At 57.2% G+C, this 55513-nt stretch carries 53 protein-coding genes, 8 pseudogenes and 1 riboswitch (1 of these 62 cut by a window edge); of the genes and pseudogenes, 41 read left to right on the forward strand and 20 right to left on the reverse strand.

Annotated elements, in window-relative coordinates; translation table 11 throughout:
- The 12 genes from algG to arsJ all read left to right on the forward strand — a co-directional run.
- On the forward strand, positions 1–788 hold the 3' portion of the coding sequence (gene algG, locus ACYZTR_RS11440) for a mannuronan 5-epimerase AlgG (RefSeq protein ID WP_461978877.1). The gene continues 730 nt to the left of window position 1, outside the view; only the last 788 of its 1518 coding nucleotides appear in the window; the start codon falls outside the window, past its left edge; it ends in the stop codon at positions 786–788.
- Between the two features lie 11 nt (positions 789–799).
- Complete coding sequence (locus ACYZTR_RS11445; RefSeq protein WP_461978879.1) at positions 800–2197, forward strand: alginate O-acetyltransferase AlgX-related protein; 1398 nt, start codon at positions 800–802, stop codon at positions 2195–2197.
- Positions 2197–3288 carry a mannuronate-specific alginate lyase gene (locus tag ACYZTR_RS11450; protein ID WP_461978881.1) on the forward strand — a complete coding sequence of 364 codons (1092 nt, stop codon included), beginning with the start codon at positions 2197–2199 and terminating at the stop codon, positions 3286–3288. Before ACYZTR_RS11445 ends, ACYZTR_RS11450 begins: the two co-directional genes overlap by 1 nt.
- Before the next feature lie 129 nt (positions 3289–3417).
- Positions 3418–4839 (forward strand): mannose-1-phosphate guanylyltransferase/mannose-6-phosphate isomerase, encoded by a 1422-nt coding sequence (locus tag ACYZTR_RS11455; RefSeq protein WP_461978883.1) that lies wholly within the window; start codon positions 3418–3420, stop codon positions 4837–4839.
- 372 nt (positions 4840–5211) lie between these two features.
- Complete coding sequence (locus tag ACYZTR_RS11460; protein ID WP_461978885.1) at positions 5212–5625, forward strand: arsenate reductase ArsC; 414 nt, start codon at positions 5212–5214, stop codon at positions 5623–5625.
- Between the two features lie 8 nt (positions 5626–5633).
- Positions 5634–5996: a metalloregulator ArsR/SmtB family transcription factor gene (locus ACYZTR_RS11465; RefSeq protein ID WP_461978887.1), complete on the forward strand. Its 363-nt coding sequence runs from the start codon at positions 5634–5636 to the stop codon at positions 5994–5996.
- A 36-nt stretch (positions 5997–6032) separates the two neighbouring features.
- Positions 6033–6503, forward strand: a complete 471-nt coding sequence (locus ACYZTR_RS11470) for an arsenate reductase ArsC (protein WP_461978889.1) — start codon at positions 6033–6035, stop codon at positions 6501–6503.
- A 17-nt stretch (positions 6504–6520) separates the two neighbouring features.
- Positions 6521–7594, forward strand: coding sequence for an ACR3 family arsenite efflux transporter (arsB, locus tag ACYZTR_RS11475; protein WP_461978891.1), 1074 nt, complete (start codon positions 6521–6523; stop codon positions 7592–7594).
- Entirely contained in the window at positions 7587–8303 is a 717-nt protein-coding gene (arsH, locus tag ACYZTR_RS11480) for an arsenical resistance protein ArsH (protein ID WP_069557024.1), read from the forward strand. Before arsB ends, arsH begins: the two co-directional genes overlap by 8 nt.
- Before the next feature lie 12 nt (positions 8304–8315).
- Positions 8316–8828 carry a cyclin-dependent kinase inhibitor 3 family protein gene (locus ACYZTR_RS11485; RefSeq protein ID WP_461978893.1) on the forward strand — a complete coding sequence of 171 codons (513 nt, stop codon included), beginning with the start codon at positions 8316–8318 and terminating at the stop codon, positions 8826–8828.
- A gap of 23 nt (positions 8829–8851) precedes the next feature.
- Entirely contained in the window at positions 8852–9856 is a 1005-nt protein-coding gene (locus ACYZTR_RS11490; RefSeq protein WP_461978895.1) for an ArsJ-associated glyceraldehyde-3-phosphate dehydrogenase, read from the forward strand.
- 9 nt (positions 9857–9865) lie between these two features.
- On the forward strand, positions 9866–11086 hold the full coding sequence (gene arsJ / locus ACYZTR_RS11495) for an organoarsenical effux MFS transporter ArsJ (protein ID WP_461978897.1): 1221 nt from the start codon (positions 9866–9868) through the stop codon (positions 11084–11086).
- A 169-nt stretch (positions 11087–11255) separates the two neighbouring features.
- Here the strand turns inward: arsJ and cls are convergent, their stop codons facing one another.
- Positions 11256–12662: a cardiolipin synthase gene (gene cls, locus ACYZTR_RS11500; protein WP_461978899.1), complete on the reverse strand. Its 1407-nt coding sequence runs from the start codon at positions 12660–12662 to the stop codon at positions 11256–11258.
- A 206-nt stretch (positions 12663–12868) separates the two neighbouring features.
- Entirely contained in the window at positions 12869–13429 is a 561-nt protein-coding gene (locus ACYZTR_RS11505) for a lipid-binding SYLF domain-containing protein (RefSeq protein WP_461978901.1), read from the reverse strand.
- A gap of 248 nt (positions 13430–13677) precedes the next feature.
- Between ACYZTR_RS11505 and ACYZTR_RS11510 the strand changes: the two are divergent.
- The 10 genes and pseudogenes from ACYZTR_RS11510 to ACYZTR_RS11555 all read left to right on the forward strand — a co-directional run.
- Positions 13678–14233, forward strand: a pseudogene (locus ACYZTR_RS11510) (transposase); the annotation flags it as partial.
- Between the two features lie 566 nt (positions 14234–14799).
- Positions 14800–15837 carry a GGDEF domain-containing protein gene (locus tag ACYZTR_RS11515; protein WP_461979662.1) on the forward strand — a complete coding sequence of 346 codons (1038 nt, stop codon included), beginning with the start codon at positions 14800–14802 and terminating at the stop codon, positions 15835–15837.
- Between the two features lie 170 nt (positions 15838–16007).
- Entirely contained in the window at positions 16008–16325 is a 318-nt protein-coding gene (gene tnpA / locus ACYZTR_RS11520; protein ID WP_461978903.1) for an IS66-like element accessory protein TnpA, read from the forward strand.
- A gap of 177 nt (positions 16326–16502) precedes the next feature.
- Entirely contained in the window at positions 16503–17432 is a 930-nt protein-coding gene (locus tag ACYZTR_RS11525; protein WP_461978905.1) for a LysR family transcriptional regulator, read from the forward strand.
- Between the two features lie 117 nt (positions 17433–17549).
- Positions 17550–19187 (forward strand): GMC family oxidoreductase, encoded by a 1638-nt coding sequence (locus tag ACYZTR_RS11530; protein ID WP_461978907.1) that lies wholly within the window; start codon positions 17550–17552, stop codon positions 19185–19187.
- A 19-nt stretch (positions 19188–19206) separates the two neighbouring features.
- Entirely contained in the window at positions 19207–20664 is a 1458-nt protein-coding gene (locus ACYZTR_RS11535) for an aldehyde dehydrogenase family protein (RefSeq protein WP_461978909.1), read from the forward strand.
- Between the two features lie 63 nt (positions 20665–20727).
- Positions 20728–21834, forward strand: coding sequence for an alkene reductase (locus ACYZTR_RS11540; RefSeq protein ID WP_461979664.1), 1107 nt, complete (start codon positions 20728–20730; stop codon positions 21832–21834).
- 114 nt (positions 21835–21948) lie between these two features.
- Positions 21949–22878 carry a catalase family peroxidase gene (locus ACYZTR_RS11545; protein ID WP_461978911.1) on the forward strand — a complete coding sequence of 310 codons (930 nt, stop codon included), beginning with the start codon at positions 21949–21951 and terminating at the stop codon, positions 22876–22878.
- On the forward strand, positions 22875–23423 hold the full coding sequence (locus ACYZTR_RS11550) for an antibiotic biosynthesis monooxygenase (RefSeq protein WP_461978913.1): 549 nt from the start codon (positions 22875–22877) through the stop codon (positions 23421–23423). Before ACYZTR_RS11545 ends, ACYZTR_RS11550 begins: the two co-directional genes overlap by 4 nt.
- Positions 23424–23838: 415 nt before the next feature.
- Positions 23839–25740 carry a potassium transporter Kup gene (locus ACYZTR_RS11555; RefSeq protein ID WP_461978915.1) on the forward strand — a complete coding sequence of 634 codons (1902 nt, stop codon included), beginning with the start codon at positions 23839–23841 and terminating at the stop codon, positions 25738–25740.
- Between the two features lie 169 nt (positions 25741–25909).
- On the opposite strand, the pseudogene ACYZTR_RS11560 reads toward ACYZTR_RS11555, so the two are convergent.
- The 3 genes and pseudogenes from ACYZTR_RS11560 to ACYZTR_RS11570 form a co-directional block, all read right to left on the reverse strand.
- Positions 25910–26303, reverse strand: a pseudogene (locus ACYZTR_RS11560) (copper homeostasis membrane protein CopD); the annotation flags it as partial.
- Positions 26304–26306: 3 nt separating this feature from the next.
- Positions 26307–26690 carry a copper homeostasis periplasmic binding protein CopC gene (gene copC, locus ACYZTR_RS11565; RefSeq protein WP_461978917.1) on the reverse strand — a complete coding sequence of 128 codons (384 nt, stop codon included), beginning with the start codon at positions 26688–26690 and terminating at the stop codon, positions 26307–26309.
- Positions 26691–26741: 51 nt separating this feature from the next.
- Positions 26742–27047: pseudogene (locus ACYZTR_RS11570) on the reverse strand (copper resistance protein B); the annotation flags it as partial.
- A 176-nt stretch (positions 27048–27223) separates the two neighbouring features.
- Between ACYZTR_RS11570 and ACYZTR_RS11575 the strand changes: the two are divergent.
- The 7 genes from ACYZTR_RS11575 (at position 27224) to ACYZTR_RS11605 (ending at position 35468) form a co-directional block, all read left to right on the forward strand.
- The gene (locus ACYZTR_RS11575) at positions 27224–27499 is read left to right on the forward strand and encodes a metal/formaldehyde-sensitive transcriptional repressor (RefSeq protein ID WP_461978919.1); all 276 of its coding nucleotides are present in this window, start codon (positions 27224–27226) and stop codon (positions 27497–27499) included.
- A gap of 8 nt (positions 27500–27507) precedes the next feature.
- Positions 27508–28647 (forward strand): nickel/cobalt efflux protein RcnA, encoded by a 1140-nt coding sequence (locus ACYZTR_RS11580; protein ID WP_461978921.1) that lies wholly within the window; start codon positions 27508–27510, stop codon positions 28645–28647.
- Between the two features lie 152 nt (positions 28648–28799).
- Positions 28800–29141: a hypothetical protein gene (locus tag ACYZTR_RS11585; RefSeq protein ID WP_461978922.1), complete on the forward strand. Its 342-nt coding sequence runs from the start codon at positions 28800–28802 to the stop codon at positions 29139–29141.
- A gap of 99 nt (positions 29142–29240) precedes the next feature.
- Positions 29241–30497, forward strand: coding sequence for a TolC family protein (locus ACYZTR_RS11590; RefSeq protein WP_461978924.1), 1257 nt, complete (start codon positions 29241–29243; stop codon positions 30495–30497).
- Positions 30494–31978: an efflux RND transporter periplasmic adaptor subunit gene (locus tag ACYZTR_RS11595; protein ID WP_461978926.1), complete on the forward strand. Its 1485-nt coding sequence runs from the start codon at positions 30494–30496 to the stop codon at positions 31976–31978. The genes ACYZTR_RS11590 and ACYZTR_RS11595 overlap by 4 nt, the downstream gene beginning before the upstream one ends.
- A complete protein-coding gene (locus ACYZTR_RS11600) occupies positions 31975–35118 on the forward strand; it encodes an efflux RND transporter permease subunit (protein WP_461978928.1) in 3144 nt (1047 codons plus the stop codon). The genes ACYZTR_RS11595 and ACYZTR_RS11600 overlap by 4 nt, the downstream gene beginning before the upstream one ends.
- Before the next feature lie 11 nt (positions 35119–35129).
- Entirely contained in the window at positions 35130–35468 is a 339-nt protein-coding gene (locus ACYZTR_RS11605) for a copper-binding protein (RefSeq protein ID WP_461978930.1), read from the forward strand.
- Positions 35469–35708: 240 nt separating this feature from the next.
- Here the strand turns inward: ACYZTR_RS11605 and ACYZTR_RS11610 are convergent, their stop codons facing one another.
- Genes ACYZTR_RS11610 through ACYZTR_RS11620 form a run of 3 tightly spaced genes read right to left on the reverse strand, consistent with a single transcriptional unit; the run spans position 35709 to position 38523 of the window.
- Positions 35709–36500 carry an ABC transporter ATP-binding protein gene (locus tag ACYZTR_RS11610; RefSeq protein WP_461978932.1) on the reverse strand — a complete coding sequence of 264 codons (792 nt, stop codon included), beginning with the start codon at positions 36498–36500 and terminating at the stop codon, positions 35709–35711.
- Complete coding sequence (locus ACYZTR_RS11615) at positions 36497–37501, reverse strand: FecCD family ABC transporter permease (RefSeq protein WP_461979666.1); 1005 nt, start codon at positions 37499–37501, stop codon at positions 36497–36499. The genes ACYZTR_RS11610 and ACYZTR_RS11615 overlap by 4 nt, the downstream gene beginning before the upstream one ends.
- Positions 37502–37509: 8 nt before the next feature.
- Positions 37510–38523, reverse strand: coding sequence for an ABC transporter substrate-binding protein (locus ACYZTR_RS11620; RefSeq protein WP_461978934.1), 1014 nt, complete (start codon positions 38521–38523; stop codon positions 37510–37512).
- Positions 38524–38662: 139 nt separating this feature from the next.
- Positions 38663–38865, reverse strand: a riboswitch (cobalamin riboswitch).
- A gap of 135 nt (positions 38866–39000) precedes the next feature.
- Between ACYZTR_RS11620 and ACYZTR_RS11625 the strand changes: the two are divergent.
- The 3 genes and pseudogenes from ACYZTR_RS11625 to ACYZTR_RS11635 all read left to right on the forward strand — a co-directional run.
- Positions 39001–39063: pseudogene (locus ACYZTR_RS11625) on the forward strand (AraC family transcriptional regulator); the annotation flags it as partial.
- A gap of 141 nt (positions 39064–39204) precedes the next feature.
- Positions 39205–39801 carry an eCIS core domain-containing protein gene (locus ACYZTR_RS11630; protein WP_461978936.1) on the forward strand — a complete coding sequence of 199 codons (597 nt, stop codon included), beginning with the start codon at positions 39205–39207 and terminating at the stop codon, positions 39799–39801.
- A gap of 275 nt (positions 39802–40076) precedes the next feature.
- Positions 40077–40772: a tRNA (adenine(22)-N(1))-methyltransferase gene (locus ACYZTR_RS11635; protein ID WP_461978938.1), complete on the forward strand. Its 696-nt coding sequence runs from the start codon at positions 40077–40079 to the stop codon at positions 40770–40772.
- Between the two features lie 55 nt (positions 40773–40827).
- On the opposite strand, the gene ACYZTR_RS11640 is transcribed toward ACYZTR_RS11635, so the two are convergent.
- Positions 40828–41235, reverse strand: a complete 408-nt coding sequence (locus tag ACYZTR_RS11640) for a hypothetical protein (protein WP_461978940.1) — start codon at positions 41233–41235, stop codon at positions 40828–40830.
- A 71-nt stretch (positions 41236–41306) separates the two neighbouring features.
- Positions 41307–41490, reverse strand: a pseudogene (locus tag ACYZTR_RS11645) (PaaI family thioesterase); the annotation flags it as partial.
- On the opposite strand from ACYZTR_RS11645, the pseudogene ACYZTR_RS11650 reads away from it, so the two are divergent.
- Positions 41491–41676 (forward strand): annotated as a pseudogene (locus ACYZTR_RS11650) (MFS transporter); the annotation flags it as partial. It lies immediately after the preceding pseudogene.
- Between the two features lie 92 nt (positions 41677–41768).
- Here the strand turns inward: ACYZTR_RS11650 and ACYZTR_RS11655 are convergent.
- Positions 41769–41936 (reverse strand): hypothetical protein, encoded by a 168-nt coding sequence (locus tag ACYZTR_RS11655; protein WP_461979934.1) that lies wholly within the window; start codon positions 41934–41936, stop codon positions 41769–41771.
- A 199-nt stretch (positions 41937–42135) separates the two neighbouring features.
- Between ACYZTR_RS11655 and ACYZTR_RS11660 the strand changes: the two are divergent.
- A pseudogene (locus ACYZTR_RS11660) lies at positions 42136–43682 on the forward strand (DUF2235 domain-containing protein).
- On the forward strand, positions 43682–44338 hold the full coding sequence (locus ACYZTR_RS11665) for a DUF2931 family protein (RefSeq protein WP_461979668.1): 657 nt from the start codon (positions 43682–43684) through the stop codon (positions 44336–44338). Before ACYZTR_RS11660 ends, ACYZTR_RS11665 begins: the two are co-directional and overlap by 1 nt.
- 64 nt (positions 44339–44402) lie before the next feature.
- On the opposite strand, the gene ACYZTR_RS11670 is transcribed toward ACYZTR_RS11665, so the two are convergent.
- Both ACYZTR_RS11670 and ACYZTR_RS11675 read right to left on the reverse strand, forming a co-directional pair.
- Positions 44403–45095 carry an RES family NAD+ phosphorylase gene (locus tag ACYZTR_RS11670; RefSeq protein ID WP_461978942.1) on the reverse strand — a complete coding sequence of 231 codons (693 nt, stop codon included), beginning with the start codon at positions 45093–45095 and terminating at the stop codon, positions 44403–44405.
- Positions 45089–45493 carry a hypothetical protein gene (locus tag ACYZTR_RS11675; RefSeq protein WP_461978944.1) on the reverse strand — a complete coding sequence of 135 codons (405 nt, stop codon included), beginning with the start codon at positions 45491–45493 and terminating at the stop codon, positions 45089–45091. Before ACYZTR_RS11675 ends, ACYZTR_RS11670 begins: the two co-directional genes overlap by 7 nt.
- A 265-nt stretch (positions 45494–45758) precedes the next feature.
- Here ACYZTR_RS11675 and ACYZTR_RS11680 point away from each other — a divergent pair, with 265 nt between their 5' ends.
- Complete coding sequence (locus ACYZTR_RS11680) at positions 45759–46274, forward strand: hypothetical protein (protein WP_461978946.1); 516 nt, start codon at positions 45759–45761, stop codon at positions 46272–46274.
- A gap of 148 nt (positions 46275–46422) precedes the next feature.
- On the opposite strand, the gene ACYZTR_RS11685 is transcribed toward ACYZTR_RS11680, so the two are convergent.
- Positions 46423–46728 (reverse strand): panthothenate synthetase, encoded by a 306-nt coding sequence (locus ACYZTR_RS11685; protein WP_282377758.1) that lies wholly within the window; start codon positions 46726–46728, stop codon positions 46423–46425.
- Between the two features lie 327 nt (positions 46729–47055).
- On the opposite strand from ACYZTR_RS11685, the gene ACYZTR_RS11690 reads away from it, so the two are divergent.
- Positions 47056–47526: an anti-virulence regulator CigR family protein gene (locus ACYZTR_RS11690; RefSeq protein WP_461978948.1), complete on the forward strand. Its 471-nt coding sequence runs from the start codon at positions 47056–47058 to the stop codon at positions 47524–47526.
- 97 nt (positions 47527–47623) lie between these two features.
- Here ACYZTR_RS11690 and ACYZTR_RS11695 read toward each other — a convergent pair whose 3' ends face one another.
- Together ACYZTR_RS11695 and ACYZTR_RS11700 are read right to left on the reverse strand one after the other, a co-directional pair.
- The gene (locus ACYZTR_RS11695) at positions 47624–48058 is read right to left on the reverse strand and encodes a GFA family protein (RefSeq protein WP_461978950.1); all 435 of its coding nucleotides are present in this window, start codon (positions 48056–48058) and stop codon (positions 47624–47626) included.
- Positions 48059–48130: 72 nt separating this feature from the next.
- On the reverse strand, positions 48131–49072 hold the full coding sequence (locus ACYZTR_RS11700) for a carbon-nitrogen hydrolase family protein (RefSeq protein ID WP_461978952.1): 942 nt from the start codon (positions 49070–49072) through the stop codon (positions 48131–48133).
- Between the two features lie 104 nt (positions 49073–49176).
- On the opposite strand from ACYZTR_RS11700, the gene ACYZTR_RS11705 reads away from it, so the two are divergent.
- Positions 49177–49866, forward strand: coding sequence for a winged helix-turn-helix transcriptional regulator (locus tag ACYZTR_RS11705; RefSeq protein WP_461978954.1), 690 nt, complete (start codon positions 49177–49179; stop codon positions 49864–49866).
- Positions 49867–49878: 12 nt separating this feature from the next.
- Here the strand turns inward: ACYZTR_RS11705 and ACYZTR_RS11710 are convergent, their stop codons facing one another.
- The 4 genes and pseudogenes from ACYZTR_RS11710 to ACYZTR_RS11725 form a co-directional block, all read right to left on the reverse strand.
- Positions 49879–50016, reverse strand: a complete 138-nt coding sequence (locus ACYZTR_RS11710) for a hypothetical protein (protein ID WP_461978956.1) — start codon at positions 50014–50016, stop codon at positions 49879–49881.
- A 52-nt stretch (positions 50017–50068) separates the two neighbouring features.
- Positions 50069–50791, reverse strand: a complete 723-nt coding sequence (locus tag ACYZTR_RS11715; RefSeq protein WP_461979670.1) for a nuclease-related domain-containing protein — start codon at positions 50789–50791, stop codon at positions 50069–50071.
- Between the two features lie 183 nt (positions 50792–50974).
- A pseudogene (locus tag ACYZTR_RS11720) lies at positions 50975–51289 on the reverse strand (EamA family transporter); the annotation flags it as partial.
- 39 nt (positions 51290–51328) lie between these two features.
- A complete protein-coding gene (locus tag ACYZTR_RS11725) occupies positions 51329–52612 on the reverse strand; it encodes an MFS transporter (RefSeq protein ID WP_461978958.1) in 1284 nt (427 codons plus the stop codon).
- A 135-nt stretch (positions 52613–52747) separates the two neighbouring features.
- On the opposite strand from ACYZTR_RS11725, the gene ACYZTR_RS11730 reads away from it, so the two are divergent.
- The 3 genes from ACYZTR_RS11730 (at position 52748) to arsN2 (ending at position 55239) form a co-directional block, all read left to right on the forward strand.
- Positions 52748–53206 (forward strand): winged helix-turn-helix transcriptional regulator, encoded by a 459-nt coding sequence (locus ACYZTR_RS11730; protein ID WP_461978960.1) that lies wholly within the window; start codon positions 52748–52750, stop codon positions 53204–53206.
- A gap of 204 nt (positions 53207–53410) precedes the next feature.
- Positions 53411–54769: an MATE family efflux transporter gene (locus ACYZTR_RS11735; RefSeq protein ID WP_461978962.1), complete on the forward strand. Its 1359-nt coding sequence runs from the start codon at positions 53411–53413 to the stop codon at positions 54767–54769.
- A 17-nt stretch (positions 54770–54786) separates the two neighbouring features.
- Positions 54787–55239 carry an arsenic resistance N-acetyltransferase ArsN2 gene (gene arsN2 / locus ACYZTR_RS11740; protein WP_461978964.1) on the forward strand — a complete coding sequence of 151 codons (453 nt, stop codon included), beginning with the start codon at positions 54787–54789 and terminating at the stop codon, positions 55237–55239.
- The last annotated feature ends 274 nt before the right edge of the window (positions 55240–55513 follow it).

A 55513-nucleotide genomic window follows, 5' to 3' on the forward strand; every position in this document is an offset into this window, starting at 1 on the left:
CGCCGAAGATGAAGCGCAAGCGGCCGACCGGCTGGCTGCTCAATTCGGAGTTCGTCGACAACTGGTACGGCTTCTATTGTTATGAGGCCGACGACGTGGTGATTCTCGGCAATTCCTACCGCGACAACATCGTCTATGGCATCGACCCGCACGACCGTTCGCGCCGGCTGATCATTGCCCACAACGACGCCTTTGGTACCCGCAAGAAGCACGGCATTATCCTCTCACGCGAGGTCAATGACAGCTGGATCATCTACAACCGCGCCTACAACAATCACCTGTCGGGCATTGTCCTGGACCGTTCCAGCGTCAATAACCTGCTGGCCTACAACGAATCCTACAAGAACCTCTCCGACGGCATAACTCTGTATGAGAGCGGCAATAACCTGCTCTGGCGCAACCGCGCAGTCGACAATAACCGCCATGGGATTCGGGTGCGTAACAGTACGGGTGTGCGGCTGTATGAAAACGAGCTGATGGCCAATGCCCTGACCGGCATCTACGGCCACATCAAGGATTTGCGCGGCACCGACCGCGATCTCAAGGAAGACCCCTTCGAAGCCAAGCTGTCGCTCACCGTGGTCGGCGGCAAGCTGATTGGCAACGGTTCCAGCCCCATCACCGTGTTTTCACCCTCGCGTCTGGAACTCTATGACTTGACCTTTCTGGCGCCGCAGAAACAGGACGGCCTTGCCTTCACCGGTTTGCTGGGGGAAGTGCAGGGCGACTTGATGGACATTCTCCTGCGCCGCCATGCCGCCGCGTTGATTCAGCCCGAGACATTGTGAGGAGCCTGCCGATGAACACCCTCCATGGATTTGCCGCGCTGTGCCTGCTGTCTGTGCCGACGTGGGGCCAGGCGCAGCCGGAATACAGGGCCGAGGCCTGCTGTCAGCTGTGCCCACAAGCGGCACAGGCGACACTTTACGAGCAGCCGGCGCTGAAAAACTACGCGACCCTGGTGGAGGCCAAGGACCAGTGGCTCTTTCGCACCCAAAGCGATTTCCGCACTGACTTCGGCCTCGATGAGAGCGGTTACAAGGCCCTCAAGCGCCTGCGCGACGGGCTGGCCCAGCGCGGGGTCGAGCTGGTGCTGGTGATGCCACCCAGCCGCGGCTTGCTGCATGCCGACCGCCTGACGCCGCTGGAACTGGCCAACTTCGATCAGACCAAGGCCCGGCAGAACTACTTGCAAACGCTGGTCCGGGTGCGCGACTTGGGCGTTCAGGTCCCCGACTTTACCAACCTGCTGAGTGCGCCACAGCCAGCCGGGCAGCCCTTTTACTTCAAGGGCGATCACAACTGGACGCCCTATGGCGCCGAACGCAGCGCCCAGTTGGTGGCCCAGACGCTCAGGGGCAACGATGTGCTCAAGGCGTTGCCGCATCAGGTCTTTGCCAGCCAGCCGGCCGGCCTGCTGGGACGCTCTGGCTCGTTGCAAAAAGCCGCCGCACAGATCTGCGGCAACGGTTATGCGGCGCAGTTTGTCACCCGTTATCAAACCCGTGCCCAGGACGACTCCAAGGTCCCCGCCAAGGTCGTATTGATCGGTACCAGCGCCAGCGGCGAGGCGTTCAACTTTGCCGGTTTCCTCGAACAGTATCTGCAGACGCCGGTCAGCAACTTCAGTGTTCCGGGCGGTGGCTACGATGATTCGTTGATCGCCTACCTGCTCAGCGACGACTTCCAGAAGCGCCCGCCGACGGTGCTGGTGTGGGAAACCGATAATCTCGACAGCATCCAGAAATCCAGCTTCTACCGGCAGGCGATGGCGGCGCTGAGCGATGGCTGCGACATCCAGGCGCCGCTGCTCAAAAGCCATTCGACCCTGCACAGCGGGCGCAATCAGGTGTTGTTCAACGGCGGTGGCGGCAATGTGTATCCAATCAAGGGCAATCGTTATCAAGTCGACCTCAAGTTCGCCGATCCCGCCGTGCACCTGATGAGCGCGACCCTGACCTACATGAACGGTCGCCAGGAAAACATCAACTTGAGCCGTGCGCCGAGTGTTAACACCCAGGGCCGCTTCGCCTTCGAGCTGCGCGCTGATGCGGACTGGGACGAACTGACTTTTCTTTCCATGGACGTGCAGCCACCCCTTGGGGCGACCTCCATGGAGCTCTCGGCCCGCTTGTGTGCCAAGCCGGTCATTTCTGAGACACCATCCCTGCGCACTGCGCAGACGGAGGGGCTCTGATGCGACAGGGGCATTGGGCTGCCGTTGGCGTGGCCATCATTCTAATGGGGCCGACCGTGCAGGCGGTGGCCGCTCAACTCCGCCCGCCGCAGGGCTATTACGCGCCGGCCGTGGACAAGAAGGGCGACGTGCCGATCTGTCCGGCGCCACCCAAACCCTACACCGGTGACCTGTTGATCCCCAGTAAGTACGAGGGCTCGGGCAAGGCACGTGATCAGTTCAACGCGCAATCCAACCAACGCTACAAGCAAATGTCAGCCGATATCAACGAACTGGAGAAAGGTGTCAACAAACAAGTCGCAGCCTATTTACGGCTCGGCCGCGCAGGCCATGTGGAATGCACCCTGAACTGGCTGGGCGATTGGGCCAAGGCGCAGGCGCTGCTGAGTACCACCTACACCCATACCGGCAAGTCGATGCGCAAATGGGCGCTGGGCAGTATTTCTTCGGCCTATCTGCGGCTCAAGTATTCGCGTTCGCAGCCATTGAGGGGCCGGGAGGCGCAGACCCGGCCAATCGAGGTCTGGATCGGCCAGGTCGCCGATCAGGTGGTGCGGGACTGGCGCGACCAGCCGCTGGAGCGGTTGAACAATCACCAGTATTGGGCGGCCTGGGCCGTCATGGCGGCCTCGGTGGTGGTCGACCGGCGCGACCTGTTCGACTGGTCGGTAACGCAGTTTCGCATCGGCGCTTCCCAGGTCGATGCAGACGGCTATCTGCCCAACGAACTGAGCCGCGACACCCGCGCACTGGCTTACCACAACTATGCGATGGGGCCGCTGATGATGATCGCTGCCTTTGCCCGAGCCAATAACGTCGACCTGCGTGAAGAAAACCATGGCGCCATGCGGCGTCTGGCGGCGCGGGTGGAGGAAGGGATCAAGGACCCACGCTCGTTTGAGCGCAAGACCGGCTACGAGCAAGCACTCGAGGACCTCAACGAGGATGGCAAGTTTGCCTGGCTGGAACCTTACTGCGCGCTGTACGACTGCTCGGTGCAAACCAATCGCTGGCGCCAATCGATCGAACCAATGAAAACCTACCGCCTGGGCGGCGACATCACCCAGCTATTTGCTGACCAGAAAGAATAAATGTAACAGCCAATACCTGGATACCCGGTGGGGCCATTGGTAATTGGGCTTGTGTTGTAAATGGGAAGGCAGTCCTTCGCTGTTCGAAGAGCCTTCATGTCGAGTGATGAAGGTGCGGAGGAAAGTGAAATGATTCCAGTCATTCTGTCCGGTGGCAGTGGTTCGCGGTTGTGGCCGTTGTCGCGCAAGTTGTATCCCAAGCAATTCCTGAGTCTGGCAGGCGAGGGATCGCTGTTTCAGCAGACCCTGCAGCGCCTGGCGTTCGAGGGTATCGGCAAGCCGATCGTGGTCTGTAATCAGGAGCATCGCTTTATCGTCAATGAACAACTTGCCGCCATCGGCTGTACGCCTCAGGCGATGCTGCTCGAACCTTTCGGCCGCAATACCGCACCGGCGGTGGCGCTGGCGGCCCTCAAGCTGATCGCCGAGGGCCGCGATGAGCTGCTGCTGGTGCTTCCTGCCGACCATGTGATCAGTGACGTGCCTGCCTTGCGCGCCACGCTGTCACATGCGCAGGAAGAGGCGCTCAAAGGCAATATGGTGCTGTTCGGCATTCCGGCGACGCGTCCGGAAACCGGCTTTGGTTATATCAAGGCCGCCTGCGACGATGCTGGCGCTGGCGCCTTCAAGGTCGAAAAGTTTATCGAGAAACCCGACCAGCAAACCGCCAGCGAATTTGTCCGGTCCGGCGAGTACTTCTGGAACAGCGGCATGTTCCTGTTCCGTGCCAGCCGCTATCTCGACGAGTTGCGCACTCACGAACCCGACATGTACGACACCTGCGTGCTGGCCCTGGAGCGCAGCCGCAGCAGTGAAGGCGTGACCAGTATCGATCGGGTCACCTTTGAATGCTGCCCGGACAACTCCATCGACTATGCGGTGATGGAGCGCACCAGCCGCGCCTGCGTCGTTCCGCTAAGCGCTGGCTGGAGTGATGTCGGTTGCTGGTCTTCGCTGTGGGATGTGCATGACAAGGACGCCGAGGGCAATGTACTCAAAGGCGATGTAGTCAGCTATAACAGCCGTAATTGCTTCGTGCATGGCAGTAGCAAGCTGGTGACCCTGTTAGGGCTGGACGATTTGGTTGTGATAGAAACCAAGGATGCATTGATGGTCGCGCACCGCGATGCCGTGCAGGACGTGAAAAAACTGGTCAATGCGCTCGATGCCAAAGGCCGCTCGGAAACCCAGAGCCATTGCGCGGTGTATCGCCCCTGGGGTAGTTACGATTCGGTGGACAGCGGCACCCGTCACCAGGTCAAGCACATCACCGTGAAACCTGGCGCGCAGCTTTCCCTGCAAATGCATCACCACCGCGCCGAACACTGGATCGTGGTGTCCGGCACCGCCCAGGTGACGTGCAACGAAAAGGTCTTCCTGCTCACTGAAAACCAGTCCACCTATATCCCGATCGCTTCGGTGCATCGTCTGTCCAACCCCGGAAAAATCCCGCTGGAAGTTATCGAGGTGCAGTCGGGCAGTTACCTGGGTGAGGACGATATCGAGCGCCTGGAAGATGTCTACGGCAGGAACCAACAGGTCGAGAGTTGAGCCCGTCGCACCTCGTACCTCGCCGGGTTGTTGAAAAGCCTAGTGAGCAGCCACCGAATCCGCCCTCTACGACCGGGGGCGGGTTAGGGCTGCCTGCTTATTTCTTGTGCACGTCCAGGTAGTCCCTGTGCCAGGGGAGTGGCCTATTTTCTGCGTGAATACACATTCATTACAAAAACCACATATGCATCCCCTCAAATTTTTTGAAGCGGCCCGCTAAGCAATTTACGTGTATCACGCCATTGCTCGTGGCTTTAAGTGTAGGTGAACGGCAGAGCCCTACCGCTTCAAAGATTAATTTGCCGCTGAGTCTTTACCTTGTATGCGGAAAAACATATATTCGTCAAACCGCATATGAGCTGAGATTTCACTATGACCAGCAAAGCCCGTGTTCTGTTCGTCTGTACTGCCAACGCTGCACGCTCCCAGTTGGCCCAAGCGTTGCTGAGGCATACCGACTCGGAGCATTTTGAGGCGTTCAGCGCCGGCGCAGCTCCGACTCAGGTAGATCCGCGCACCTTTGAGGCGCTTTCACACATCGGTGTGAGCACCGAAGGATTGCGCAGCAAGTCGATAGACGAGTTTCGTGGTGAGCGTTTCGATTACGTCATCACCTTGTGTGATAAATCCGCAGCGCAATGCCTGTCTTTACCTGGAGCTGGTGAGGCATTGGCCTGGAGTTTTGAAGACCCGGTGACCAGCATCAAACCCGATGCCTTCCGTCACACCCTTCACGAAATTCATGACCGCATCAAGATGTTCGTCTTGGTCAAAAACAAACACTGAGAACGAATATGGCTGACCATCTGACACCGACCACTGTTTTCAAATGCCTGGCTGACGACACTCGGGTCCGCACGATGATACTCATCACCCGTGAAGGAGAGCTTTGTGTTTGCGAGCTGACCTGCGCGTTGAATGAGAGTCAGCCAAAAGTTTCCAGACACCTCGCGCAGCTGCGCGGTTGTGGTTTGCTGTCGGACCGTCGACAAGGCCAATGGGTGTATTACCGACTGCACCCGAATCTCCCAGATTGGGTTCATCAAGTGCTGACCACCGTGCTCGAAAGCAACAAGCACTGGTTGAGCCCTGATGCCAAACGCCTAGATGAGATGGGTGACCGTCCCGAGCGGGCACTCGCCTGCTGTGAAAGCTAAATCGCCTGATTCCGCCTTCGACTACGAGATCGCTCGATGAAAATCCTTTTCCTCTGTACTGCCAATAGCTGCCGCAGCATCCTTTGTGAAGCGGTCTTCAATCACTTGGCACCGGAAGGCATGAAAGCCTACAGCGCTGGCAGTCAACCCAAAGGCGAAGTGCATCCGTTGAGTCTCCAAACTTTGGAAATCGCGGGTATTTCGACGCTTGGGCTGTTCAGTAAGTCCAGCGATGTCCATGTGAATTTGGCACCTGATTTCGTCATCACGGTGTGCGACAAGGCTGCCGGTGAGGCCTGTCCGGTATTTTTCGGGCCAGCCACCAAGGCCCACTGGGGACTGGCTGACCCTTCGGAATACCACGGGACTCAAGAAGAAATCGAGGCGGCTTTTGAAGCCACTTTGGAGCAGATCAAAACCCGTATTGAAACCTTCCTGGCTTTACCGCTATCCCAGCTGAGTGCCGAACAGCTCAAGGCAGAGCTGGCCCTGATTGGCACGCTGTAATCACAGGAGCAATGATCATGAGTAAAAGCCGCCTTTCCTTCCTGGACCGTTACCTGACCCTGTGGATTTTTCTCGCCATGGCCTTGGGCATCGGTTTGGGGAGCCTGTTCGAAGGCTGGCCGCAGTGGCTCAACAGTCTTTCTGTGGGCACAACCAACATCCCCATCGCTATCGGTTTGATCGTGATGATGTATCCGCCTCTCGCCAAGGTTCGTTATGAGGAGCTGCCGGAAGTCTTCAAGGACAAGCGCATCCTTGTTTTGTCTTTGGTGCAGAACTGGGTCATCGGACCGGTATTAATGTTCGCGCTGGCGATCATCTTCTTGCGGGACCAGCCGGAATACATGACGGGCCTGATCCTGATCGGCTTGGCTCGTTGTATCGCGATGGTGCTGGTCTGGAACCAGATCGCAGGTGGCAACAATCAGTACGTCGCCGGACTAGTGGCTTTCAACAGCATCTTCCAGATCCTGTTTTTCAGTGTGTATGCCTGGGTCTTTCTTGGGCTGTTGCCGCCGCTGTTCGGGCTGGAAGGCAGTGTGATTGAGACCAGCTTTGTCAGCATTGCCGAGTCGGTGCTGATCTACCTGGGTGTGCCATTCCTGGCGGGCTTCCTGACCCGCAAGATCCTCATCGCCCGTAAAGGTGAGGCTTGGTTTCAGGAGCGCTTCATTCCAAAAATCAGCCCGCTGACGCTGGTGGCACTGCTGTTGACCATCGTGGCCATGTTCAGCCTCAAGGGTGACGTGGTACTGCAATTGCCATTCGATGTATTGCGCATCGCGATCCCTCTGACGATCTACTTCGTGGTGATGTTTTTCATCAGTTTCTGGATGGGTAAATTGCTCAAGGCTGACTATCCCCGCACCACCGCATTGGCTTTCACCGCCGCAAGCAACAACTTCGAACTGGCGATTGCCGTGGCCATTGCCACCTTCGGCCTGGCTTCCCCGGTCGCTTTCGCCACGGTGATTGGCCCGTTGGTGGAAGTGCCGGTACTGATTTCCCTGGTCGGTGTTGCTCTCTGGTTGAAACGCCGCTGGTTCGATGAATCCAAGAGCGCCGTTGCGCAGGACAAAGACTATGTTTGATGACCACATCCCCCAACTCGATACCGAACTGGTTGATCTCCCATCGACAGACAAACTCGGTATTGAAAAGACCTCCATCCATAAGCCGCGCATTTTGCTGTTGTATGGATCGACCCGAGAGCGCTCCTTCAGTCGACTGCTGGTTGAGGAAGCCGCTCGACTGCTGGAGCACTTCGGCGCCGAGGCGCGGGTTTTTAATCCGTCAGGTTTGCCGCTGCCCGATGACGCTCCCGATGATCATCCACGAGTGAAGGAACTGCGCGAGCTGATGCTGTGGTCCGAGGGGCAGGTCTGGTGTTCTCCAGAACGTCACGGTTCCATGAGCGCGGTCTTCAAAGCGCAGATTGACTGGGTGCCACTGGCGATGGGCGCGGTACGCCCCACCCAAGGCAAAACCCTCGCCGTCATGCAGGTGTGCGGTGGCTCGCAGTCGTTCAACGTGGTCAATCAGCTGCGAGTGCTGGGACGGTGGATGCGTATGTTCACCATCCCAAACCAATCCTCCGTGCCGAAGGCCTACATGGAATTCGATGACAACGGCCGGATGAAACCTTCTCCCTTCTACGACCGTGTAGTGGATGTGATGGAAGAGTTGGTGAAATTCACCCTGCTGCTTCGCGACCGTCAGGACTATCTGGTGGATCGTTATTCCGAGCGCAAAGAGTCAGCGGAAGAACTCATGAAACGTGTCAATCAGCGCTCCATCTGAGGATTATTCACCGTGCAACAACATCCCTATTCCGTACTGCCCATGGCACAGTTCAATGGTCAGTTGATCTTCACCCCGTGCCCAGGCACGAAGGGCACTCGACCTTTCGAGGCGTTGCAGACCCTAAAGGACGCAGGGGCATCGGCGTTGCTGACGCTGATGCCGACCGAGGAGTTGCTTCAGAACGAGATCGACCTGCTGCCCGAAGAATGCCAAATGCTTGGCATTGAGTGGTTTCACCTGCCAGTTGAAGACGATCAAGCGCCTGGCGAAGCATTCAAAGCCGCATGGGAGCAGCACCATCCGCGACTCAAGCAGCTGTTGACCGAAGGGAAAACCATTGCGATCCATTGCAAGGGCGGCTCGGGCCGTACCGGTTTGATCGCGGCTCAACTGTTGATCGAGAGCGGTGTGCCATTCAGCGATGCCATCCGCGATGTTCAGTCGTTGCGTCCACGCGCCATTCAGCATCCCGCCCATATCGAATACATCGGCCAGTTCGACACCCAGTCGAATGCCCACTGACAGCAGATACAGAGCACAACAATATGACTATCAAAGTTGGCATCAATGGTTTTGGTCGGATCGGTCGCCTTGCGCTACGAGCAGCCTGGAGCTGGCCAGAATTTGAGTTCGTTCAGATCAACGATCCGGCAGGCGACGCGGCCACTCATGCGCACCTGCTGAACTTCGACTCGGTGCATGGTCGTTGGAGTTACCAGGCCGACTCTGAGGGCGACACCATCGTCATCGACGGCAAACGAATCAAGGTAACGGCCAACAAAGCGATTGCCGACACCGACTGGTCGGGCTGCGATCTGGTGATCGAAGCCAGCGGCAAGATGAAGACCGTCGCGGTGCTTCAGGCTTACCTCGACCAAGGCGTGAAGCGCGTAGTGGTCAGCGCCCCCGTGAAGGAAAAAGGTGCGCTGAACATCGTCATGGGCGTCAACCATCAGCTGTTCAAACCGGCTGAACATCGCATCGTCACCGCTGCTTCGTGCACCACCAACTGTCTGGCGCCAGTGGTGAAAGTCATCCACGAGAATCTGGGCATTCGCCACGGTTCGATCACCACCATCCACGACCTGACCAACACCCAAAGCATCCTCGATCAGCCGCACAAGGATCTGCGCCGTGCGCGTGCTTCTGGGATGAGTTTGATTCCGACCAGCACCGGCTCGGCCACCGCCATTGCCGAAATCTTCCCGGAGCTGCGTGGGCGCCTGAATGGTCACGCGGTGCGAGTCCCACTGGCCAACGCTTCGCTGACTGACTGCGTCTTTGAAGTCGAGCGTGCCACCACTGTCGAGGAGGTGAATCAACTCCTCAAGGAAGCTTCCGAGAACGAGCTAAAAGACATCCTCGGTTTCGAGACGCGTCCACTGGTGTCCATCGACTACCGTACCGACCCTCGCTCATCGATCATCGATGCGTTGTCGACCATGGTTATCAATGGCACCCAGGTCAAACTTTACGCCTGGTACGACAACGAGTGGGGCTATGCCAACCGCACCGTCGAACTGGCCAAAATGGTTGGTCTGGCAGTCTAAGGAGCGGTCATGAAAGCGTTGTCAGCCCTCGCTCCGGAAGTGCGGCAGTACCTGCTCGTGACGGGCAACTACTGGGCCTTCACCCTCACCGACGGCGCCTTGCGCATGTTGGTGGTGCTGCATTTTCACGCGTTGGGCTACAGCCCACTTCAAATCGCGGCGTTGTTTCTGTTCTACGAACTCTTTGGCGTAATCACCAATCTGGTTGGCGGTTATCTCGGCGCCCGGCTGGGTCTGAACCGAACCATGAACATCGGGCTGGGCATCCAGGTCGCGGCGCTGCTGATGCTGACCGTTCCTGTGGCTTGGCTAACCATTCCATGGGTGATGGGGGCTCAGGCGTTGTCGGGGATTGCCAAAGACCTGAACAAGATGAGTGCCAAAAGCACCATCAAGCTTCTGGTTCCTGATGGGCAGCAGGGCAAGCTCTACCAGTGGGTGGCGATCCTCACCGGCTCGAAGAACGCACTCAAGGGAGTCGGCTTCTTTCTCGGCGGAGCCTTGCTGGCATTGATCGGCTTCAAAGGTGCATTGCTGGCCATGGCGGGTGTTCTGGCGCTGATCTGGATCAGCAGCTTGATGCTGCTGAAGAAGGACCTGGGCAAAGCGAAAGCCAAGCCCAAGTTTCGCGACATTCTGTCCAAGAGCAAGGCGATCAATATCCTCTCAGCGGCGCGGATGTTTCTGTTCGGCGCCCGCGATGTCTGGTTTGTGGTGGCCTTGCCGGTCTACCTCAGCAGCGTATTTGGCTGGGACTTCTGGAAGGTTGGCGGCTTCCTCGCGGCCTGGGTGATTGGCTACGGTATCGTGCAGTCCTTCGCGCCCAACATCACCGGCAAGAAACGTGGACACGTACCGGATGGTCGTGCGGCATTTTTGTGGGCACTTGCACTGGCGGGTCTGCCTGCGGCAATTGCTCTCGGGCTGAGCACCGGGCTGTCACAACAAGTGGTGCTGTTGGGTGGATTAATGGCCTTTGGCGCGCTGTTCGCGGTGAACTCGTCGTTGCACAGCTACTTGATCGTGTCCTACGCCAAGGAAGACGGCGTGTCGCTGGATGTGGGTTTTTATTACATGTCCAACGCCATGGGACGGTTGATCGGCACGGTGCTCTCCGGCTGGGTTTATCAGGCGTATGGGCTGGGGGCGTGCTTATGGATATCGAGTGCATTCGTGCTGCTCGCAGCTTTGATTTCAATGGCATTGCCTCGTCACGTGCTTAGTGAATGACAGGACCATCGCCGAGGGCGAGGGCAACCTTCGTCAGCGTCTGTCCTTTCATTCGGGCAAGTCTCGCGTCAGTTATGACTGGCAGGTAACGACCCAGGCTGTGTGACAACGGTTCAGAGCAAGTTTGACAGTCGACATCGGAGCAGAAATCAGTGACGCACCACTCGACTTATAGCCAGTATTCCCAGAGTCGCGCCATCTGCTCTTTGGTTCTCACAGCGAGCGAGCGACGCTGCCACATTTCCAGCTTGATTTCGTTCGACTTGGCCAGATCAGCCATGAATGCCGCCTGCATCTTTTTTCCAAACCCGGTGCCCAGCACAACGACGTTAACTTCATCGTTGTGCAGGAAGCTGCGCCAGTCGAAGTTGGTGGAGCCGACACTCGACCACACCCCATCGATTACTGCGGTCTTGACGTGGAGTAGCGCGTCACGGCGTTCGTAAAGCTTGACGTTGGCCTTCAGCAACTCACTGTAGTAGGCGCGTCCGGCATGGAACACCAGCCACGAATCGGTGCTGCTAGGCAGCACCAGCTTGACGTCGACTCCACGTGCTGCCGCCTCCTTGAGTGCCGCCAGCAACTGAGGATCGGGCACAAAGTAGGCGTTAGTCAGCCATATCTCGGTCTGCGCGCTATGCAACGCCGAAATCAGCGTGGCATAGATCAGGCTAAACGGCTCATCTGGTGAGCTGCCGATGGCGCGCACCACCTCGCTGCCTTTGCGCTCAGGTAACGGAAAGTAGTGGCGAGCCGCGAGTGGTTCACCTTTCTGGGTAGTCCAGGTTCCGATGAACAGCTTCTGCAGTTCCGCAACCACGGGTCCCTCGACGCGCAAGTCGGTATCGCGCCAAGGCAAATCACCATTTGGGCGAGTCTTCGAGTGAGAGCTGAACGAGCCCCCCGAATAGACGCTGCTGATGTTGATCCCGCCGAGAAAGGCAATACGACCGTCCACTATCAGCAGCTTTCGGTGGTCGCGCTGGTTCACGTCCCAGCCCGCTTTGGCCGTCACCGGATTGATTGGGTTGTACTCCAGCACCTTGATGCCCGCGTCGGTCAATCGAGAGAAAAACGCTGATGGTGTTCCAAGGGTTCCGACGCTGTCACGGATCAGATTGACCTGTACGCCTTTTTGTTGCTGAACGATCAATGCGGCGGCGAAGCGCTGGCCGACTTCATCATCGTCGAGGATGTAGGTTTCCATGTTGATGTGGTCGCGTGCAGCTTCCACGGCTTTGATCATCGACTGGTAGGTGGTGGGGCCGTCCTGCAGCAAGTCGACTTTGTTTCCTTCCGTCAGCGGGCTACCGGTGATGGATTCTTCGATTGCGAGGTGCACATCGAAGATGTTGGTGTCTTTGCCTGTGGACTTAAGTCGGTCGAGAATGGCTTTGCTGCGTTCGGCTGACAAAGGCCCATGTATCCCGTCGAGTTGCACGGGCGCAGAGGGAGCGCGAGCCATGTCAGGCACTATCGTCGGCAATGTACTGCAGGAAATCACAAAGGCCAGGAGCACAGCCACGCACAGCACCAGAGGAATAAAAACACCCTTGCATGTGGTTAGAATATTCATCAGGCCTCCTCTCGGCGAGGACAGTGATAGCGCTCAATAATCTAAAAACTGCGTTGTGCATACTGCCAAATAGGGCGTAAGCGCTCAGTCCGGGCGTCTTGCTTCCTAAGCAAGGCGCCTTGGTAGAGGGGCTACCCTCTAGAGCGTGTTTCAACGGCGCAGCCGCGGTACGCTTCTAAAGATCAAAGCCCTTGAAGGACAGGCTTTCAGCGCTTGATCAGGGAAATCTTCGATCCTTCGATGCTGACCCCTGCCATTAATCCCTGCTGGTCGAAAATGAACGCGTAGGCATCGTCCTTCAGTGTCGAGCTGGACAGATTCTTCGCAACCCCTTCATCAACCACGACAACGGTTGGCCCCACGCCGATTTCCCAGCCCTTGGTTTCGCGTACATAGTTCACAGCTTTTTCGGTCATCAGGAACACCACATAGCCATACGACTGGGCGCCTGCCTGCAGCCCCCAAGACCCGGTTACGGAGTTGTAATAACCCTCCACTTTCGAGCCCTTCATCAGTACGCCTTCGCCATAGCTGCCACCAAACACAAGACCGGCCTTGATGATTTTCGGGAAGACAAGCACCGCTTTGGCATTGTGCGAAATGGTTTCGGCAAATGGAGTGGCCTTGTAAAGAGTTTGCAACGCTTGCCGGGAGTCGGCATTCAGATCCTCGGCGGTTGCCGCACTTGCATTGTTCAGCAGGCTCGCTGATGCCAATGATGCTGTCGCGAGGAAGATCGATAGGAAAAACCGCATTGGCTGAGTCATTTGCGTACTCCGATAAGGGAGCATTGGATGGGAGCAGCAGTCAGCACCTGTTCCAGACAGGATCCGAACCTACTGAAAGTTATCCGGCGCACCCCAAGGCCTTTGATCAGTCGCGATGCCATCACTTGTTTTGACCACTGTGCAGGGGCCGGGTTCGTCGTCAGAGGCTGCTTTTGGTCCAGAGTGTGTAAAAACGCTCTCGCGAACCCTTGCTATGATTTCTGAGGATTTCATCGCAAGGATCGTCCATGAAGCGCTTTATCCAAGGTGAACATCGAGGCTAAGGCACCTTACTTCCCGAGAGCCTCGACGACGACGTCAGCGATACCAATCCGGTGCGTGTAGTCGACGTCTTTGTCGACGAACTCGACCTGGTCAATCTGGGTTTAAAGGTGCCATTTCAGCCGATACTGGCCGGCCTGCTTACCACCCAGCGATCTTGCTGAAGATCTACATCTACGGCTATCTCAACCGCATCCAGTCGAGCCGACGTTTGGAGTGAGAAGCCCAACGCAATGTCGAACAGATGTGGTTGACCGGGTGTTTGATGCCGGACTTCAAGACCATCGCCAACTTCCGAAAAGACAATAGCAAGGCCATCCGAGGCGTCTGTCGCCATTTCGTTGTGCTGTGTCAGCAGCTTGGGACTGTCCGGAGAACATCTGGTCGCCATCGATGGTAGCAAATTCAAAGCAGCCAACAACCGCGACCGCAATTTCACAAGCGCCAAACTGAAGCGGCGAATGGAAGAGCCTGAATCGAGCATCAACCGTTAACCTGACGGCACTCGATGCTGCCGATCGGTAAGAACCAACAGCTTCGAGTTCGGCGATGGAACATGAAGCCGTGGCTGGATCAGCTTGAACGCATAAGAACGGCAATGTGATAAAGGTGATTGAAAGCCTTATCGCCTTGACCGAGAGCGTCTGACTATCACGTCTTGCTAGCTATGCTAGTTACAAGGTTAAAAATGGTATTCACAGACAGATGGGGGCTATCCAGAGGCTTAACGGTGAAGGGTACTCCGCGCTCGCAGTCGCCTCGCTGGACGTCTTGATCATGGACTGCTGATGGGGGCTTTGAGGTGAAAAACTCAGAGTTTGTGCATTTGTGAAATGTCCATCGAGCTACAAAAGAGGACGCCTTTGTGCAATCGAAAGAGCATTGGAACTAGGTCTGCTCCAGCAAGCCAACCGATGGCGTGAGCTGATAGTTGGGGCAATTTATCAGCAAATTGCTGTAGTCGAGTTCGGTCTATAGCTAGTCCAACAGGAAGTAGGCATACACATAATATATGGCCTCTTGGTGGACGTAAGGATATGCTGCCCCCGACTTCATATATGCCAATAAAAACCAACTACAGTGACGTTATGAGCCAATCAGAGACGCGTGCGACTGCCCTAACGCTGTACCCAGAGGACTCACGCGAGGCGGCGGCTCTGCTGAAGCAGGCCGTACCTCTGATGGTGCGTCACAACATTCCACCAAATCCCGTGCACTATGCTCTCTGGTACACCTACAGCAAAGGTCAGGAGCCAGAGCTTAATCGCCATCTGGACAGGGTGGTCAAAGACTTCGACTGTTTCCCTCCAGAATCCGCTACAAAGCTTTTTCGCGACTACATCATTCGTGACGAATTGGAGGAGGCGCGCGCAGGGCAACAACAAGCGATCAATCTGGTTGACGACATGGAGCGTAATGTCTCGCGTAGCGTGAATGGCAGTGCCAACTTTCAAGCCAGTCTTGGCCATTGCATGGAAATGCTCGCGGAGCCGGTCGACAAGAGGCTGCCCGCCATTCTGAGCGAGCTGCAACAGAGCACCCAGGTCATGCAGGATCAGCAAGAGCTTTTCCTCTCGCAACTGCACTCAGCGCAGAATGAAATTAAGAGTCTGAGAGACAAGCTCGAGCGAGCCCAACTGGCTGCATCGTTGGATGGGCTGACTAAGGTGTTGAACCGAGCTACCTTCACTCGCTTACTGGAGCATGCATTGATCAACGCTCCTCATGGGGTGGCATTGGTCATGTTGGATATCGATCATTTCAAACAGTTCAATGACCGGTATGGCCATCCTTTGGGTGACCGCGTACTTGAGCACGTTGGTCAGGTGTTACGGAACTCAATCCCGCCTCAGGCCCTGGCGGCACGCTATGGTGGTGAAGAGTTCTGTGTAGTCCTGCAAGAGTGTTTTGATCTCACCAGGGCTCATACTTTTGCTGAGCAGCTGCGCCTAAAAATTCAAGCGCTGCGGATCAAGGTTCGTGGCACGGATGAGGTGCTAGACACCGTAACTGCGTCCTTTGGTGTCGCCCTCGCCGAAGCTGGTGACGATGTGGAAAGCCTTCTGACTCGTGCTGATGATGCGCTCTATCTAGCCAAGCGCAGCGGGCGCAACCGAGTGAACTGAAACTGGCGTTCGGACTCTAGCTGCAGTCACATAGCTCCACAGGATAGGGTGATTCGATTCGCATTCATTCGTAAGCGTCCAGCCAACACACCTTCCGAGCTCCAACATTAAGGGCGATGGTGTCCGCGTATTTTTAAGCGGACGCGATTGCCCTTAACGTCAGGATTTCCATGCGCCAACGAACCTCTTATCCAAAGCCCTTCAAAACTCAAGTCGTACAGGACTGCCTGCAACCGGGTGCCTCTGTTGCCAGTGTCGCGATGAGTCACGGCATCAACGCTAACGTCGTGCGCAAATGGTTGCCGCTTTACCGCGATCAACAGCTCACTGACTTGGTCGCTTTCTTGCCGGTGAAGCTGGAATCAAACATTCAGAACGAGAAGTCCGTCAGCATCGAGTTGCCGTGCGGGCAAGGAACGATGACCGTGAAGTGGCCGGCCTCCGATCCTGATGGCTGTACCCGATTCGTTCGCGGACTAACGCAATGATCCGCATCGACTCCATCTGGCTCGCCACCGAGCGCATGGACATGCGCGCCGACCGGTATCATGATGACGGAAAGTTATCCGATACAATCAAGAATATCTCTTAACTACTTATAAAAAACGTCAAGAGTGCATGCGAATCCAGAAGCATGTACATAACTTTTCTTTGGATTAAAAACCTTGAACAAACTGTCCGAGATGCATTCTTTTGTCATGGTGGCGGACACGGGCAGTATTTCCGAAGCGGCTCGGCGTTTGGGTACGGCCAAATCAATAGTCTGCCAGCGTATCCAGAAACTGGAAAAACGCTTGGATAGCATCTTGCTGGAGCGTGGTCGCCAGGCTCGGCTGACTGAATCGGGTGAGGTATTTTACCGTTATTGTGTGCGCATCCTTACCGATGTCGAAGATGCCGAAGACGCCGTCCTGACATCTCAATCGAGTTTGCGCGGGAGCCTACGGATTGCGGCTCCTATGGCTTTTAGCATTCGTTACCTGACGCCGATTTTGTCGTCCTTCGCTATGCTTTACCCTGAACTGCGGTTGGATGTCGAATATGATGATCGCAACGTCAACTTACACGAAGAGAAGTTTGACGCGGCCATCCGTATCGGTGAGTTACCTGACTCCTCGCTTATCGCCAGAACCATTACTGCCAATCGCCATATCATCTGCGCGAGCCCAGCCTATCTGGCTGCTCACGGAACACCGCAACTGCCGCAAGATCTGGCCCAGCATTTCGCCATGCTCTATGTGAATCGCGAACCACTTGGCAGATGGACGCTACCAGTGAACAACACATTGGAGTCGTTTCCTGTGCGCTGCCGTATGCGCACTAACAATGGTCATCAACTCATGGAAGCCGCCAAGGCCGGTATGGGTCTAGCTATTTTGCCCACCTTCCTGGCCGCACCGGACATTGTGGCCGGGGAACTTGAAGAGGTTCTGGCACCCTACGCGCCTCGTGGTGGCAACTTCTCAATGGTATATCGGCGATCTCAGAGGGCTTCGCCCAAGCTTCAAGCGCTGATTAACTTTCTCATCGAACAGATCGGCAGTCCCCCTGTGTGGGAACAAATGCTGGCGGCTCACTCGCAGCGAGCACGTTGATGCGTTCGCAAAAAACGAATCGTTGATTCGTTCTTTGCCGGCTTATGGTGATCTGAGCCCTGAATTATGCTTTTTCCACCAGACGCACTACCGAGCGTCTGACAGGGAAGAAGACGGATGAAGAGTACCCTTAGCAATCCTGCTCGCCGTGCTGTATTGGCAGGTGGCGTTATGGTTGCCGCGACTTTGGCGGCGGGCAATGGTTTGGCGCAGGTTTTGGAGCCAGGCAGCAAACCCGGTAAGACTGAAGGGCGTAGTACCCCGGTCGATGTGATCATCATCGGTGGTGGTTCGGCCGGCGCGGTTTTGGCCCGCCGTTTGAGCGAGAACAACTGCCGTCAGGTGTTGTTGCTTGAGGCGGGCCATAGCTATGACCCGAATAATTACCCCGAGATTATCGCTAGCAGCGACACCGTTGGTGCCAATGGCAATCCGGAGTTTGAATGGGGTTACAAGACCCAGTCCGGTTACATCGACCATCCCATCGGGGCCTTGCGCGGCAAGGTGCTGGGGGGGAGCTCGGCAATCAATGGCGCGGTGGCCATCCGTGCCCGCACTACCGACTTCCAGCGTTGGGATTTGCCTGGTTGGAGTTATGAAGAGCTGCTGCCTTCCTTCAAAAAATTGGAAACTCACAGCGGTGGTGCCAGCCAGCTACACGGCCATAACGGGCCGCTCCCTGTGCATCAACTTAGTAACAACGAAGTAACCCCCATGCAGCGAGCCTTCATCGACGCCACGGTCGCCAATGGCTACAAAGTGGTTACTGATTTTGACGGTGCTGACGCCAACGGCGTTGGGCCGTACCCGATGAACATCGTCAACGGTGTGCGAGTCAACACCGGCATGGCCTACCTTACCGAAGAGGTGCGAGCCCGCGACAACCTGCACATCCGTCCCGACAGCCTGGTAGACAAAGTTCTATTCGACGGCAAGCGTGTAATCGGTGTGCAACTGGCCAGCGGTGAAAAGCTCCTGTCTGGTGAAGTCATCCTTTCGGCTGGCACCTACGGCAGCGCTGCGATCCTGCTGCGTTCCGGCATTGGCCCGGGGGAGGATCTTCGTGCCTTGCAGATTCCACTGGTCGCCGAGCTGCCGGTTGGGCAAAACCTGGTGGATCACCCGTTCTACTACAACGCCTATGCCGCCAAACCTGACGTCATTGGCAGCCAGTCGCCGGCCATTGGTGCAAAACTCTGGACTCACAGCACCACAGCCGAGAACGGTGATCTGGATCTTCATATCACGGCCACCCACTTGTTTCCCCACGATCAGAGCCCGACCAAGGTTGGCTTCGTTCTCGCGGTAGCCCTGACTCGACCACTGTCCCGAGGCAAAGTGACGCTCGCTAGTCGCGATCCGTTCGTAGCACCGAACATCGATCTGAATTTTCTGGCTGAGGAAAAGGATCGCCAGCGTCTGCTGGATGGCATCCGCCTGTCCCGCAAAATCGGCACAACGGCACCACTCGATAAGCTGATCCATTCCGAACTCAACCCTGGCCAAGGCAACGACACCGACGAGGCCTTGCTGGCTAGCGTCAAAGCCAGTCTCGATACCTATCACCACCCGACCTCGACTGCTCCCATGGGTCGGCCAGGCGATGCGCGGGCGGTGGTCGACTTGGAAGCGCGGGTTATCGGCGTGCAGGGCCTGCGGGTAGTGGACGCTTCGATCTTCCCTGATGTGCCTTCGGTAGCCACCAATATCACTGTGATTGCCACGGCCGAGAAAGTCGCCCGTCTCTACGTTTAATCCTCAGGAATCTGCCTATATGAACAGCACTCCAGCTTTAAACTGGATCGACGGCCAATGGCTGGACTCCGGTGTTTACAAAGACTCCATCGACCCAGCGACCTATGAGCTGATTGGTCAATACGCCGAAGGCGGCTTAAACGAAGCGCAACAGGCAATCAAGGCGGCACAACGGTCGTTCGTTGAAACACCTTGGAAAGACGATCGTAACTTGCGTGCCAAGGTATTGCTGGAGTTGGCGGATGCTTTCGAGCGCAACGCAGAAGAGTTGATCGACACCCTGGCGCTGGAAAACGGCAAGATCAGACCCGAAGCCGAGTTCGAGGTCACTATGGTGCCCTCCAAACTGCGTTACTACGCTGCTCTTGCTCGCGCCGAATACGGTCGTGCGGCCGAGCCCAAGCCTGGCAAAATTTCCCTGGTGATCCGTCAAGCAGTGGGCGTAGCGGGCATCATCGTACCGTGGAATTCGCCAGTGGTACTGATGATTCGCTCCCTGGCACCTGCCCTGGCTGCCGGTTGCACCACAGTGATCAAAATGCCCGGGCAAACGGCCCAGACCAACTGCCTGGTAGCACGGATCATGAGTGAGGCGGTGTCGCTGCCTCGTGGCGTCATCAATCTGTTCAGTGAGCTGGGCGCGGCCGGTTCCATACATCTGGTGGAGTCGCCCAAGGTTCCGGTGATCAGTTTCACCGGTAGCACAAGCACCGGTCGGACGATTTCCGCTGCGGGTGCACAGCACCTCAAGCGTTTTGGCCTGGAGCTGGGTGGGAAAACGCCCATGCTGGTGTTTAACGATGCCGACCTCGATGCGGCAGTGCCCACCCTGGTGAAAGCCCTGACGGTATTTGCTGGTCAGTTCTGCATGACGGGGTCGCGGCTGCTGGTGCAACGTGATATTGCCACGGCGCTGACGGAGCGCTTGGCCGCGCGGTTGGAAGCCGTGCGCGTGGGGCCGGCTGCGGATCCCTGCAGCGAAATGGGGCCGTTGATAGATAAACCTAACGTGCAGCGGGTCGACCAAGTGGTGGAGGAAGCGATTACCGCCGGCGCTCAAATCATCGTTCGCGGCGGGCCAATCACCGAGGGGCCATTGGCCAAGGGCGCTTTCTATCGCCCGACCTTGCTGCGCGTCACTGACCCTAATATGTCCATTGTCCAGTGCGAGACGTTCGGCCCGGTGTTGACCCTACAGGTGTTCGATAGCGAAGCCGAGGCAATTGAGCTGGCTAACAACAGTGAGTTCGGCCTGGCGGCTGGCGTGTGGACTCGCGATGTCGACCGTTCTCTGCGGGTTGCCCGTGAACTGGAGGTTGGCACTGTATGGGTCAACGACTGGGCAGTGGTCTACGACGAGTTTGAGGAAGGTGGTTTCAAACAGTCGGGCCAGGGACGCCTCAACGGCGTAGCTGCCATGGATGACTTTGTCGAATACAAACATATCGCCCTCAATCCCGGCCTGCGCCAAGCTTAAATCCAATCAGTTCGCCTGCGCGCGTTGGTGTGTAGGCGGCTGTACAGAGAATCATATTCATGAATCGTACAAAAAACGTTACTAGATCCTTTGGATCTCGGCCCATTCACTTTGGCCAACCGCGTGCTGATGGCGCCGATGACTCGTTCGCGCTCTGCCCAGCCCGGGGATATCCCCACAGCACTCAACGCCCGATACTATGGACAGCGTGCAGGTGCAGGGCTGCTGATCAGCGAAGGCATGCCGATTTCTCCCGGCGCCAAAGGCTACGCCTACACACCCGGGATCTATACCGAGGCCCAGCAAGCTGGCTGGAGGCAGGTGACTGACGAGGTTCATGCCAACGGAGGTCTGATCGCCGCCCAGCTGTGGCATGTCGGCCGCATTTCCCATCACTCGGTCTTACCCCAGGGCCAGTCGCCTCTGGCGCCTTCAGCTATTCGTGCACAGGCCAAGATTTTCGCCTTCGATGATGAAGGTATGCCGAGTATGGTCGATTGCGACATGCCAGAGGCGTTAAGCGAAGAGGGGATCGCGGCGGTGGTGCAGGAGTTTGTCCAGGCCGCACTGTGGGCCCGCGCCGCAGGCTTTGATCTGGTTGAACTGCAAGGCGCAAACGGTTTTTTGCTGGAGCAATTTCTCTCCGTTACCACCAACGAGCGCACTGACCGCTACGGTGGCTCGCTGGAGAACCGTGCACGTTTTGTCGTGGAAGTGGTGGACGCGGTCTCGGCTGCGATTGGCGCGGATCGGGTCGGTATCCGCCTTTCGCCATGGTGCCCACCCAGCGTCAACGATATGGACTTCAGCGTCGAAGCTCAGGACATTACTTTGTACCTCGCCGAGTCTCTCAGTCAGCGGCGCATCGCTTACCTGCATGTGTCCGAGTGGCCCTGTGTGGATTATCCCTCAGGGTTTCGCGCGCAACTGCGCTCGGCGTTCAGCGGTGCGATCTTCGTATGCGGCGGCTATCAGCAGGCCGACGCGCAACACATCGTCGCGCAAGGACTTGCCGATGCCGTGGCGTTCGGCAAACCCTTCATCGCCAATCCCGACCTGCCGCAGCGGTTCGCGCTCAACGCCGAGTTAGCCGAGCCTGATGGCAGCACTTTTTACGGTGGCGACGCCCGGGGTTACACGGACTATCCATCCTTTGCGGCTCAGAGCTGAGCCCCGATGCGACTGCCCCGACTAATGGCAGGCGCGCTGTTGGCAGGGACGCTGACAGCGTCCTCTGCCTTCGCCGCCAAAGAAGATAATTCTTCTCCCGTGAGAAACACCTCCATGCCCCAGGACAAACTCTACGACGCGTTGCTTGACGCTCTCTATGCGACCTTCGGGCATCATCCCGGGTTTCGCGTAACGCATGCCAAGGGCGTGTTGTTACGTGGCACCTTTACCGCCTCTGAAGCGGCTCCGGCGCTTACTCGAGCAGCTCATTTCCAGGGACAGCCAGTACCCGTATTGCTGAGGTTCTCCAACTTCAGTGGCCTGCCTGCCACCGAGGACGGTGACCCGATGGCCAGTCCCCATGGTCTGGCCGTTCGTTTTACGCTACCGGACGGTGAGTCCACGGATATAGTGGCGCACTCGTTCAATGGCTTTCCGGTGGCCACCCCCGAAGACTTCCTAAGCTTTTTGCGAGGCATTGCTGCCAACGTCGCCACACCGTCCGATCCTTTGCCACTGCAAGCCTTTCTGGTCACCCATCCAAGGGCACAGCATTTTCTTGAGACGCCCAAGCCAGCACCGAGCAGCTACATTAGTGCTGAATACTTTGGCGTCAACGCCCTAGTGTTCAGCAACCGTCAGAGTGAAGACCATGTCGGTCGCTATCGCATTGAACCGTTGCTGCCAGAACCTGTGTTGAGCGACGAGCAAGCCGCCTCGATGCCTGCCGATTACTTGCAGGACGAAATCGGCGCACGATTGACCAAGGGAGCGGTGAAGTTGCGATTGATGGTGCAACTGGCAGCTCCAGAAGACGCCATCGAAGACGGTTCGATTCCTTGGTCGCGCAGCCATCAGGAAGTCGAGCTGGGGATTTTGACCCTCGACGCTCTTGTTCTGGCCGAGGAGCAGCAGCTCGCCCAGCAGCGGCTTGCCTTCAGCCCCGGACGCTTGCTCGACGGCATTAAGCCAAGTCACGATCCAATGATTCTCGCACGTGAAGGTATCTACCACCGCGCGATGCTCAGAAGGCAACAACAATGAGCATTGACGCCGACATTGGCGTCAGTGTGATTGTGCATGAGGTCAATCCGCAGCATCAGGCTTTGTATGAGCAATGGATGAACAAGGCCATCTATGCCCATCAGCAGTTCCCTGGTTATTTAGCTACTGATGTAGTCAAACCCGTAGGGTCGCAGTTGCGATACGCAATAATCCTGCGCTTTACCAGCAAGGGACATGTCTTGGCGTGGTTGGGCTCTGACGTGCGCCAGGCATTGCTGCATGAGTCGCGGCCCTGGCTGCGGCAGGATTACCATCGCGCCGACGATGATTCGAAATTCTGGTTTGAGCCGATGCAAGGACGGGCCACGGTTGCACGCTGGAAGCAATGGCTACTGTCTTGGTCGATAGTCTTGCCATTGTCAGTTTTGATGCCGGGTTTTTTGGCGGTGTTGCTTGAACTTTCTGATCTGCATCTACCGGCTTGGTTGTTCAAGGTGTTGGTGGCTGGGTTAGTGTCCTTCAATATGGCCTATTGGTTGATGCCCATGACGACACGTCTTATGTCACGCTGGTTGTTGCGCTGATCCGCCCAAATAGGAGATTTGCTGCAGCCGAATGTTCGGCACGCGCCTCACCGAGATAGCACCGATAAAAGAAGCCATAGCGACTTACATGATGAGATCGTGACGCTCAAGTGAATGCCTTGCACTGACTATCTGTACATGTATCCAAGTAGGGCGTCAGGAACTTCGAGGGTTGAACGTACTGGTTTCGGTCTGATCGTATCCGTCCGGCCAGCACACCTTCCTGACACCGGGGGGGAACGGATATCTCCCGTAATATTTTTACGCTTTCTTTACGGTAGGTGTTTTTGCCCGCAACGATACTGGCCGCGATTTTTTAGATCGTCCATGTGCCTTGCTTTTTCGACGGCCCTGGAAAAATGTATTGCCCAAGGATGGCGTGCAGTGACTCCCCGTTAATTGAGAGAAGCGCCCCTTGAGTGAGACAGCGACCGTTGCACACGAAGACTCCCCATCCAAAACCTCAGGAGTGGGCTTGCTCGTCGCTGCTGTCGGGGTGGTTTACGGAGACATTGGCACCAGCCCCCTCTACACGCTGAAAGAAGTATTTTCCGGCCACTACGGCGTTCAGGTAAACCACGACGGCGTGCTGGGCATTCTGTCGTTGATCTTTTGGTCACTGATCTGGGTAGTCTCGATCAAATACGTGCTGTTCATCCTGCGTGCCAACAACCAGGGCGAAGGCGGCATCATGGCATTGACGGCATTAGCCCGCCGCGCAGCAGCACCTTATCCGCACATGAGCAAGGTACTGGTGCTGCTCGGCCTGTTCGGTGCGGCACTTTTTTACGGGGACAGCATGATCACCCCGGCCATTTCGGTGCTCTCTGCGGTTGAAGGACTACAGCTGGCGTTTGACGGAATAGAGCACTGGGTGGTGCCCTTGTCAGTGATCGTGCTGGTCGCGCTGTTCTTGATACAGAAACATGGCACGGCTCGAATCGGCATCCTGTTTGGCCCGGTCATGGTGCTGTGGTTTGTGGTGTTGGGTGCCCTTGGGATCTACGGTATTTTGCAGCGTCCCGAAGTGCTGCAAGCGCTTAACCCAGCTTGGGCAGTGCAATTCTTTGTGGTTCATCCAGGAATGGGTGTGGCGATTTTGGGCGCTGTGGTGTTGGCATTGACGGGTGCTGAAGCACTGTATGCCGACATGGGCCACTTTGGTCGCAAACCGATTTCTCGTGCATGGTTCATTTTGGTGTTGCCGGGGCTGGTACTCAATTATTTTGGCCAGGGTGCCTTGATCCTGGAGAGCCCGGAGGCTGTGCGTAATCCGTTCTATCTGCTTGCGCCGAGCTGGGCACTGCTGCCAATGGTCGCGCTCTCCACCCTGGCCACCATCATCGCTTCCCAAGCCGTGATCTCCGGTGCTTTCTCCCTGACACGCCAAGCCATTCAGCTGGGTTACGTCCCTCGCATGTTTATCCAGCACACCTCCAGCCAGGAGCAGGGGCAGATCTACATCGGCACAGTTAACTGGGCGTTGATGGTCGGTGTCGTGCTGTTGGTGATCGGTTTCGAGTCATCCAGTGCCTTGGCCGCCGCTTATGGAGTCGCGGTGACGGGAACCATGTTGGTCACGACAATCTTATCCTCGGCCGTCGTCCTGCTCCTTTGGAAAACGCCGCGCTGGCTGGCCATCCCGATGCTGCTAGGATTTTTACTGGTGGACGGTCTGTATTTCGCGGCCAATGCGCCGAAGATTTTTCAGGGCGGTGCGTTCCCGGTGATCGCTGGCATTGGTCTGTTCATCTTGATGACGACCTGGAAGCGGGGCAGGAAGATTATTGTTGAGCGGCTGGATGAAACCGCGCTTCCACTACCGCTATTCATCGCCAGCATCCGTACGCAGCCTCCCCATCGCGTACAAGGCACGGCGGTTTTTCTGACGGCCAGGGCAGATGCTGTTCCGCATGCGCTACTGCACAATCTCCTGCATAACCAGGTTTTGCATGAGCAAGTGGTACTGCTCACCGTGGTGTCCGAAGACAGTCCTCGCGTGAGTGCTGACAGGCGGTTTGAGGTTGAGGCCTATGGCGAAGGGTTCTTCCGGGTCAGTCTGCACTTTGGTTTTATCGAGGAGCCCGATGTACCCCAAGCGTTAAGTCTCTGTCACTTGTCTGAGCTGGATTTCAGTCCGATGCGCACGACCTATTTCCTCAGTCGGGAGACGGTGATCCCAACCAAGCGCATGGGTATGTCACGCTGGCGGGAGAGTCTTTTCGCGTTTCTGCTGAAGAACGCCAACAGCAACCTGAAGTATTTCAAATTGCCACTGAACAGGGTTATTGAGCTGGGAACCCAAGTAGAGATGTAAAGGCAAACAAAGTCGGATAGCTGTTCATTGCACTTCCTCTTGAGCTAGATATTCACTAGCCAGGAGGCCAAGCTACTGCTCGCACGCAATAGCGATGATGAACGAATTTTGGCAACGCTATTTGGAGGCTATCTCCATTTCGGGACTCAACGTTCCCAACCAAGCCAACGTAGGTGCTTAGAAGCACGGCATCGAGCTTTAGGCCCACGATGAACAGGAAGTTCACGACTCCTGTGAGCGTTATGACGACTACGATCAATGCGCCCGCCGATTCAAATCGGGTGACGGCCCGGGCCGCAAATACCATCATCCGCAATATGCGGACGCAGCTCAGCGAAGTCCGACTCCCCACTCATGGCGCTCGCCATCTTCACCATGCTGGCGACAGACACCAGCACACCCAGCGCCGTCGTCCCCGCCAACATAGACCGAAACGGCAACACGGGACCCGACACTTGCTCTCGCCCTTTAAGGCTGTACAAGCCAAAAAGCGCTACGCCAAACAGCAGCATCAAATCCATGTACAAGCCGAAGCGCAGGGCAATGCTGGCCCAATCGCTCATCAATTACTTCACTTTGAATGTAACGTTGCCGGTGATCGGGTGAGTGTCCGATGACACCGCGCGCCATTCGACTTTATAGCTACCAGTGGGCAACGGTGAGAGCGGCGTGATAACCATGGTTTTCGGGTCGCTGCCGCCGGAGACTTTGGCCTTCATGGGCATCGGGGAGTGGGCCATGCCGGGCATTTCGGTCATGACCAGTTTCGCGCCGGAGTACTGGGTCATGAGGTTCTCGGAGAAGTGCAGTTCGATCTTGCCGGGGGCCGCTCCGTCCGCGCCTTCCTTCGGGGTGGAGGAGAGCAGTTTCGGGTGCGCTTGAGCGAGTGTGCTCATGAGCAGCCCAGTAGACAGTGCGATGGCAACAGCGGTGGTTTTGATCAAGCGCATACAAGGCCTCTCACCGCTTTAAGCGGTTTTTGATTGTTAAGTTGACGCGTTCTAGAGCCACAGCCGAACACCGAGGACGAGACGTGAGTCGCTGCGATCCTCGCCTTCGTCCTTGGCATAATCGGCGGTTTTGCCGTAGGTGCTGTTCCAGGTCGCGCCGATGTAAGGCGCAAACTCCCGGCGGATTTCATAACGCAGGCGCAGGCCCGCTTCGGTGTTGGACAGACCAGAACCGATGCCTCGTTGCGGGTCGTTTTTGCTGTAGAAATTAAGTTCGGCGGCTGGCTGCAAAATGAGCCTGTTGGTCAGCAGGATGTCGTAGTCGCCTTCCAGTCGCGCGGCGGTTTGGCCACCTTCACGATGTCACACCCAGGCCAACCAGGTGATTACATTTCCGTCAGCTTGGGAAATCTATGTGAAATCAACAGTGTGGCTTTTCGGAATGCTCTTTTTCTTATGCGATTGGGTGCTGGCTTGCGAATGCCTTAATTCTGAGTGAATATGCGCATAAATATAGGGTAGGGGGGTATGGTATGGCGCATGTTCATGGGCAAAAAGACGACTTGTTGAAGCGTGTCCGACGTATTGCAGGACAAGTTCAGGCTATAGAGCGAGCGCTGGAGTCGGACGCTGACTGTGCCAAAACGCTGCATCTTGTCGCAGCTACACGCGGGGCAATGAACGGCCTGATGGATGAAATTATCGAAGCTCACGCCCACGCACACGTCGCCAATCCCGAGCTGAGCAATGAAGAGCGCGCCAAAGGCGTCGAAGAGTTGCTCGAAGCCATCCGTCGTTACTCGAAGTAGGCCCTGTCATGCCAAATTTTGCAGAACTGCTTCAACAGGGCGGCACCCACGCGTGGCTCTACTTCCCGAGCGCGATACTGCTAGGTGCGTTGCACGGGCTTGAGCCCGGCCATTCAAAGACCATGATGGCAGCGTTCATCGTCGCCATCCGTGGATCGGTGAAACAGGCTGTACTGCTGGGCTTGGCCGCAACGCTCTCGCACACCGCAGTGGTGTGGTTGGTTGCCATCGGTGGCATGTATCTAGGCAAAGGTCTGGACGCTCAAACTACTGAACCGTACTTCCAGCTCGTGTCCTGCGCGCTGATCATTCTGATTGCGGTGTGGATGTTGTGGCGTACCTGGCGCGGCGAGCAGATGTTCAAGTTCGAGCAAGGAGATGATCACCATCATGGCGAACATGACCATGCTCATCACGATGAGACTCATCGCATCGATACGGGCCACGGGCGGGTTGAACTGTCGATCTGCGAACAGGGAATGCCCCCACACTGGCGCATGAAGGTGTTGAGTGGTCATGCCTGGCTAGGGGCAGAGGTTCGACTGACGACTACCCGTTCAGATGGCAGCATTCAAGCGTTCTCGTTCGTCGAGCGCGAAGGTTTCCTAGCATCGACCGCCGATATTCCTGAGCCTCATGAGTTTAGTGCTCGCTTGAGTCTTGGGCATGCTGGCCATTTCCATGATTACGATCTGGATTACCAGGCGCACGGACACAGTCACGAGCACTGCGAACTGGAAGGCCTGGAACTGTCGATTGACGGTTATCAGGATGCGCATGAGCGTGCCCATGCCAACGATATCCGTAAGCGCTTCACCCATCGTGAGGTCACCACTGGCCAGATCATCATGTTCGGTTTGACTGGGGGCCTGATACCTTGTCCTGCGGCTATCACCGTCCTGCTGCTCTGCCTTCAGGTGAAAGAAATTGCCTTGGGGGGCATGCTGGTTCTGTGTTTCAGCATTGGTTTAGCGCTTACGCTGGTATCCGTCGGTGCGGCGGCGGCCATTGGCGCTAAACAAGCTTCCAATCGCTGGCCTTGGCTTGGCGCAGTTGCGCGTCGCGCACCTTACCTGTCCAGCGTGCTGATCATCGGAGTCGGACTCTACGTGGGGGTTCATGGCTGGATTGGTTTGAGTGCTGCCTAGTCTGGAATCAGACTCGTTAGTTGTTTCAACTTTGTGCCGGTAATGCTGGCTTAATTCAGGTTCGGTGTTATCGCCTGTGTCAGGCCTTCGGCAGGCCGTTTATGCCATGCGTCCAATTGTAAGAGCCATTTTCAGCGACTACACTCCAGCCCATGAAACGCTATCTGCGGTTTTGCATCATCTTCATGATTAGCTTGGCGCTTCCCCTCAGCGGGATGGCGGGCGTTCGGGCATCGACGCAGCCGTGCCCAATGAAGGCAATGGGCATGGCGATGATGGACGACATGGGGATGGACTGCTGCAACGACATGAAAACTGCTTCAGAGCACGGCAAACCTTGTAAGTCGGGTCAAGAATGCAAGTCAGGCGGCATGCTGCAAGTCTCGATCTTCAAGCCTCCTGTAACCGTATTCAGCCCCGTATTGCTTTCCTTCTTCAGCGAATCCTTACCCGTAAAGACCCCGTCCGGGGTGTGGCGACCGCCTCGCGTTTGATTCCTGTCCCACATTGAGCCTCATTCCGCTTTAGCGGGATGGACTAGCTGCGCGCATGTCTTTTGACGCGTGCAGTGGATGATCACAGGAATCGTAAACATGAACTCCAAGTGCTATTGCACGGGCTGGTCCCTCGTGGCCGGCCTGGCGGCAAGCATACTGGCATTGCCGAGCCTCGCTGCCGCATTGACACTCGATGAAGCGCTGCGTCTGGCCGAAAACAATGCTCCGTCGCTGACTGCACAAGACGCCAAAATTCAGGCTGCCAGCAATGCAGCCATCCCCGCCGGTGAACTACCCGATCCCAAGCTGCTGCTGGGTGTGCAGAACTACCCCATTGGCGGTCCGGATCGCTGGAGCATCGATCAGGACTTCATGACCATGAAAATGGTTGGGGTCAGGCAAGAGATGCCCAACAGCGACAAGCGCAAAGCGCGCGTCGAGGTCGCCGATGCGGCCGTTGATCGCGCCGCAGCGGAGCGTCGAGTCGAGCGTCTGAAGGTACGCCAATCCACGGCGTTGGCTTGGATCAGTAGCTACTCGGTTGAACGCAAAGATGTACTGTTCCAAGACTTCTACAAAGAAAACCGCCTGTTGACCGATACCGTCCGGGCCCAGATTGCCGGTGGCCGCGCTCAACCCGCCGATGCGGTGACGCCTAAGCAAGAAGCGTCTCAACTGGCGGAGCAACAGGACGATCTGATTCTCCAAAGAGCACAGGCCCGAGCGGCCCTCAAACGCTGGATTGGCTCCGCCGCCAACGACAAGCCTGTGGGCAGCTTGCCTGAATGGCCCGTCAATTCCTCAAGCTACCCTCATAAACTCCAACACCACCCCGAGTTGGCAGCGTTTGCGCCGATGACCCGCGAAGCGCAAGCCAAGGTTCGTGAAGCCGTGTCGGAGAAGCAGTCGGACTGGAGCTGGGAACTGGATTACCAGCGCCGTGGCCGTGAGTTCGGCGATATGGTTAGCGTGCAATTTTCCTGGGATCTACCGCTGTTTCCTGACTCTCGCCAAAACCCCAAAATCGCGGCCAAACAGGCTGAAGTCAGCCAACTTGAGGCTGAGCGCGAAGCCCTGTCACGCGAGCATACTCAGCAACTTGAAAACGAACTCGCTGACTATGAGCGTCTGAATCGTGCCGTGCGCCGAAACCAAGAAAGCCTGCTGCCGCTGGCCAAGGAAAAGGTCGAACTCAGCATGGCCAGTTATCGTGCCGGCAAAGGCGATTTGAACGCTGTTGTTGCCGCCCGACGTGAACTCATCGAAGCCCGCCTCAAACAGATCGACGTGGAAGAGCAGCGAGCGTTAACCAGTGCGCGGCTTTACTTTGCTTATGGGGAGTTCAGCCAATGATCCTTACAAAATGGAACGGGGCATTGCTGGTAGGCATCTCGCTGGCATTGGGTGTTGGTGGTGGCTTCTGGTTCGCTCATCAGCGCATTAACGGAGTACCCAGTGCCGCCCCGGAGCAGAGCCTGAATTCACAGGGCGAACGCAAAGCACTGTATTGGTACGACCCTATGTACCCGCAGCAAAAGTTCGATAAGCCGGGTAAGTCCCCCTTCATGGACATGCAACTGGTCCCCCAGTACGCCAGTGGCGCAGGGGATCGTGCGACCGTCAGTATCGATCCGAGTCTGGCCCAGAATCTCGGACTGCGTTTTGCGACAGTGACCCGTGGAATCTTTGACTCCAGCCTCGATGCGACAGGTGTCTTGGCGTTCAACGAGCGTGATGTCGCTGTGATTCAAGCACGTACCTCGGGCTTTGTGGAGCGGGTCTATGCCCATGCGCCCGGTGATGTGCTCAAAGCCAACGCGGCGTTGGCGGATATCCTGGTGCCCGAGTGGGCCGCTGCTCAGACAGAGTTCCTTGCCCTGAAGCGCAGCGGGGATGCTGACCTGTTGGCTGCTGCCCGTCAGCGCCTACGGCTAACAGGGATGCCGGCAGCACTGATTTCTCAGGTAGAGCGTGGCGGTAAGGTTCAGCCGTACCAGACGCTCACCAGCCCCATTGCCGGCGTATTGCAAGAGTTGAACGTACGCGCGGGTATGACCGTGGCGACTGGTGACACTCTGGCACGCGTCAATGGCTTAAGTAGTGTCTGGCTAGCCGTGGCCGTTCCAGAATCGGATTCCGCCGCTATCACCGTGGGGCAGGCAGCCGAAGCGCGCTTGCCAGCCTTTCCAGGGAAAACGCTTAGTGGCAAAGTCAGCGCGATTTTGCCCGAAACTAATCCAGACAGTCGCACGCTTCGTGTTCGGGTGGAACTACCCAATCCGGACGGGCGCCTGAGACCAGGTTTGACGGCGCAGGTACGCCTCAATCGCTCGACCGAGCAAAGTGTGTTGTGGGTGCCCAGCGAGGCCGTCATTCGCACTGGCCGACGTGCCTTGGTGATGATCGCCGAAGACGCTGGCCGCTATCGTCCAGTGGAGGTGCAGCTCGGGCAGGAAAGTGATGGCAAGACGGCGATATTGAAAGGTCTGGAAGAAGGACAGAAGGTCGTTACCTCTGGCCAGTTCCTGCTCGACTCGGAGGCCAGTCTCAAGGGCATTGTTGCAACCTCGGAGCAAGAGCCACCCCCCAGCGCAGCTGCCTCCAGCTTTCACGAGGCGGATGGGCAAATCGTTGAGATCAACGAAAAAGAAGTCACGCTCGCCCATGGCCCCTTCAAGACACTCGGCATGCCTGGTATGACGATGACTTTCCCACTCGCCAATCCGGCTCTGGTGCAGGGCCATAAAACGGGCGACAAGGTTCGGATCGCGGTGAGCCAAACCGACGATGGCTTGCGTGTAGAGCGCTTGGATAAATCGGGGAGCCAGCCATGATCGCTGCCCTGATTCGTTGGTCGGTGGCCAACCGATTTCTGGTATTGCTGGCGACACTCTTCGTCACCGCCTGGGGAATTTGGTCGGTTCAAAGCACGCCTATCGATGCACTGCCGGACCTGTCGGATGTGCAGGTGATCATCCGTACCCCTTACCCAGGACAAGCGCCGCAGATCGTTGAGAACCAGGTGACCTATCCGTTGGCCACCACCATGCTCTCGGTGCCGGGTGCCAAGACCGTACGTGGTTTCTCTTTCTTCGGTGACAGCTTCGTTTACGTGCTGTTCGAAGACGGTACCGACTTGTATTGGGCTCGCTCGCGGGTGCTGGAATACCTGAGTCAGATCCAAAGCCGCTTGCCGGCCAGCGCCAAGCCGGCGTTGGGACCAGATGCGACGGGGGTGGGTTGGATCTATCAGTACGCACTAGTGGATCGCAGTGGCGGACACGATTTAGCGCAGCTTCGCGCACTTCAGGACTGGTTCCTCAAGTTCGAACTCAAGACCCTGCCCAACGTGGCGGAAGTGGCCACCGTGGGGGGCATGGTCAAGCAATACCAGGTGCAGCTTGATCCGCTCAAACTGGCCAGCCTCGGCATCACTCAGGCGGAGGTAACCGAGGCGATCGGCAAGGCCAATCAGGAAACCGGTGGGGCGGTGCTGGAGATGGCCGAGACCGAGTTCATCGTGCGGGCTTCCGGCTACCTGAAGACCCTCAATGACTTTCGGGCAATCCCGCTCAAGCTGGGTTCGGGTGGTGTGCCGGTGACCCTTGGCGATGTCGCTACGATCCAGCTAGGACCGGAAATGCGTCGCGGCATCACCGAACTCGATGGCGAGGGCGAGACTGTCGGGGGCGTGGTGATCCTGCGCAGCGGCAAGAACGCTCGCGAGACTATCGCGGCGGTCAAGACCAAGCTCGAAGAGCTGAAAAGCAGTTTGCCGGCCGGAGTGGAAATCGTCACCACCTACGACCGCAGCAAGCTGATCGACCGCGCTGTGGAAAATCTCAGCCACAAGCTAATCGAAGAGTTCATCGTCGTCGCGTTGGTTTGCGGGATCTTTCTATGGCACTTGCGCTCATCCCTAGTGGCGATCATCTCGCTGCCTGTTGGTGTGTTGATTGCCTTCATCGTCATGCGCTACCAGGGGATCAACGCCAACATCATGTCGTTGGGTGGTATTGCCATCGCCATCGGCGCGATGGTCGATGCCGCGGTGGTGATGATCGAGAACGCGCACAAGAAAATTGAGGCTTGGCACGTGGCCAACCCAGGGGAGGATCTGAAGGGGGAACGTCATTGGCACTTGATGACCGAAGCAGCGGTGGAGGTCGGACCAGCACTATTTTTCTGCCTGCTGATCATTACCCTGTCGTTCATTCCGGTGTTTACGCTGGAAGCTCAGGAAGGACGTCTGTTCGGTCCATTAGCCTTCACCAAGACGTATGCCATGGCCGCAGCGGCCGGACTGTCGGTAACCCTGGTACCGGTATTGATGGGGTACTGGATTCGCGGACGAATTCCAAATGAGCAACAGAACCCACTGAACCGCTGGTTGATCCGGATCTACGAGCCAGCCCTGGACGCTGTATTGCGTCGCCCTAAAGTCACGCTACTGGTTGCGTTTCTGATTTTCGTCAGCGCGTTGTGGCCGATCTCTCGCCTGGGTGGTGAATTTCTTCCACCACTGGATGAAGGGGACCTGCTCTATATGCCATCGGCGCTACCGGGGCTGTCGGCTCAGAAGGCAGCACAACTCCTGCAACAGACTGACCGGCTGATCAAGACCGTCCCTGAGGTCGAACACGTCTTCGGTAAAGCGGGTCGTGCTGAAACGGCCACTGACCCGGCACCGTTGGAGATGTTCGAAACTACAATCCAGTTCAAGCCATATGAGCAATGGCGTCCAGGCATGACCCAGGAAAAGCTGGTGGAAGAGCTGGACCGCGTGGTGCGTGTCCCCGGCTTGACCAACATCTGGATACCGCCGATTCGTAACCGCATCGATATGCTGGCCACGGGCATCAAGAGTCCCATCGGGGTGAAGGTTTCTGGCACTAATCTGACGGAGATTGACGCAGTCACCCAAGCCGTCGAACGTGTGGCCAAGGATGTGCCCGGTGTCAGTTCGGCTCTGGCCGAGCGACTGACGGGTGGCCGCTACATCGACGTGGATATCGACCGCAAGGCGGCCGCTCGCTACGGGCTGAATATCGCCGACGTGCAGTCGATCGTCGCCGGCGCTATCGGTGGTGAAAACATTGGGGAGACGATTGAAGGACTGGCTCGCTTCCCGATCAACGTACGTTACCCTCGGGAGTGGCGTGACTCGATCAGCGCCCTTGAGCAGTTGCCGATCTACACCCCTCTGGGTAGCCAAATCACCCTCGGTACGGTCGCGAAGGTTAAAGTCAGCGAAGGTCCGCCCATGCTCAAGAGTGAAAATGCACGACCGTCGGGCTGGGTGTACATCGATGTGCGGGGGCGGGATATCGCCTCGGTGGTCGCCGACCTGCGCCGGGTCGTCAATGAACAGGTCAAGTTGCACTCCGGTATGAGCCTGAGCTACTCAGGACAGTTTGAGTTTCTCGAGCGTGCCAACGCCAGGCTCAAGCTGGTGGTGCCCGCCACGTTGTTGATCATCTTTGTGCTGCTCTATCTGACTTTCTCCCGTTTCGACGAGGCCTTGCTAATCATGGCCACGCTACCGTTCGCACTGACTGGCGGCGCATGGTTCCTCTATTTATTGGGATTCAACCTGTCGGTGGCCACCGGCGTTGGTTTTATCGCGCTGGCCGGTGTTTCTGCTGAGTTTGGCGTGATCATGCTGCTCTACCTGAAGAACGCCTGGACCGGACGGGAGGATCTCGGCGACAGCACTGAACTCGGATTGATAGGCGCAATTCGCGAAGGCGCGGTGCAACGCGTTCGGCCCAAGGCCATGACTGTGGCCGTGATCATTGCCGGTCTGTTACCCATCCTTCTGGGCAGTGGCGCCGGTAGTGAAGTGATGAGCCGCATTGCCGCGCCCATGGTGGGTGGCATGATCACGGCGCCCTTACTGTCTCTGTTTGTCATCCCGGCAGCCTATCGCCTGATGCGTCGGCGCCATCTCCCAGTTGAACCCACCACCCCTTAAGGAAAAGTCGTATGAAACTGACCCTGATTGCAGTTGCAAGCACCGTAGTAACGCTGTCTTTTTCTGTCCTGGCAGAGGATATGCCGGGCATGAAAATGGACGGTATGGACGGTATGCAGATGCAGCAGGATGCGAAGCAGGCTCCATCAGCCAAAGCGGAAGGTTCTATCAAGGCTATTAACTCCGAGAAGCACACTGGGACTATCGCTCATGGCGCCGTGCCGGCGGTGCAGTGGCCCGCTATGACCATGGCTTTTTCCGCCACGGTGGAGCAATTGGAGGGTCTAAGCGCTGGAGATCAGGTGGCTTTCGAATTCAGGGCACCACGTTGCGGTCGGTCCATGGCGTAGTCAGATCACCCAACACACCGTTGAAATGGCCAACGCTGACGAGGTCTATTTGGGCGGTGAAGGACGGTTTCTGGTAGCCCGTGATGAAGGGCGGATCGTCGCTTCACCGTGGATTAAAGGTCGTGGAAGTGGTGCCCCTGTTCGTCCTTCCCGAGTTCCGCCGCTCGGGACTGTTCAGCGAGTTGTACAGCGCATTGAAGTCGCCTGAGGTTCGACATATCTCGAATACCCGAGAGCAAGTCAAACAGAGCGAAATCGCAGAATCTGCGCGCCGTCGAAAGGATCGACAAGGTAATGCCCGTGCACACCGAATGTATCCTGCAAGCATTGCGGGGTCAGCACCTCAAGTGGCTTGCCGAGGGCCACTAATCGCCCCTCATCCAGTACCGCCAAACGATCACAGATCAGCGCCTGATTCAGGTCATGCAGGGCGATCAATGTCGTCACCGGCAGAGCCTGTACAACGTTTAGAATGGCGAGCTGATGCTGGATATCCAAGTGATTGGTCGGTTCGTCCAGCAACAGAATCTGCGGGCGTTGGGCCAGGGCGCGAGCGATGTGGACACGCTGACGTTCACCGCCGGACAGACTGTGCCAGGTACGGTTTTTCAGGTGCGCCGCATCGACGTCGCGCAGCGCCTGCAGGACGATGGCATCGTCCTCACTCGACCAAGGGCTCAAGGCCGACAGCCACGGCGTTCGACCCAGGGCTACGGCATCAAACACACTGATGGCATCCAAGGTGTCGGCCTGTTGCTCTACCACCGCCAGGGTTTGCGCGATGGTTCGCCGTGACAGTGCCCTGAGGCACTGGCCGTTGAGGTGGATGTCTCCCCGGCTGGGGATGCGCACGCCGGCCAGCAGTTTGAGCAGCGTGGATTTTCCCGAACCGTTGGGCCCGACGAGGCCCAGGGTTTCACCACGACGGATGTCCAGGTGGATACCGTGCAGCAACTCAGCGTCGCCGACATGAAACCCGAGGCCGGAACAACGCAGTACGGAGTCGCTGATGACTGGCGAGGCAGCATTCATCGAGCATTCCTCCGACCGATCAGGATCAACGCGAACACCGGCGCGCCAACCAATGCGGTGATGACGCCGACCGGGATCACCTGGCCTTTGATCAGCGTCCGGGAGAGGATATCGGCGGCGATCAGAAACACTGCACCACCCAGCGCGCTCGCCGGCAGCAGACGCGCATGCCGGGTGCCCAGCAGCAGTCGCACGGCATGGGGGATGACCAGGCCGACGAAACCGATGGAGCCGACAATCGACACCATCACTGCCGTCACCAGTGCGGCGCAGCTGATCAACAAAAATTGCACTCGGCGTACTGGAATGCCGAGCGAGGCGGCTGAGTCGGCACCAAAAGTGAAGGCATCCAGCGCCCGACGGTGCCACAGGCACACCGCGAGACCGGTCAATGCCACGGGCACCGACAGCCACACCGATGGCCAGCGCACGCCGCTGAGATTGCCCAGCAACCAGAACATGATGCCGCGGGCCTGTTCGGAACTGGCCGACTTGGTGATCAGAAACGCGGTGAGCGCATTGAACAACTGCGAACCGGCAATCCCCGCCAGGATGATTTGCCCGGTGCCGCCGTTTGAACCACTGGCGCGGGCCAGCAAAACAACCACGGCAAAGGCGGCAACGGCGCCGGCAAACGCCCCCACCGAGAGCGAAATCAACCCCGCCCCGAGACCCAGCAATGCCACCAGTACAGCGCCTGTCGAGGCGCCGGCGGAAATGCCGAGCAGATAAGGATCGGCCAGCGGGTTGCGCAACAGCGATTGCAGGATCACCCCGCAGGTGGCCAGGCCCGCACCGCAGGCCGCTGCCACCAGCGCGCGGGTCAGGCGGTAATTCCAGACGATGCCTTCGTCTATCGGGTCGAGGACATAACCGGCAGTCCACAGTTTGTTCGCCAGCACCTGGAACACCACACTCGGTTCGATGCTCGTTTCACCGATGGTCACACCGGCAATCACGGCCAACAGCAGTGTCAGCAATGCCAGCAGCGTACGAATCAGCACCCTGGTCATTTCTGCAGGTCGTAGCCGTTGATGGCTGATGCCAGGGTTTCAAGACCGTCGAACATTCTCACGCTGGCCTGCATGGCCATGGCGTCGAGGATGATGATGCGGTTGTTTTTCACGGCGTCCATGTTGCGGGTCACCGGGTCGCTGCGCAGGAATTCCACTTTCTTTTGATAGTCGTCAGCCGGGAATCGACGGCGATCCATGCGTGCGATGACCAGGAAGGTCGGGTTGGCCTTGGCGATGGTTTCCCAGCCGACTGTTGGCCATTCTTCATCAGACTGAACCACGTTGCGCACACCCAACGTATTCATCATGAAGTCGGGAATGCCCTTGTGCCCGGCGACATAGGGGTCGATATCCAGACTGGCGCTGGAGAACCAGAACAGCGCACTGGTGTGCTTCAGATCCTTGTTCTGTACGGTGGCAATGGACTTGGCCAGGCTGGCCTTGAGTTGGGCGGTCAGCTGCTGGCCACGTTCCTGCGCATCGAAAATTTCAGCCAATTGGCTGATGCTTTTGTAGAGGCTGTCGATGTGAAATGCCTCCAGACGTGTGCCATCGGCACCGACCAGGTTGTCCTTGGCTTCGCAGTCGGACGGCATCAAGTAGGTCGGGATTTTCAGTTCGTGAAACTGGTCGCGAGTACCGACCACGCCTTGCGGACCGACCATCCACTCCAACTCCACTGCCACCAGCTGTGGACGCTTGCCGATCACCGCCTCGAAACTCGGCTCGTTGTCGGCCAGGCGTTCGATCGTCTCGTTCTCTGTCTTGTGCGTGGCCAGCACATCGTTGAACCACAGCGAAGTGCCGACCAGCGTGTTGCCAAGGCCCATGGCGTAGAACATTTCAGTGCCCGCCTGGCCGATGGTCACGACACGGCTGGGTGCCTGCTGAAAGGTCAGCGTGCTGCCACAGTTCTCGACGGTCAGGGGATAGTGGGTCGGGGCCGCATGGGCGAGGGTGGACAGACCCAGGGCAGTGGCGAGGGTGGCAAGGCGGAACAGCAGCATGACGCAATCTCCATTTGACCGTACAAGAGCAGGGGTACGGACTGGAAACACATCATCGAACGCTGCCATTGAAGCAGTGAAGTGCCGATCACTCAGGAACGCTCGGCGCAAGGATGTCCTTCCCGAACACCCCGCCGGTTAGTGATTTACTTGGCCGGCAGGTCTCCTGACTGATGCGTCGTCGCCAGGCTCCAGCCTTCCCGGGAGTGATCCCAGTGGCAGTTCAGGAGCAGGCTCAGCACCTACAGTTGCGGGGGCAGTTCCGTTTGATGCCGTGTCAGGCATCTTGGATTCCCTATTAATCCCATTTGGAAACCGGCGGCCGGCATGGTAGTCGATCATGCCGTATATCACCACTGAGCGCTGTTGGCTGATAACAGGCTGTCGTCATGTATCCATGACAATTATTTGAATGTATTGATCGTCGATTTTACGATGACGCCAACAACGTCTCCACTCGCACGAGGCTCCTGATGCATCCTGACTTTCGACGGTTTCAACGAACTCGACTCGCTGATCGCGCTCGGCATCCTCAACCGGGATAACTGTCTGTTCACGACTGACTTTCTCAGGGCGTGAAGCGGTCATCGAGAAGAGACCGACAGCGATACGCTAAAGTTATGCGGGTCGTCGATCAATTGTGACCCACTGTTCGTGCTGCGTCCGTCCTTGGAGCGCCCAATGCCGCCTATCACCACGCGCCTGGTGGCGCTGTTTGTTCTTTGCCTGACGCTTGAAGTGCCGGCCCAGACCAACGCCTGCCCAGCTGGCGAGAAACAAGTGTGCCTGGACAGCTGCATCTGCCTGCCAGACGCAGGACAGCTGCTCAGCCCCCTGTCTGATGGCATCTTCCAGATCGCGGCACCTGCCTTGGCGCTGTGGCTGACCCAAGCCCGCGCTGAAGCAGCCAACGCCGGCATCCAACCCATTCCACCGCACATCCGGGAGCAACTGCTGCGCTGGTACGACCCCAGCGTCCTCGATACCGCGCGCTACAAGGTTAGCGACAACGGCCAATTCAGCACCGCCACTGCCATGCTGCAAAACCCCGATGTCGGTGCCGTGACGCTGATCGACATCATCCTCTTCCGGGACGCTCAAACCGCAGAACAGAACATCGCGCTCTGGGCTCACGAATTAAAGCATGTGCAGCAGTATCAGGAATGGGGGGTAGAAGGATTCGCCCAGCGGTATACACAAGATTTCAATGCTGTGGAGGCGCCGGCTTATGCCATACAGGCTGAGGTCAGACGGTTGGTGCGGGAAGGGACTGACTGAAGGGTAGCGAAGCTGCCCGTCACGACTGGCTGCATTGTGTTGATTTCGGCAGTAGTGACAGGCAAAAATCGTCCCATTGCAGCCTCTCAAGCTCCGCAAAGGTCGGCCAAAATCGCCCCACAACCAGGGTTCGCTTTGGGCCGATAGGCGAGCGTTAGGTACGGATCGAGCCATGGCCCTGGTCACATAAATTTGAAATGCACGGCGTTGCTCGACAGAATCGCGTCCCGATCCGGCCAAAGGCGCTGGACGCTTGTGGTGAAAAGGGGCTGCAGTTGAACGAACAGACACTGTCCATGCGCCTGGAGCGTGTGGCGGCGCATGTGCCAGCCGGTGCGCGCCTGGCCGATATCGGCTCGGATCACGGCTACCTGCCGGTGGCGTTGATGCGCCGTGGCGCCATCGCGGCGGCGGTGGCCGGCGAGGTGGCATTGACGCCGTTCCGCTCGGCCGAACGCACCGTGCGCGAGAATGGCCTGGACCAGGGGATCACCGTGCGCTTGGCCAATGGCCTGGCGGCGATCGAGCCGGGAGACGGAATCACGGCGATCAGCATCTGCGGCATGGGCGGCGAGACGATCCGCGACATTCTCGACAGCGGCAAGGCGCGTCTGAGCGGCCAGGAGCGCCTGATCTTGCAGCCCAACGGCGGCGAGCAGCCACTGCGCCAATGGCTGATGGAAAATGGCTACCGCATCCTTTGCGAGGAACTGCTGCGGGAAAAGCGCTTCGACTACGAAATCATCGTCGCCGAGCGCGCCGGGCCGGTGATGTACACCGCCGAGGAGCTGTACTTCGGCCCGCTGCAGATGCAGGCACGCAGCCCGGCGTTCCTGGTCAAGTGGCAACGCATGCTGCGCCAGAAGCAGAAAACCCTGACCCACTTCGCCCGAGCGCGGCAAGCCGTGCCCGAGGAGAAGGTGCAAGACATCGCCCGGCAGGCCCGGTGGATCACCGAGCTGCTGGCTTGAGCCCAGCAACTGAACCGAGGCGGATCTCACCCCGTACCGATGCGCGAGAACGAAACTAAGCGTCAGATTGGTTTTTTGCCAGCCCGATGGCTGTCGTCATATGCGGTACAGCGTAGGCCTTGTACCAATGATTCATTCCCGCAATAGCTTTCTGAGCGGGTGCCGTGTCGGCTGCCCCGACCAATTCCGCGCAAGTCTGCGCCATCGAGACAAGAATGCGGGCTGCTTCGGGAACATAGGGGAGGTCATCTCCAGCTTCATGACGCTCACGAATGATCTGGTAGCGAATGTTCTCCGGGAGTGTCCAGGCACTGATTAAAAACTCCTGAACGGAGTAATCGATGCCCTTGATTTCCACGGTCGCGCAGCGATGTTCCTCACTGAACCCTGCCGCTTCGATCTGTTCACAGCTATCGATAACAGTGTTCATCATTTCCCGAATTTGTTGCCAATCAGTTTTCATTCGAACTCCTTTTCAATGTTGTTCTTGAGGTTACGGGCCGCCTCGATTTCCAGCCCCTGTGTGCTCTCCAGCTACCGACTATAAGCGACGGCTGCCAGTTGCTCGGTATTTACGCGAACAAAAATGGAGTCTCCAATAGCCGTGAGCACGTCCCCCGCGTAGACCTCACAGATGACGCGACTTTTGTCCGACATCGCCTTCTACTTTCGCACGCAGGGTCAGCGGTACACCCATCGGTGTCGGTTTGATGAACTGCTTCAGGCCCTGATCGAACATAACGTCGTCGCCAATGCCGTGGTCCTCGGCACAAGCGTCATCCCAGGAGTGATTGCCTTCGACACGGCGTTCCTCGCCGTTACGCTGTTGTTTGCAATCGCCGCTCCAATGCTGATCGGCATCAAGATCGCGCTTTCGCGGTATGCGCACCGTAGCGATGCCTGACCCAGTTAATGGAGACTGATTTATTTTGCACACGAAAAAGCCCGGCTGATTAGGCCGGGCTTTTCGTCGAGTACCGCGGTAAAGCTATTCATTCATGCAGCACGGTTCTCGATCAGGCGATCAGAACCGCCTTCGGCTACACGACTTTCGATCAGACGATCCGAGCCGCCTTCAGCGACGACCGGGTGAGCAGAGGTAGCGGCGAAAGCGTTAACTGCAAAAACCGAGAAAGCGATGCTGAGGAGGGTTTGGCGTTTCATGATTTTGTGCTCCGGGGTGTAGTTGTTGGGTTGGAGGCGATGTTACGCCCCGGAATTTTTAAGAGAACTTCATTGAGTTGATGGTGACTATCGACGTGGGCAATGTCTTTGGGTGATGGCATCCGGCTACGCGTTGCTTGATTGGATCCGCAATGGCACCCTCAGCACCCGTTGTACCAAGGAGCCAGGTGATCAAGGAATGAGTGGATACGTACCCAACCCCCCGAAAAACTATCGGTACGACGAAGCCAAACCCGTCGATATCCATGCCCAGCGCTGGGCCGAGTATGAGAAGCACGGCAAAGTCCCGGCGCCTGAGAAGCATAAAATCAAGGTAGCGTTGCGCATTGGGGTGTTCTTTGACGGAACGCTGAACAATGAGAGCAACTCCGAATCAGGATTAGTGTGCGGCGCCCATCATCCGATCCGCCCGGAAGACGTCGATGCGAGCTGCAAGCCGTATATGGCCGATCCGGAGGGGAGTTATGGGAATGATGTCAGTAACGTATCCAAGCTTTATGCGCTCTACTCGACGTCGGAAGCGGCCGGCAGCGATGGCTCGGCCAAACTCGTACTGCGCAGCCTATATGTCGACGGGATCGGTACGGATGCGGGCGCTGAAGACAGCATGGGTGCTGCGGCCACAGGGCGAGGTGATGCAGGTGTAGTGGGGAAGGTACACAAAGCGTTTGTCGCCATGAAAACACTGATCAAGGAAGCGATAGATCGTAACCCTGACAGCGAGATCACTTCGCTCACATTCGACGCATTTGGATTCAGTCGAGGCGCTGCCGCTGCCCGACATTTCGCCAATGAAATCGTACGCTGCAAACAAGGGCCCTTGGGCGAAGTGCTACGCAGCAACCCCAAGGGCTTCAGCTCCAGTTTTGGTGCCCAGTACAACAGCGAAATCATCATGGGGTTTATCGGTCTGTTTGATACCGTCCCCTCGGTCGCGGGGTTCACAAACGTTGGTAACATCCAAAGCCCGGTGGCGCCGGGGATCAAGCTCTACCTGGACCGCAAATACTTTACCGATGTCATTCAACTGACCGCACGGGATGAACATCGAGCCAACTTTGCGTTAAGCACCGTCATTCCTGCACACACACAGAAATCCCGGTTCCAGGTGTTCATTCGGATATCGGTGGTGGTTATCGGGAGGAAGTGGAGGAGTGCGTATTGGTCAGCCCTATGCAGGCTCTTACGGTGCAACAGGGAACCGACATTCGAACCACCTCGATTTATCGAGATACCCAGCAGCAGAAAGCGAGTTTGGTCGCCAGTGGCTGGCCACAGACCATGTTGGAAATCGTGACCCCGAATCCAACCCCACTGTCCAGGGCAGAGCAGACAGTCGGGTTCAAGCAGGTGAGAGTGTATGCAGGATTGCAGCTTAAACGTCCGGTCAGTGGCAAGCTGTCGGTGGTGTATCTGCACTTGATGCATAAATTGGCGAAGGAGAAGGGTGTGATGTTTATGGATGTTCCGAAAACCTCTCAGTATTCCGTTCCGTCAGAGCTTCAAGCACTCTGCGAGAGGTTTCTTGGTGGTAACTACGAGGTGACAGCCGCAGAAGAGAAAATGCTCAAATTGCGCTACATCCATATGTCTGCCAACTGGAGCAATCCAATAGGGTTAAGTCGAGAGCGCGGCGTGAACCTCCGCTACACCAATGCACCGACTGAAGATGGCGTGCGCGTGCGTCATCCTCATGTGCAGGATTCAAGCTGGAGAACGTTTTGATGCGTGTTTTGGGGATGTTGTTGGGGATGTTGTTGGTTTCAGGCTGCCAAGCCACAACCCTTGCATCACCCGATTCGGAACTCACAAGAAAGTGGTGGAGCCTCAGCTTCAACGAGCCGTACTACATGAAGGCTTGGGTTGAAGACAGCACGGTTGAAGACATCAACGGCAAGCTGTTCCGCCGCACGGGTGGCGGTACGGCAGCGGGGGGGGAGCCAGAAAACGACACGGAATCCGCTCGAGGTTGGGGCGAGATAACCGGAGGCATTCGTGAGGTTGAGGGTGCCGAGTTACCTAAGCGAATCTTTGTTCGCTGGCAGTCAATAGTTGAGCCGCAAACGTACCGCGCGTGGGTCGATATTCCCGAAGACGCCCGGCAAATTATGCGCGCTACGCTTAATGAACGTTGCCCTGCATCGCCGGATGAGCCCGCAGGTAATGTTGCGTTGGTTTATGTTGGTGTAGCGCCTGGAGGCATTGTCCAAGTGTGGGTGGCGGATAAATGCATGAAAGCAGTCAAGGTTGCTCGTGCCCAAGCAGAAAAAGAACCGATGGGCCCAGACCAAGGCAAAAGTCAGGGGCAGTATGCGTATCCCGTCAGTGACAAGGCCAAGCGCTACATCGAGCGATTCGGCATCCCATACGGCAGTTGGTAAACATCGCCGAACAAAAAAACGGACGCCTATCAAGGCGCCCGTTTTCATTTCGGCATAAATGCAATCAAGCCTCACTGATCTTACTGACACTGGTCACCTGCCCATTCCAGATCATCTCGTAATGCGCTGCTTGAATAACCGATAAAACCGGTCTCGGCGTCATCAGCGCCCAACAGTAACTACCTTGCATGCGCACGGAGTTGTAACGAATGCCGGGACAACCCGCTTCCTTAACGGACCTCCCCAAGCGACGGGAATGCGTGTAATCGTCAGGCGCATAAACAGGATCAGTCATCGAAATGGCTGTAGCATCCTTCATCGCCACGTTCACGAAGGAGCAGGACAACCCCCGGAAAACAAAGCGCTCAAAGTTCAGGCTGCGGACATTCGCCCAATACAGGCTCTGGTGATGCCGCACCTCGGCCAACGCCGTCTCCATGGAGTCCGCCAGGTACAACACACCAAAGCTGCCATCGCTGAACCGTGAACCCGCCGGGTTGACGTGGGTAAAAGGCGCTGTCGCGTAAGAGCAGCCAGGAATGCCGAACGGGATCTGATCACGAGGAATCAACTCAAGATGACCCACTTCATTTTTCAGCCTGGGATTCGTTAGCGCCTGTATCTGATACAGCACCTCGAACTCATCTGCGTCCGCAACGTCATCAAACATCGCGATCGGTGGAAACTTCGAATTGACCAGTCGATAGGCCTGTAATTGCTCACCAGCAAGCTCTGCCAGTTCATTCACCTTTACCATTGCGCGCCACGCAGCACGTCGATGCGCCGAAAAGTTTCATACAAAGAAATCATATCGCCCTGAGACATGATCTCAAGCGGGCTACGCCCATTGAAAAACTCGTTGTCGTTGGTCATCGACGGGAAGCCGTAGACGTTCTCCGGGTTATCGAAAACCAGGCGCAGCGCGGCGTGGATGTTGAGCACAAAACTGATGCGCTGCATCTGGTCCGAGTCCAGAGTCACCGCCCAGTCGGGATCATGCTGCCGGGCGCGGGTGTAGGTGCTGCGGGAAATGCGCAGGATGCGGCAAGCCTGATCGCTGGACGCACACCATTTTTCGAGGATGCCGACAGCGGCGCGCAGGCCCGTCACACACTGGTTCTTGGTAAAGGCTTGTTCCTGGAGGGCAACGGCCATGTTCAATACCTCATCGTGAATCTACAGATTCAAAGATAAGTTGATTGAATCTACAGAGCAAGGCTGCCTCGACCAGCGGGCCATTAAGGTACCGTCAGCGCTTCAATGCTGTTGCGCGATATGGGCGCTTTTACACGCGCTGTGCCGAGTGCACGACGTCAATAGCGTCTAAATTTCAGATAGGTATTCCCGCCTGTCGCAAGACTTGAACTGTCGGGGCCCTGATGCGTCATATGGCATGCGATATTAACCTACGGAAGCCATCATGCTTTTTAAGAATAAGAGTCTCGTTGCTGTCATGTCCTGCGCCATGATGCTTGCAGCTGCTCCATTACTCCCCACTGACCTGTCCGTCATTAGCTCCGCCTATGCGAAGGATGGTGGTGGTGGTGGTGGTGGTGGTGGTGGTGGTGGTGGTGGTGGCAATGGGGGAGGTGGTGGTAACGGAGGCGGTAACGGCGGTGGCAATGGAGGTGGCCATGGCGGCGGTACGAGTGGCGGTCACAGCGGTTCAGACCACTCCGGGAGATCTGACAGTAATGGTCGCGGTAAGGGATTGGCCAGCGATCATGCCGGCAAGGCCGTTCGAGACCATGGTGAAAGCGGAAACCACTACGGTAATGATCGCGGTCAAGGCTCAACGACTTCAGGCATCGCCCATTCCAAAGATACTCGCGGCGTAACCAAAGCCAGGGCCATTTCGACCTCGACTCCAGGCGATCACAACACGAAAGGGTTGAGCAAAGCCGGGACGTCAGTCTCAAAAAGTCGTACTGATTAAGACGCTGAGCAATCCCTGCGCGATCGACTGAAAGATCAAGCAGGGATGGGGTGTATTTGTTTGGTATGGACGCGATGTTACGCCCCGGAATTTTTAAGAGAACTTCATTGAATTGCTGGCGACTATCGACGCCGGCAATGGATGCGCCTCACGCCCAGGTTTGCCCGAGCGTCGCCAGATCGGCCTTTTGCAGATCCTGCGCGCTCAGCACGATACGGAACTTGCAGTTGGCGTTGAAGTTAAGAAAAAAGGGCTCTGCAAAAGCGGGTATGTCGGATGGGTCTTTTACATCGACCAGAAAGATCCCGCCGCGCATGCCATCCTGCTCAGTAAAGTACGCCGCCTCCGGCTTGATACTGACCAGAATGCGCTCAATGACCTCGCCCACTTTTCCGGCTTTGACAAGGGAATTAAAGGGTTCATTAGGGCACTCGACCATCAGTAACATCTTCATCATTCAATCCTCTGCTCAACTTGCAACCCTGTAACCAGACCTTTGCGTCTGGCGCTCATGCCGCAGGCCATTCATTCAACAGTCCTCGCGGTTTGTGTTATCAAGAATAGCGAAGCATGAGCCAGCCCTCGTGCACAGGTTACGGGCGGTCATGAAGCTTCATTTCAAGGATTGAGAAAGTCCTGATAGTTGCGGATGCGGTAGTCGGCCATGGCTTGGCAGGGGACATCGAGTGGGGCTTGGGTGTTGATGGGAGGAAATGGAACTAACATCGTCCATAACGTCTAAATTTCATTGAGATATCCCGCCACTCTGAAGGAACGACTCATGCCCAGATCTCGCTCATTGATTGCAGCTGTTACCTGCCTTGCGCTGGTCTGCGGCTCAGGAATTGCGTTAGCCGATCCCGGTAATGGAAAGGGTCAAGGAAACGACAAGGGAAATCCACAAAACAGCCAAGTTCATGGTAATCAGGGAAGTCAGGGCAGCAAAGGCAAAAACTCCGGGGGCGGCGATTGGGATAATGGCCCAAGCATCAATCACGGAAGTGTTCTTGGAATTGTTGGCGGGTATCGAGACTACTGGAGCCCCGGACCTGCATTGCCACCCGGCATTCAAAAGAACCTCGCGCGAGGTAAGCCGCTTCCACCAGGGATTGCCAAAAAACTGGACGGTCGGTTGATCGGCAGGCTGCCTCATTATGATGGATATGAATGGCAGCAAGCTGGCACCGACTTGATATTGGTCGCGCTGGCAACCGGGCTCATCTACGAAGTGCTCAACGGTGCTTTTGATTAATGCTTGAGTGGCGCGGGCGATGGGCATGATCCGTATGCCCATTTGAAGGGTGTTCTGAGGCGGCTGCCAATGAAAAACTGCCCTTAGCTTGCTAGCGCTATTCGTCCACGCTGATGCCCGATCCTCCTAATTCGTTGGGGACATCCTTCAGCTTGGGCAATCCATCTTTGATGCGCAGCACGGTCTCCTGATAGTGCACGTGAACGCCTGGCGAGTACGCGAGATCCGGGATGATCGCGGCATACACGTCGATGAGCCCCATCTCCGGGTGTTCAGTAAAGATATGTCCGCCGCACGTCTTGCACCACTTGCGGTAACTGCGCGATGTCTTGTTGTAGGTGCCGATGTTGTCAGCGCCCCGAGTCACCTGCACCGCCTCGGGTTTCCACAGCGTGAAGGCATTGACCGGCCCTGCTGACCAATGCCGACACGACTCGCAATGGCAATAGCCCATTCCGGCCGGCTCGCCGCTGACTGTGAACTCGACTGCGCCACAAAAACAACTGCCCTTGTAAGACCGTTCAATGCTCATGGCATGACTCCTTGATTAATTGCCAGGCGATACCGCCGGACATGGGATGGATCGCCTGAACGTTGCCTGCCTTCACCCGTCAATGTAGCGCACCGCTGTGGCCGGCGTGCGCCGCACCTGCAGTTCGAAAATGTCAGGGCGCGCGTAATGCCCGGTGACGTCGAGCGCCCGCCGCGCTGGCGCCACGAGTGAGACGTCGATGTCCGCATACAAAATGCCTGCCTCTCGGTGTAATGGACCGGCCACGATCCGGCCTTGAGGGTTGACCACCACTGAGTCGCCGTCGTTGATCCATTCGTCCGGATCGGGAAACAGTTGCGTACGCGCCGGGAAGTCGTCGGGGATGTCGCTGCCGCGCAGCGCGGTGCCACTGCCGAGCACCCAGCAGCGGCCTTCGAGCGCAATGTGACGCATCGTGCTGATCCAGCCCTCGCCAGTGTCGTACGTGGGTGCGACGTAGATTTCTACCCCTTGGGCGTACAGTGAATAGCGTGCCAGCGGCATGTAGTTTTCCCAGCAGATGAGCGCACCAATGCGGCCGACCGGTGTATCGACCGTGCGCAACCCGGAGGCATCACCGAAGCCATGCACCATGCGCTCGGGATTCGTTGGCATCAGCTTGCGGTGTCGGTTGAGCACTGCGCCGTTCGCGCCGATAACGACTACGCTGTTATAGAGCGTGCCGCCACCCTTTTGCCGCTCGCATTCATTGATGCCGCACACGATCGTCACGGCGTGAACCCTGGCGGCCTCGCACAATTGGCTCAGGTCACCGTTGGTGATATCGACGGCGTTGGCCAGCAGCCGCGTGTGCAACTGGCCCATTACAGCCCCGTCCTTTCCCGCCGCCAGCCGCCAGATCCACGACGGGTAACCGGGAATGAACAATTCGGGCAAAACGATCAGTGAGGCTCCCGCCGTCGCAGCCTCAGCGACTGATTGCACGGCCCGGGCGATCGTCGCGCTGCGATCGAGCAGCACGGGCGGGCGCTGAATGATGGCTACCTTGGTCATGGCGTTCTCCTTTGGCTTTTGGCTTTTGAAGGCTTGAGCGTGCGCGTGGCGAAGTGGCGGGGCTAGTTCAAAAACTGAAGCGTTGCAGTTGCGGAGTCCAGGTGATGGAAGAGAGCTACGGTCAGTTCTGCACGGTCGCGCGCGGTGCTGAAGCGCTGTGCGAGCGCTGGACACCTTTAGTCGTGCGCGAGCTGCTGTGCGGCAGTAAGCGCTTCAATGAACTGCACCGCGGCGTACCACGGATGTCCACCAACCTGCTGACACAGCGGCTGCGTCATTTGGAAGAAATCGGCGTCGTGCACCGCACGCCCGCAGGCAAAGTCTGGGAGTACAGCCTGACCGAGGCGGGCGAGGAATTGCGCCCCATCATCATGGCGCTGGGACATTGGGGCGCGCGCTGGATCGGCAGTCGCCTTCGCGATGACGAACTCGACGCGGGCTTGCTGATGTGGGACGTGCGCCGGTTCGTGCGCATCGAAACGTTCCCGTCCCGACCGGTGGTCATCCAGTTCACGTTCCGCGACGCGCGGCCCGGCGAGCAAGCGTGGTGGCTCGTGGTCGAACAGGGCGTGGCAGACCTGTGCCGCGACGACCCCGGACGCGAACTGACGCTCGTCGTGGACTCCAGCGTGCGCGCGTTGACCGAAGTGTGGACGGGCGACCGCACACCGCGGGAGGTGCTTCAGTCGCGAGAATTGCGTGTGGATGGCGCGGTGAAGGATGCGGAAAGTTTGTGGCGCTGGCTGGGCACGAGCGCGTTTGCGGGGACTCGGAGTGCGGTAGTGACTCGGTAATCTCGCTGAAGCTCAACTCGACTTCTTCGGTGGGTAGTTGCCGCGGAAGTCCCCGGACTTGTTGCCGGTTTTGCTGGGCAGGTTAGGGACCACCGGACGGGACCTGGGCTGAGGGTTGGAGCGGCTGCGGGGTTGAGGTTGTTTGCTCATGGTTCGCCTCCCGACTTTTTCAGCGTTTCGAATAACGGCCTCTTGATAAAGCTTAGCTGTTGGGCGCTATGAGCTGCACCGTCCGGCACTTGGGGAATGTGCTGCATCCCCAAAACTGCTGGCCGATGTTGGCACCGCTTTTGAATGTACGCACCACCAGCGCACTGCTGCAGCGCGGACATTGGCGGGAAGCCGATCGATCGCTGCGCTGCTTCAGGCGTTGCACATGCTCACGCCGGGTAGCGAACGTCAGCGCCAGACGACCTGCTTGCAAGGTTTGTAGCATAGCCGTCACCTGCGCCTCGCTGAACACCGCTTGCTGGAACGACTTGATATAGCGGATCGACCCCATGCCTTGGGTGACATTGGCGGGCATTTTGGTCTTGAAGGTGCTGCGGCCGACAAAGGCGATGACCGAATGCACACACTCCGGCCCGATTCCCAACGCGACTTGCAGTGCTTTCAAATGCTTGTAGTTCTGGTGAATCGGGTTCTGGAACTTGAAACGCTTTCTGTAAAGCTGTTGCGTCCACTGAGCCTGCTTTTCACCGCCGAAGATCCAGCCGCTCATGTTCTTCGTCTCCAGCACGAAAATGCCGAAGGGCGAAAGAAACACATGGTCGATCTGCGTCGTGCCGTCCGGGGCGGTCAGCGTCACGTCATGCAGGCGGCGGTAGACGTGACGATTCAATAGAAAGTGCGAGAACAATCGGATTAGCTGCTCACCGAACCAGCCTTTGAACAGGCGCGATTTCAGCAGCGCCAACACCAGCATCAGCGGCAGTAGCCATTTCAGGATGTCGAGTAAGGGTGGCAGGATAACTGAGGTGTTCACATGGCAATCCTTTGCAGTGAGAGGTTCTTTTGGTTGTGCTGCCTGATACTGCCTTCTAGTCAAGCTTTCGGGGCAGTCCTCAGTTTTACCAAGGGGCGCGTTCAAGCTACCAAAATCCGCAGCTCACAACCTTAAACAAAACGGGCGCCGATAGCGCTCGTTGTCATTCACTCCAATTACTAAACCGTCGATGCAAATCCGGAAAAATACCTTGAGCACCGCACTGAGGACGTGCTGTCCGTATAAGCCGACGCCAAGACCCGACACGATGAGAACGACTGCAACGATTTTGTTGAGTGACAGGCTCTCATTGAAAATCATGACTGAACCGAGCAGTCCGAATACTGGCACCAATAACGACAATGGCGCGACTGTAGACACTGGATATCGTTTCAGAAGTGAATTCCACACCCAATAGCCGAACAGTGTATTGGGGTATGGCAGTAATCGAGATTGCGAGTAGTAGGTGCCCGACTTTCATACTGATCTTCCTTGAATGGACGTCGAGAAATGATTCGTAAGAACCCACAGCGCCAAAGCTGTAGCGCTGATCAAGGCGCCCAGCAGGCTTACTGCCATCCAGCCCCAGAGCGCATAAACCTGGGTCGCGGCTGCCGCCCCCAGCGCGCTACCGACCGAGTAGAAGCACATGTATGCGCCGACCATGCGACTTTGGGCGTCGGGTCGTGCAGCAAAAATGAGGCTCTGGTTGGTGACGTGTACGGCTTGCACCGCGAAGTCGAGCAAGACCACTCCGCAGACCAGCGCGATCAGCGACGTCTCGGCAAAAGTGATGGGCAACCAAGAAAGCGTCAGGAGCCCCAGTGAAATGCCGGTAACTCGTTGTCCCAAACCTTGATCGGCCCAGCGACCGGCTCTTCTGGCAGCAAGGGCACCGGCGACGCCGGCCAAGCCAAACATGCCGATGGCAGTGTGTGAAAGTGACAGCGGCGGAGCGCTCAACGGCAGCACCATGGATGTCCATAGCACGGAGAAAGCGGCAAAGATCAGTAAGGCCAGCAGGCCCCTGATCCGCAAAACCGGTTCGGTCATGAACAGCTTGAAGAGCGATCGGATGAGCGCTCGGTAGGAGTGTTGATTGCGTGGCGACACTGCGGCAGGAACCACTCTCCAGAACACCGCCGCGATGGTCAGCATCAATCCTGAGGAAACGAAATAAACGGCGCGCCAGCCCGCTAGATCTGCGATCAGTCCAGAGGTAAACCGCGCCAGAAGAATGCCCAGGACAATTCCGCTGGTTACGGTTCCCACTGCCTGCCCACGTTGTGATGGCGTTGCCAGCACGGCGGCATAGGCCACAAGCACCTGAACGACCACTGCCAGTAAGCCCATCACGATCATGGCTCCCAGCAGGGCCAGCCATTGCTGTGATGCGCCGACTGCCGCCAGCGCAATTGCAGACAGCATCACTTGGGTCAAAATCAGCCGTTTACGGTTGACCATATCGCCCAGCGGTACAATGAACAGCAACCCCAGCGCGTATCCAACCTGAGTGGCCGTCACCACGACCCCGATCAATCCTGAAGTGACGCCCAGGCTCTCAGCCATTGAGGCGAGCAAGGGTTGGGCGAAGTAAACATTGGCTACTGCAAGTGCGCAGGTGACGGAAAACAATAACGTGAGCGATGGAGAAAGCCCCGGAGACCGGTCGGTCTTGCTGCTTTCTCCGGTATCCGTATGGGGCAATCCCGAAGGCTGGCTGGAGAAACGTTTGGTGGCTGAGTCGGTATCTGCTGTCATGCACACCTCCATGGCGTTAAACTGGTTTCAATTAAAAACTGGTTTCAATTATTGTTGAATCAGGTTTCAAATTGCAACCATGTTGCTCCAGATTGATCGACAGACTTGGCAGTCCTTATCCAAAAGGTAAACACGATGGTCGAAGGCGCTTCACCGCAAAGCAGCGAATGCCCGGTAGCAAGAACACTGGAGGCAATTGGGGATCGCTGGTCGCTCATGATCATCCGCGACGCATTTGACGACATTCGCCGATTCAGCGAATTTCAAAAGAGTTTGGGCGTGGCCAAAAATATTCTGGCATCGCGACTGAAAACGTTGGTTGAGGTCGGTGTATTCGACGTTCGACCGGCGTCAGATGGAAGCGCCTACAAGGAGTACGTCCTTACGGACAAAGGACGGGAGATCTTTCCGGTTGTGGTCAGTATGAGGCAGTGGGGCGAACGTTTCCTGTTCAAGCCGCAAGAGACGCGTTCTGTGCTGTTGGACAACGAGTCCGGACAGTCTCTGATGCCGATTGATGTTCGCTCATCAAGCGGTCAAAAACTTGGACCGTCTGACTGCCACAGGGTGAGACTTGTTGCCGGCGAGTCGTGAATCGACAGCAGACTTCCTCTCACGCCAGACGATCCTAGGGAAATTCAAGCCAGTATGCTAGGCGCAGTTGACAAGAGCTTGTCCGCTTTTGGCCGATAGTTGGCACCGCCATGCTCTCCAAATCCTCAAAATGGGAAGGCATTGGTATCAGTTGCTTAGCGTAGAATTTCCAGAACACGAGCCCACACCCGAGACGGACCCTCAATGCAAACCCCCATCACCCAACCCCCCCTCTGGAAAACCTACCTCCTTTTCCTGGCCCCCATGGTCCTGTCCAATTTCCTCCAATCCATGTCGGGCACCATCAACAGCATCTACATCGGCCAAATGCTCGGCACCCAAGCCCTGGCCGCTGTCTCGGGCATGTTCCCCATCGTCTTCTTCTTCATCGCCCTGGTCATCGGCCTCGGCGCGGGTGCTGGCGTGCTCATCGGCCAAGCCTGGGGCGCGCGCGAGCCGCATCTGGTGAAAACCATCGCCGGCACAACCTTACTGTTAGGCGCAATGATCGGCCTGACAGCAGCGGTACTCGGCAGTGTGTTCGCAAGACCAGCCTTGCAGGGTTTGGGCACCCCCGCAGACGTTCTCGACGACGCAGTCTCCTACGCCCACGTGATGATGTGGATCATGCCGTCACTCCTGGTCTACGTACTTTTCACCCAACTTCTGCGCGGGGTGAGCGATACGGTGTCGCCGCTGGTGGCGTTGGTGGTGTCGACGTGTATCGGGTTGGCGCTGACGCCGGCGTTGATTCGGGGTTGGTTCGGGTTGCCGATGATGGGGATTCAGAGTGCGGCGTATGCCGGGTTGGCGGGTAATTTGTCGGCGATGGGGTGGCTGGCGTGGCGGTTGATTCGCAGGGGGCATCCGTTGGCGCCGGATCGGGAGATGTTTGCGGCGATGCGGCTGGACCTGGTGATTCTCGGCAAGGTGCTGCGCATCGGGTTGCCGACCGGATTGCAGATGGTGGTGTTGTCGGTGTCGGAGCTGGTGATTCTGGCGCTGGTGAATCAGCACGGTTCGCAGGCGACGGCGGCGTATGGGGCGGTGACGCAGATCGTCAATTACGTGCAGTTTCCAGCGCTGTCGATTGCGATCACGGCGTCGATCCTCGGCGCTCAGGCGATTGGGGCAGGGCGCTTTGAGCGCATGGCGCCGATTCTGCGCACGGGGCTGTTGATCAACGTGTGCCTGACCGGTGGGTTGGTGGTATTGGGTTATCTGTTGTCGCACTGGTTGCTGGGGTTGTTCCTCACGGATGATTCCACCCGGGCGATGGCGGAACACCTATTGCACATCATGCTCTGGAGCCTGTTGGTGTTTGGCTTCCAGGCGATCGTCGGCGGCATCATGCGCGCCAGCGGCTCGGTGCTGGTGCCGATGGCGATTTCGATTGTTTGCGTGGTCGGTGTGCAGTTGCCGGTGGCGTATGCGTTGGATGCGCGGTTTGGGTTGCAGGGTGTGTGGATGGCGTTTCCGGTGGCGTATCTGGGGATGCTGGCGTTGCAGACGGCGTATTACAAAATGGTCTGGCAGCATCAGAAGATTGAGCGGTTGGTGTAGGCGAGCAGGCGGTAACGATGCTGAACATGCAGATGATTAAAGTACACGATAACGGTCTGGATCAGCTCCGTGATGCTCTGCATCAGGCAGCATTGCCCTGCGATGATGTCAGCGAACCAGGCCGGCAGTTTTTCCGTTTCGAAGTGGCGGGGAAATGGGTGGCTTTTGGAGGGTTGGAGGGGTCGGCTCCCGACCTGTTGCTTCGTTCAATGGTGGTGTGTGAAGCGCGTCGTGGAGAAGGGCTGGGCCAAGCCGTGTTGTTTGCATTGGAACAGTGTGCGGCCTCGCAAGGCGCGCTTCGACTGCATTTGTTGACCCAAGGGGCAGCCGGTTTTTTTGCCGCCAATGGTTATGAACGGTTCGATAGGCAGGCGGCACCTGTTGCCATCACCCAAACAGCCCAATTCAAACATTTATGTCCGGCGTCTGCGAGCTATCTACGAAAAACGTTAAGTGCGCCGGTTCCATAGTCTGGCGACGTTGCTCGAACAACTCATCTCAAAACGACAACTTTGGCTCACGCATTGGCGCTGTTCTTGCGGCTCGCTGTTGGCCGTGTCCTGGGCCTGCATCAGGGAGGTCGCTTTGTTTTGAGTCGGAGTGCCGGATGCTTCCAGGCATTAAACTGTTCTGTGAAAAGTTCTGTATGAGTTCGCACTGACGCCGGCGATGCGATCGGCGGGCGGGTGCGTCATGACTGAGCTTGATGTCATCCAGCGTCAGACTGACAATCCATGGTGAACG

The sequence above is a fragment of the Pseudomonas sp. Hz4 genome (assembly GCF_054898165.1).

Bases quoted from the DNA above. Each gene is read 5' to 3' on its own strand.
- ACYZTR_RS11640 (WP_461978940.1), bottom strand. From the start codon at position 41,235: ATGAAAACTGATTGGCAACAAATTCGGGAAATGATGAACACTGTTATC.
- tnpA (WP_461978903.1), top strand. From the start codon at position 16,008: ATGCGCCAACGAACCTCTTATCCAAAGCCCTTCAAAACTCAAGTCGTA.
- ACYZTR_RS11455 (WP_461978883.1), top strand. From the start codon at position 3,418: ATGATTCCAGTCATTCTGTCCGGTGGCAGTGGTTCGCGGTTGTGGCCG.
- ACYZTR_RS11595 (WP_461978926.1), top strand. From the start codon at position 30,494: ATGATCCTTACAAAATGGAACGGGGCATTGCTGGTAGGCATCTCGCTG.
- cls (WP_461978899.1), bottom strand. From the start codon at position 12,662: ATGAATATTCTAACCACATGCAAGGGTGTTTTTATTCCTCTGGTGCTG.
- ACYZTR_RS11580 (WP_461978921.1), top strand. From the start codon at position 27,508: ATGCCAAATTTTGCAGAACTGCTTCAACAGGGCGGCACCCACGCGTGG.
- ACYZTR_RS11460 (WP_461978885.1), top strand. From the start codon at position 5,212: ATGACCAGCAAAGCCCGTGTTCTGTTCGTCTGTACTGCCAACGCTGCA.
- copC (WP_461978917.1), bottom strand. From the start codon at position 26,690: ATGCGCTTGATCAAAACCACCGCTGTTGCCATCGCACTGTCTACTGGG.
- ACYZTR_RS11710 (WP_461978956.1), bottom strand. From the start codon at position 50,016: ATGAGCAAACAACCTCAACCCCGCAGCCGCTCCAACCCTCAGCCCAGG.
- ACYZTR_RS11545 (WP_461978911.1), top strand. From the start codon at position 21,949: ATGCCCCAGGACAAACTCTACGACGCGTTGCTTGACGCTCTCTATGCG.
- ACYZTR_RS11735 (WP_461978962.1), top strand. From the start codon at position 53,411: ATGCAAACCCCCATCACCCAACCCCCCCTCTGGAAAACCTACCTCCTT.
- ACYZTR_RS11705 (WP_461978954.1), top strand. From the start codon at position 49,177: ATGGAAGAGAGCTACGGTCAGTTCTGCACGGTCGCGCGCGGTGCTGAA.
- arsJ (WP_461978897.1), top strand. From the start codon at position 9,866: ATGAAAGCGTTGTCAGCCCTCGCTCCGGAAGTGCGGCAGTACCTGCTC.
- ACYZTR_RS11515 (WP_461979662.1), top strand. From the start codon at position 14,800: ATGAGCCAATCAGAGACGCGTGCGACTGCCCTAACGCTGTACCCAGAG.
- arsH (WP_069557024.1), top strand. From the start codon at position 7,587: ATGTTTGATGACCACATCCCCCAACTCGATACCGAACTGGTTGATCTC.
- ACYZTR_RS11620 (WP_461978934.1), bottom strand. From the start codon at position 38,523: ATGCTGCTGTTCCGCCTTGCCACCCTCGCCACTGCCCTGGGTCTGTCC.
- ACYZTR_RS11610 (WP_461978932.1), bottom strand. From the start codon at position 36,500: ATGAATGCTGCCTCGCCAGTCATCAGCGACTCCGTACTGCGTTGTTCC.
- ACYZTR_RS11715 (WP_461979670.1), bottom strand. From the start codon at position 50,791: ATGCTGGTGTTGGCGCTGCTGAAATCGCGCCTGTTCAAAGGCTGGTTC.
- ACYZTR_RS11730 (WP_461978960.1), top strand. From the start codon at position 52,748: ATGGTCGAAGGCGCTTCACCGCAAAGCAGCGAATGCCCGGTAGCAAGA.
- ACYZTR_RS11725 (WP_461978958.1), bottom strand. From the start codon at position 52,612: ATGACAGCAGATACCGACTCAGCCACCAAACGTTTCTCCAGCCAGCCT.
- ACYZTR_RS11675 (WP_461978944.1), bottom strand. From the start codon at position 45,493: ATGGCCGTTGCCCTCCAGGAACAAGCCTTTACCAAGAACCAGTGTGTG.
- ACYZTR_RS11695 (WP_461978950.1), bottom strand. From the start codon at position 48,058: ATGAGCATTGAACGGTCTTACAAGGGCAGTTGTTTTTGTGGCGCAGTC.
- ACYZTR_RS11445 (WP_461978879.1), top strand. From the start codon at position 800: ATGAACACCCTCCATGGATTTGCCGCGCTGTGCCTGCTGTCTGTGCCG.
- arsB (WP_461978891.1), top strand. From the start codon at position 6,521: ATGAGTAAAAGCCGCCTTTCCTTCCTGGACCGTTACCTGACCCTGTGG.
- ACYZTR_RS11605 (WP_461978930.1), top strand. From the start codon at position 35,130: ATGAAACTGACCCTGATTGCAGTTGCAAGCACCGTAGTAACGCTGTCT.
- ACYZTR_RS11630 (WP_461978936.1), top strand. From the start codon at position 39,205: ATGCCGCCTATCACCACGCGCCTGGTGGCGCTGTTTGTTCTTTGCCTG.
- ACYZTR_RS11550 (WP_461978913.1), top strand. From the start codon at position 22,875: ATGAGCATTGACGCCGACATTGGCGTCAGTGTGATTGTGCATGAGGTC.
- ACYZTR_RS11530 (WP_461978907.1), top strand. From the start codon at position 17,550: ATGAAGAGTACCCTTAGCAATCCTGCTCGCCGTGCTGTATTGGCAGGT.
- ACYZTR_RS11505 (WP_461978901.1), bottom strand. From the start codon at position 13,429: ATGACTCAGCCAATGCGGTTTTTCCTATCGATCTTCCTCGCGACAGCA.
- ACYZTR_RS11535 (WP_461978909.1), top strand. From the start codon at position 19,207: ATGAACAGCACTCCAGCTTTAAACTGGATCGACGGCCAATGGCTGGAC.
- ACYZTR_RS11600 (WP_461978928.1), top strand. From the start codon at position 31,975: ATGATCGCTGCCCTGATTCGTTGGTCGGTGGCCAACCGATTTCTGGTA.
- ACYZTR_RS11670 (WP_461978942.1), bottom strand. From the start codon at position 45,095: ATGGTAAAGGTGAATGAACTGGCAGAGCTTGCTGGTGAGCAATTACAG.
- ACYZTR_RS11690 (WP_461978948.1), top strand. From the start codon at position 47,056: ATGCCCAGATCTCGCTCATTGATTGCAGCTGTTACCTGCCTTGCGCTG.
- ACYZTR_RS11575 (WP_461978919.1), top strand. From the start codon at position 27,224: ATGGCGCATGTTCATGGGCAAAAAGACGACTTGTTGAAGCGTGTCCGA.
- ACYZTR_RS11655 (WP_461979934.1), bottom strand. From the start codon at position 41,936: ATGAAACGCCAAACCCTCCTCAGCATCGCTTTCTCGGTTTTTGCAGTT.
- ACYZTR_RS11585 (WP_461978922.1), top strand. From the start codon at position 28,800: ATGAAACGCTATCTGCGGTTTTGCATCATCTTCATGATTAGCTTGGCG.
- ACYZTR_RS11685 (WP_282377758.1), bottom strand. From the start codon at position 46,728: ATGAAGATGTTACTGATGGTCGAGTGCCCTAATGAACCCTTTAATTCC.
- ACYZTR_RS11465 (WP_461978887.1), top strand. From the start codon at position 5,634: ATGGCTGACCATCTGACACCGACCACTGTTTTCAAATGCCTGGCTGAC.
- arsN2 (WP_461978964.1), top strand. From the start codon at position 54,787: ATGCTGAACATGCAGATGATTAAAGTACACGATAACGGTCTGGATCAG.
- ACYZTR_RS11680 (WP_461978946.1), top strand. From the start codon at position 45,759: ATGCTTTTTAAGAATAAGAGTCTCGTTGCTGTCATGTCCTGCGCCATG.
- ACYZTR_RS11470 (WP_461978889.1), top strand. From the start codon at position 6,033: ATGAAAATCCTTTTCCTCTGTACTGCCAATAGCTGCCGCAGCATCCTT.
- ACYZTR_RS11700 (WP_461978952.1), bottom strand. From the start codon at position 49,072: ATGACCAAGGTAGCCATCATTCAGCGCCCGCCCGTGCTGCTCGATCGC.
- ACYZTR_RS11450 (WP_461978881.1), top strand. From the start codon at position 2,197: ATGCGACAGGGGCATTGGGCTGCCGTTGGCGTGGCCATCATTCTAATG.
- ACYZTR_RS11590 (WP_461978924.1), top strand. From the start codon at position 29,241: ATGAACTCCAAGTGCTATTGCACGGGCTGGTCCCTCGTGGCCGGCCTG.
- ACYZTR_RS11665 (WP_461979668.1), top strand. From the start codon at position 43,682: ATGCGTGTTTTGGGGATGTTGTTGGGGATGTTGTTGGTTTCAGGCTGC.
- ACYZTR_RS11490 (WP_461978895.1), top strand. From the start codon at position 8,852: ATGACTATCAAAGTTGGCATCAATGGTTTTGGTCGGATCGGTCGCCTT.